Annotated in this window: 53 protein-coding genes and 1 tRNA gene (2 of these 54 running past the window's edge); 22 read left to right on the top strand and 32 right to left on the bottom strand. The window is 69.2% G+C overall.

From position 1 onward, the window contains the following. The 3 genes from Q9R27_RS00760 to Q9R27_RS00750 form a co-directional block, all read right to left on the bottom strand. Positions 1–310, bottom strand: the beginning of a protein-coding gene (locus Q9R27_RS00760) for a branched-chain amino acid ABC transporter permease (protein ID WP_311250412.1). 746 nt of this gene lie to the left of the window's left edge; 310 of the gene's 1,056 nt are visible here — the first part of the coding sequence; the start codon lies at positions 308–310; its stop codon lies off the left edge, out of view. Next, on the bottom strand, positions 307–1,176 hold the full coding sequence (locus tag Q9R27_RS00755) for a branched-chain amino acid ABC transporter permease (protein ID WP_311250411.1): 870 nt from the start codon (positions 1,174–1,176) through the stop codon (positions 307–309). Before Q9R27_RS00755 ends, Q9R27_RS00760 begins: the two co-directional genes overlap by 4 nt. 82 nt (positions 1,177–1,258) lie before the next feature. Further along, positions 1,259–2,446, bottom strand: a complete 1,188-nt coding sequence (locus Q9R27_RS00750; RefSeq protein ID WP_311250410.1) for a branched-chain amino acid ABC transporter substrate-binding protein — start codon at positions 2,444–2,446, stop codon at positions 1,259–1,261. A gap of 155 nt (positions 2,447–2,601) precedes the next feature. Between Q9R27_RS00750 and Q9R27_RS00745 the strand changes: the two genes are divergently transcribed. Next, positions 2,602–3,801, top strand: coding sequence for a helix-turn-helix domain-containing protein (locus Q9R27_RS00745; RefSeq protein ID WP_311250409.1), 1,200 nt, complete (start codon positions 2,602–2,604; stop codon positions 3,799–3,801). 156 nt (positions 3,802–3,957) lie between these two features. Here the strand turns inward: Q9R27_RS00745 and Q9R27_RS00740 are convergent, their stop codons facing one another. Continuing rightward, entirely contained in the window at positions 3,958–4,788 is an 831-nt protein-coding gene (locus tag Q9R27_RS00740; protein WP_311250408.1) for a TetR family transcriptional regulator, read from the bottom strand. Positions 4,789–4,880: 92 nt separating this feature from the next. On the opposite strand from Q9R27_RS00740, the gene Q9R27_RS00735 reads away from it, so the two are divergent. The 3 genes from Q9R27_RS00735 (at position 4,881) to Q9R27_RS00725 (ending at position 9,954) form a co-directional block, all read left to right on the top strand. Then, positions 4,881–5,897 carry a phosphotransferase family protein gene (locus Q9R27_RS00735; protein ID WP_311250407.1) on the top strand — a complete coding sequence of 339 codons (1,017 nt, stop codon included), beginning with the start codon at positions 4,881–4,883 and terminating at the stop codon, positions 5,895–5,897. Between the two features lie 37 nt (positions 5,898–5,934). Next, positions 5,935–7,140: an acyl-CoA dehydrogenase family protein gene (locus tag Q9R27_RS00730; RefSeq protein ID WP_311250406.1), complete on the top strand. Its 1,206-nt coding sequence runs from the start codon at positions 5,935–5,937 to the stop codon at positions 7,138–7,140. A 117-nt stretch (positions 7,141–7,257) separates the two neighbouring features. Further along, a complete protein-coding gene (locus tag Q9R27_RS00725; RefSeq protein WP_311250405.1) occupies positions 7,258–9,954 on the top strand; it encodes a hypothetical protein in 2,697 nt (898 codons plus the stop codon). A 9-nt stretch (positions 9,955–9,963) separates the two neighbouring features. Here Q9R27_RS00725 and Q9R27_RS00720 read toward each other — a convergent pair whose 3' ends face one another. From Q9R27_RS00720 to Q9R27_RS00700, 5 genes are all read right to left on the bottom strand, one after another. Continuing rightward, on the bottom strand, positions 9,964–10,098 hold the full coding sequence (locus Q9R27_RS00720) for a hypothetical protein (protein ID WP_311250404.1): 135 nt from the start codon (positions 10,096–10,098) through the stop codon (positions 9,964–9,966). A gap of 121 nt (positions 10,099–10,219) precedes the next feature. Then, a complete protein-coding gene (locus Q9R27_RS00715) occupies positions 10,220–10,516 on the bottom strand; it encodes a sigma factor (protein WP_311250403.1) in 297 nt (98 codons plus the stop codon). A gap of 227 nt (positions 10,517–10,743) precedes the next feature. After that, positions 10,744–10,932: a RhuM family protein gene (gene rhuM, locus Q9R27_RS00710; RefSeq protein ID WP_311250842.1), complete on the bottom strand. Its 189-nt coding sequence runs from the start codon at positions 10,930–10,932 to the stop codon at positions 10,744–10,746. 319 nt (positions 10,933–11,251) lie between these two features. Continuing rightward, positions 11,252–11,341 (bottom strand) — tRNA-Ser (locus tag Q9R27_RS00705). Between the two features lie 106 nt (positions 11,342–11,447). Beyond that, positions 11,448–11,840 (bottom strand): hypothetical protein, encoded by a 393-nt coding sequence (locus Q9R27_RS00700; RefSeq protein WP_311250402.1) that lies wholly within the window; start codon positions 11,838–11,840, stop codon positions 11,448–11,450. 87 nt (positions 11,841–11,927) lie between these two features. Between Q9R27_RS00700 and Q9R27_RS00695 the strand changes: the two genes are divergently transcribed. Beyond that, positions 11,928–12,656 carry a hypothetical protein gene (locus tag Q9R27_RS00695; RefSeq protein WP_311250401.1) on the top strand — a complete coding sequence of 243 codons (729 nt, stop codon included), beginning with the start codon at positions 11,928–11,930 and terminating at the stop codon, positions 12,654–12,656. 55 nt (positions 12,657–12,711) lie between these two features. On the opposite strand, the gene Q9R27_RS00690 is transcribed toward Q9R27_RS00695, so the two are convergent. After that, entirely contained in the window at positions 12,712–13,143 is a 432-nt protein-coding gene (locus Q9R27_RS00690; RefSeq protein WP_311250841.1) for a nucleoside deaminase, read from the bottom strand. Between the two features lie 20 nt (positions 13,144–13,163). Continuing rightward, positions 13,164–13,646, bottom strand: coding sequence for a tRNA adenosine deaminase-associated protein (locus Q9R27_RS00685; protein ID WP_311250400.1), 483 nt, complete (start codon positions 13,644–13,646; stop codon positions 13,164–13,166). Between the two features lie 117 nt (positions 13,647–13,763). On the opposite strand from Q9R27_RS00685, the gene upp reads away from it, so the two are divergent. Beyond that, positions 13,764–14,405: a uracil phosphoribosyltransferase gene (gene upp, locus Q9R27_RS00680; RefSeq protein ID WP_311250399.1), complete on the top strand. Its 642-nt coding sequence runs from the start codon at positions 13,764–13,766 to the stop codon at positions 14,403–14,405. A gap of 15 nt (positions 14,406–14,420) precedes the next feature. Here upp and Q9R27_RS00675 read toward each other — a convergent pair whose 3' ends face one another. The 7 genes from Q9R27_RS00675 to Q9R27_RS00645 all read right to left on the bottom strand — a co-directional run bounded on the left by Q9R27_RS00675 (position 14,421) and on the right by Q9R27_RS00645 (position 22,897). Next, positions 14,421–15,209: a hypothetical protein gene (locus tag Q9R27_RS00675; protein ID WP_311250398.1), complete on the bottom strand. Its 789-nt coding sequence runs from the start codon at positions 15,207–15,209 to the stop codon at positions 14,421–14,423. A 66-nt stretch (positions 15,210–15,275) separates the two neighbouring features. Continuing rightward, the gene (locus tag Q9R27_RS00670; protein WP_311250397.1) at positions 15,276–17,462 is read right to left on the bottom strand and encodes an AAA family ATPase; all 2,187 of its coding nucleotides are present in this window, start codon (positions 17,460–17,462) and stop codon (positions 15,276–15,278) included. Between the two features lie 110 nt (positions 17,463–17,572). Next, positions 17,573–18,199: a rhomboid family intramembrane serine protease gene (locus tag Q9R27_RS00665; RefSeq protein WP_311250396.1), complete on the bottom strand. Its 627-nt coding sequence runs from the start codon at positions 18,197–18,199 to the stop codon at positions 17,573–17,575. Beyond that, complete coding sequence (locus tag Q9R27_RS00660; protein WP_311250395.1) at positions 18,199–19,437, bottom strand: AI-2E family transporter; 1,239 nt, start codon at positions 19,435–19,437, stop codon at positions 18,199–18,201. Before Q9R27_RS00660 ends, Q9R27_RS00665 begins: the two co-directional genes overlap by 1 nt. Before the next feature lie 55 nt (positions 19,438–19,492). Then, the gene (locus Q9R27_RS00655) at positions 19,493–19,873 is read right to left on the bottom strand and encodes a DUF779 domain-containing protein (RefSeq protein ID WP_311250394.1); all 381 of its coding nucleotides are present in this window, start codon (positions 19,871–19,873) and stop codon (positions 19,493–19,495) included. After that, entirely contained in the window at positions 19,873–21,396 is a 1,524-nt protein-coding gene (locus Q9R27_RS00650) for an aldehyde dehydrogenase family protein (protein ID WP_311250393.1), read from the bottom strand. The genes Q9R27_RS00655 and Q9R27_RS00650 overlap by 1 nt, the downstream gene beginning before the upstream one ends. 271 nt (positions 21,397–21,667) lie before the next feature. Next, entirely contained in the window at positions 21,668–22,897 is a 1,230-nt protein-coding gene (locus Q9R27_RS00645) for a GAF domain-containing protein (protein WP_311250392.1), read from the bottom strand. A 189-nt stretch (positions 22,898–23,086) separates the two neighbouring features. On the opposite strand from Q9R27_RS00645, the gene Q9R27_RS00640 reads away from it, so the two are divergent. The 10 genes from Q9R27_RS00640 (at position 23,087) to Q9R27_RS00595 (ending at position 34,063) form a co-directional block, all read left to right on the top strand. Beyond that, on the top strand, positions 23,087–24,412 hold the full coding sequence (locus Q9R27_RS00640) for a hypothetical protein (RefSeq protein ID WP_311250391.1): 1,326 nt from the start codon (positions 23,087–23,089) through the stop codon (positions 24,410–24,412). A 62-nt stretch (positions 24,413–24,474) separates the two neighbouring features. Then, positions 24,475–25,047, top strand: coding sequence for a class F sortase (locus Q9R27_RS00635; protein WP_311250390.1), 573 nt, complete (start codon positions 24,475–24,477; stop codon positions 25,045–25,047). A gap of 38 nt (positions 25,048–25,085) precedes the next feature. Next, positions 25,086–26,666: a molybdopterin-dependent oxidoreductase gene (locus tag Q9R27_RS00630; protein ID WP_311250389.1), complete on the top strand. Its 1,581-nt coding sequence runs from the start codon at positions 25,086–25,088 to the stop codon at positions 26,664–26,666. Positions 26,667–26,751: 85 nt separating this feature from the next. After that, on the top strand, positions 26,752–27,405 hold the full coding sequence (locus Q9R27_RS00625; protein WP_311250388.1) for a fasciclin domain-containing protein: 654 nt from the start codon (positions 26,752–26,754) through the stop codon (positions 27,403–27,405). 30 nt (positions 27,406–27,435) lie between these two features. Then, positions 27,436–28,044, top strand: coding sequence for an ECF RNA polymerase sigma factor SigK (sigK, locus tag Q9R27_RS00620; RefSeq protein WP_311250387.1), 609 nt, complete (start codon positions 27,436–27,438; stop codon positions 28,042–28,044). After that, positions 28,041–28,751: an anti-sigma factor gene (locus Q9R27_RS00615; protein WP_311250386.1), complete on the top strand. Its 711-nt coding sequence runs from the start codon at positions 28,041–28,043 to the stop codon at positions 28,749–28,751. The genes sigK and Q9R27_RS00615 overlap by 4 nt, the downstream gene beginning before the upstream one ends. Next, positions 28,748–30,757, top strand: a complete 2,010-nt coding sequence (locus Q9R27_RS00610) for an FAD-dependent oxidoreductase (protein ID WP_311250385.1) — start codon at positions 28,748–28,750, stop codon at positions 30,755–30,757. Before Q9R27_RS00615 ends, Q9R27_RS00610 begins: the two co-directional genes overlap by 4 nt. Continuing rightward, complete coding sequence (locus Q9R27_RS00605; protein ID WP_311250384.1) at positions 30,754–32,031, top strand: class I SAM-dependent methyltransferase; 1,278 nt, start codon at positions 30,754–30,756, stop codon at positions 32,029–32,031. Before Q9R27_RS00610 ends, Q9R27_RS00605 begins: the two co-directional genes overlap by 4 nt. Further along, positions 32,028–33,284, top strand: coding sequence for a cyclopropane-fatty-acyl-phospholipid synthase family protein (locus tag Q9R27_RS00600; protein WP_311250383.1), 1,257 nt, complete (start codon positions 32,028–32,030; stop codon positions 33,282–33,284). The genes Q9R27_RS00605 and Q9R27_RS00600 overlap by 4 nt, the downstream gene beginning before the upstream one ends. Next, positions 33,278–34,063 carry a DUF1295 domain-containing protein gene (locus tag Q9R27_RS00595; RefSeq protein WP_311250382.1) on the top strand — a complete coding sequence of 262 codons (786 nt, stop codon included), beginning with the start codon at positions 33,278–33,280 and terminating at the stop codon, positions 34,061–34,063. The genes Q9R27_RS00600 and Q9R27_RS00595 overlap by 7 nt, the downstream gene beginning before the upstream one ends. A gap of 135 nt (positions 34,064–34,198) precedes the next feature. Here the strand turns inward: Q9R27_RS00595 and Q9R27_RS00590 are convergent, their stop codons facing one another. After that, the gene (locus Q9R27_RS00590) at positions 34,199–35,338 is read right to left on the bottom strand and encodes an aminotransferase class I/II-fold pyridoxal phosphate-dependent enzyme (RefSeq protein ID WP_311250381.1); all 1,140 of its coding nucleotides are present in this window, start codon (positions 35,336–35,338) and stop codon (positions 34,199–34,201) included. A 34-nt stretch (positions 35,339–35,372) separates the two neighbouring features. Here Q9R27_RS00590 and Q9R27_RS00585 point away from each other — a divergent pair, with 34 nt between their 5' ends. Then, on the top strand, positions 35,373–35,885 hold the full coding sequence (locus Q9R27_RS00585) for a maltokinase N-terminal cap-like domain-containing protein (RefSeq protein WP_311250380.1): 513 nt from the start codon (positions 35,373–35,375) through the stop codon (positions 35,883–35,885). Positions 35,886–35,945: 60 nt separating this feature from the next. Continuing rightward, entirely contained in the window at positions 35,946–36,962 is a 1,017-nt protein-coding gene (locus tag Q9R27_RS00580) for a hypothetical protein (protein ID WP_311250379.1), read from the top strand. 17 nt (positions 36,963–36,979) lie between these two features. On the opposite strand, the gene Q9R27_RS00575 is transcribed toward Q9R27_RS00580, so the two are convergent. From Q9R27_RS00575 to Q9R27_RS00535, 9 genes are read right to left on the bottom strand one after another with little or no spacing between them, the layout of a single operon-like run. Continuing rightward, complete coding sequence (locus Q9R27_RS00575; protein WP_311250378.1) at positions 36,980–38,158, bottom strand: acyl-CoA dehydrogenase family protein; 1,179 nt, start codon at positions 38,156–38,158, stop codon at positions 36,980–36,982. After that, positions 38,155–40,185, bottom strand: coding sequence for a biotin carboxylase N-terminal domain-containing protein (locus Q9R27_RS00570; RefSeq protein ID WP_311250377.1), 2,031 nt, complete (start codon positions 40,183–40,185; stop codon positions 38,155–38,157). The genes Q9R27_RS00575 and Q9R27_RS00570 overlap by 4 nt, the downstream gene beginning before the upstream one ends. Then, a complete protein-coding gene (locus Q9R27_RS00565) occupies positions 40,182–41,747 on the bottom strand; it encodes an acyl-CoA carboxylase subunit beta (RefSeq protein WP_311250840.1) in 1,566 nt (521 codons plus the stop codon). The genes Q9R27_RS00570 and Q9R27_RS00565 overlap by 4 nt, the downstream gene beginning before the upstream one ends. A 41-nt stretch (positions 41,748–41,788) precedes the next feature. Further along, positions 41,789–42,274: an SRPBCC family protein gene (locus tag Q9R27_RS00560; protein ID WP_311250376.1), complete on the bottom strand. Its 486-nt coding sequence runs from the start codon at positions 42,272–42,274 to the stop codon at positions 41,789–41,791. Between the two features lie 31 nt (positions 42,275–42,305). Then, positions 42,306–43,487: an acyl-CoA dehydrogenase family protein gene (locus tag Q9R27_RS00555; RefSeq protein ID WP_311250375.1), complete on the bottom strand. Its 1,182-nt coding sequence runs from the start codon at positions 43,485–43,487 to the stop codon at positions 42,306–42,308. Further along, positions 43,484–45,214, bottom strand: a complete 1,731-nt coding sequence (locus Q9R27_RS00550; RefSeq protein WP_311250374.1) for an acyclic terpene utilization AtuA family protein — start codon at positions 45,212–45,214, stop codon at positions 43,484–43,486. Before Q9R27_RS00550 ends, Q9R27_RS00555 begins: the two co-directional genes overlap by 4 nt. Further along, positions 45,211–46,014: a TIGR03084 family metal-binding protein gene (locus Q9R27_RS00545; protein WP_311250373.1), complete on the bottom strand. Its 804-nt coding sequence runs from the start codon at positions 46,012–46,014 to the stop codon at positions 45,211–45,213. The genes Q9R27_RS00550 and Q9R27_RS00545 overlap by 4 nt, the downstream gene beginning before the upstream one ends. Beyond that, the gene (locus Q9R27_RS00540; RefSeq protein ID WP_311250372.1) at positions 46,011–46,655 is read right to left on the bottom strand and encodes a TetR family transcriptional regulator; all 645 of its coding nucleotides are present in this window, start codon (positions 46,653–46,655) and stop codon (positions 46,011–46,013) included. The genes Q9R27_RS00545 and Q9R27_RS00540 overlap by 4 nt, the downstream gene beginning before the upstream one ends. Before the next feature lie 60 nt (positions 46,656–46,715). Further along, the gene (locus tag Q9R27_RS00535; protein ID WP_311250371.1) at positions 46,716–47,204 is read right to left on the bottom strand and encodes a hypothetical protein; all 489 of its coding nucleotides are present in this window, start codon (positions 47,202–47,204) and stop codon (positions 46,716–46,718) included. Between the two features lie 206 nt (positions 47,205–47,410). On the opposite strand from Q9R27_RS00535, the gene Q9R27_RS00530 reads away from it, so the two are divergent. The 4 genes from Q9R27_RS00530 to Q9R27_RS00515 all read left to right on the top strand — a co-directional run bounded on the left by Q9R27_RS00530 (position 47,411) and on the right by Q9R27_RS00515 (position 52,464). After that, positions 47,411–48,139, top strand: a complete 729-nt coding sequence (locus tag Q9R27_RS00530) for a hypothetical protein (RefSeq protein ID WP_311250370.1) — start codon at positions 47,411–47,413, stop codon at positions 48,137–48,139. Between the two features lie 71 nt (positions 48,140–48,210). Further along, positions 48,211–49,269: a hypothetical protein gene (locus Q9R27_RS00525; RefSeq protein ID WP_311250369.1), complete on the top strand. Its 1,059-nt coding sequence runs from the start codon at positions 48,211–48,213 to the stop codon at positions 49,267–49,269. Next, positions 49,266–49,643, top strand: coding sequence for a hypothetical protein (locus tag Q9R27_RS00520; RefSeq protein ID WP_311250368.1), 378 nt, complete (start codon positions 49,266–49,268; stop codon positions 49,641–49,643). The genes Q9R27_RS00525 and Q9R27_RS00520 overlap by 4 nt, the downstream gene beginning before the upstream one ends. A 52-nt stretch (positions 49,644–49,695) precedes the next feature. Next, the gene (locus Q9R27_RS00515) at positions 49,696–52,464 is read left to right on the top strand and encodes a protein kinase domain-containing protein (protein ID WP_311250367.1); all 2,769 of its coding nucleotides are present in this window, start codon (positions 49,696–49,698) and stop codon (positions 52,462–52,464) included. Positions 52,465–52,899: 435 nt separating this feature from the next. On the opposite strand, the gene Q9R27_RS00510 is transcribed toward Q9R27_RS00515, so the two are convergent. The 4 genes from Q9R27_RS00510 to Q9R27_RS00495 form a co-directional block, all read right to left on the bottom strand. Next, positions 52,900–53,976, bottom strand: a complete 1,077-nt coding sequence (locus Q9R27_RS00510) for a hypothetical protein (protein ID WP_311250366.1) — start codon at positions 53,974–53,976, stop codon at positions 52,900–52,902. A 47-nt stretch (positions 53,977–54,023) separates the two neighbouring features. Then, positions 54,024–56,537: an FtsX-like permease family protein gene (locus tag Q9R27_RS00505; RefSeq protein ID WP_311250365.1), complete on the bottom strand. Its 2,514-nt coding sequence runs from the start codon at positions 56,535–56,537 to the stop codon at positions 54,024–54,026. After that, positions 56,534–57,286, bottom strand: a complete 753-nt coding sequence (locus Q9R27_RS00500; RefSeq protein WP_311250364.1) for an ATP-binding cassette domain-containing protein — start codon at positions 57,284–57,286, stop codon at positions 56,534–56,536. The genes Q9R27_RS00505 and Q9R27_RS00500 overlap by 4 nt, the downstream gene beginning before the upstream one ends. A 125-nt stretch (positions 57,287–57,411) precedes the next feature. Further along, positions 57,412–57,543, bottom strand: the end of a protein-coding gene (locus tag Q9R27_RS00495) for a VOC family protein (protein WP_311250363.1). 240 nt of this gene lie beyond the right edge of the window; 132 of the gene's 372 nt are visible here — the last part of the coding sequence; its start codon lies beyond the right edge, outside the window — the gene reads right to left on this strand; it ends in the stop codon at positions 57,412–57,414.

Raw genomic sequence — 57,543 nt, 5'->3', positions numbered from 1 at the left:
GGCGGGTCGCAATGATCCCTGCTGCATAGGCGCCAACGCCGTAGATCGCTCCTTGGCTGAAGGAGAGCAACTTCGCCCAACCAGTCACGATGGCTAGACCGACGCATGCTGCGGCGGTGAGGAAGGCCCCGGCAAGGACCGAAAGCATGTACAGATCGCCGGCGAGGAACACCGCGGGCAACAGCGCAAGGACAGCCAGCGTCCCTACTAGAGGCAGCAGCGAGGTGTGGGCATAGGGGTAGTCCACTGAACTCGCTGGTGTGAGTGACTCCGCCGCGTGCGCGGGAGATGTCATGGGGGTCTCGGTCACGCCGCAACCTTCTTTCCGGCCAGTCCTTGTGGGCGAAGCCACAGAGCGATCAACAGCAGTGAGTACGCGGTGATGTCAGTCATGCCTGTTGCCAGATAGGCCTCGACCAGGCTTGTGCTCAGGCCCAACAGCAGCCCGGCAACGACGCTGCCCCACATGGATCCGAGACCGCCGATGATCACGACCGCGAAGGCCATGACTGCGGTGGGCAGGATTCCTGAGGTCTCCAAAGTGAAGGCGGGAAGAATCATGATCCCGGCCAAACCGGTCGTGGCTGCGCCGAGGAACCACACTCCGGCACTGAGGTTCTTCACCCGAACCCCGTTGAGTTGAGCCATCTCGAAGTCCTGGGTCATCGCGCGGACCCTGAGACCAAACGTGGTGCGTGCGATCAGCAAGCTGATCAAGCCAATCACTACGAAGGAACCAATAAGCGCGAACAGCAACTGAGCGTTCAGATAGAGGCCGAGGAAAGAGACCCGCTCTTCGCTCAACGGGGACCGAATATTGCGAGGGGTCGGCCCCCAGGTGAGCCTGATCGTCTCCTCGATCACCAGGGCTAGCCCAAAGGTGAGGATCATTGATTCGTTGGGGTCACGTCCCAGAATCCGCTGGAAGATTGTGAAGTCAAGAACCATGCCGAGCAGTCCGCAACAGATGGCCACCAGCACAAGGGCCACCCAGTAGTTCATCCCCAAGGAGCTCATCGCCGTGATGGCGAGATAGCCCCCAAGGACGTAGAACGCGCCGTGGGCGAAGTTGACGAAGTTGAACAGGCCGAAGATGAGGTTGATGCCCAGCGCTATCAAAGCCAGGGTCATCCCTGTCGTGGCGCCGTTGAGGAGCTGTTGAGTGAGGACGTCCATGCGATGACCTTCGTGAGTGCCGACAGGTGACGGTTGGATGTCTGGGCCGGGGCCAGGGCGGACCCGGCCCAGACATCGGCGGTCAGGACTTAGCCGCTGGGTCGACGTAGAAGTGCACGGGCGACGCCTCTCCGGCCTTGTCGTACTTCTGCACCCAGAGGGGAACCAAGAGTTCATTGCTGTCCGCCAGGACGACCTCGCCCAGAACCGACTGGAACGGCTTCCTTGTCGTCAGCGCGTCCAGCATCGACTTCTTGTCGATCTCGCCGTCGATTCCCAACGCCGCGTTGATGATCATCTGTCCCTGGACATAACCGATCGCACCGTAGAGCTGAGGCTTGTGGCCACGACGCGCCTGATAGTCGGCGACGAACGCCTTGGCATCGTCGGTCTGCAACTCCGCTGCCTTGTCGGTGAAACCGGAGATAAGGAGCATACCATCGCGGTCCTTGGCCGGAATCACTTCCTCCACGACGTTCGCGTCAGTTCCGCCGTATGCGCCAATCTTGGACGAGGCCACACCGGCATCCAGCAACTGCTTGATCACCGACACGGACTCTCCGCCCAACCCGGCCACGATCACGCCGTCGGGGTTGCGGTTCTTGGTCTTGGTCGCGATGCTCAGGAAGTTGGTCGTGCCAGGTGCATAGGCAATAGTTTCGACCACCTCGGCCCCGCGCTCCTTGGCGGCGGTGATGGTGTTGTCGCGGAGGTCGTCGCCGTACTCGGTCTCTTGGTGGATCACGACGATGTTCTTCCAGCCACCATCGTTGACGGCGTACTCAACCAGGGTGTTGACCTGAACCCTGTTTGGAGAGGTTCCCCGGACGAAGGTCTTCCAGCCGCCCTCGGCGAGGCTGGGGGCCGTTCCTGTCACGATGGTGGCGATGCCGGCGCGATCTGCGACAGGGAGAACCGCCAAGCAGTTATTCGAATTGAGCGGCCCGACAACGACATCGACTTGGTCCTTGTTGGCCAGCTTCTGGAAGCCGGAGATCGCCACGCTGGGAGTTCCTTGATCGTCCTCGATGATCACCTTGGTGCTGATGCCCCTGTCATCGAGTTGTTCCTTGTAGTCGGCAAGCGCTGTTTCGACACCAGCCACAAAGTCCGCAGTGATTGCCGCGCTGGCCCCGCTGACTGGCCAAAGGATGCCAATTCTCAGCTCCCGGGCGGAGTTGCCCGAGTCCGTGCCGCAGGCACTCATCATTCCCGCAATGACAAGACCCGCAGTTGCGATCCCTGCCCACTTTTTCCAGATCCTCTTCAAGGCGGTCTCCTGAGGTTGTGTGCTCGAACTGGGTGGCTTTCTTGAGCATCTGGTCGATCAGAGATCCCGAATGCTCGCAGATCTCATGTGACCTGAATCTCTTTCGTAGGTAGTCTCATCAGTCCAGCCCGGGGGTGTCGATGTGGAGATGCACAATGAACGAGGAACCGATTGAGCAGGTGCACAGGGTTGAGCCCTGGCACTCGATTGAGCAGCGCGAGTCCCTGTTAAGGTGCCTGCCCAACGACACGGCGCGAGTGGCGACGGCATTCTTGGAGGAGGGCTGGCCGGGTAGTCACCAGGCCTCGATCCCCCTTAGCGTGACCAGCAGATTCGTTGAGGCGTGTCTGGAGATGTTCTACCTGCGTTGCGCAGGGACAGTCCTCACACCACGTTTCTTGGAATCCGTCGACCGCGCGGCCATGGAGATCGCATCGTTGGGTGTCGCGGTGAACACCCTGCATGCCCTGCTGCGCACCGCGCAGCGCACGGCATTTGAGGTGCACGCCGCATGGGTTCAGGACCATCCTGACCTACCCCCGGTGGACCCTCACCAACTATGGGAGGAAACGGTGATCCATGTGCAGGAGTTCTTCAAAGATCGGTCGGCCTCCGTGGTCGAAGGCCCGCGAGACAGTTCGCTGGCGCGGCTCTTGGAGGATGTGATCTCCAGCGACGGTGGGGGGGCCGAAACCAATAGCGCACTCGCCAGGCATCTGGGGGGTGAAGCCCAACAGCGATGGGTAGCAACTATCGGGGTCACGACGTCCCACGGCGATCTGTCACGTGAGGCATCACGTCTGCGTTCATTGGGGACGCCTGCTCACTACTTCGAATCCGGAATTTGGCCCGCTCTCATCGCGCAACTGCCGACAGGACAGTCGCAACTGCCCAATGACTGGCTCCGCAACGTGACATGTGGCTATGTGATCGCGTCCGAGCTTGCACAGATGCCGAAGTCCCTGTCGTTGGCCAAGGTGCTGACGTCCAGCTTGCCGATGGACGCCAAAGGACGGTGGGGGATCCGTGATGGCTGGCTCAGGCTGGTGTTGTGGTCCCTGGGCGATGTCCGGGAGCACTTGCTGGAAGAAGTGCTCGGATCACGCTCCGCCCGCGAGGGATTGGACACAGACTTACTGGACACGGTGCTGGCGTTCCTGCAAACCGGATCCGTCGGTGAGACAGCAGAAGTGCTCTTTCTGCACCGGAACACCGTTCTGTATCGGCTCCGCCGCGTGAAGCAGATCCTGGCTTTGGATTGGTCACGACCTGAGGACTGCGCGCTTCTCCTGATCACTTTGAAGATCCTGGAGATGCAGGGGACCGAGGTCGACCACTCTTCCCGCACGGTATGACGATCGCGTGGGCGAGGGTTGAACTGAGCGCAACTTGCCGGTGATTGTGTGGGGGCGCTCCAAACTGCGGGCCGATAGGGAACCCTAACAAGGACTACCCCACTACTACAACCGGGATCCACACTCTTCCTCCCCCGGTACGTGCCAGCCCCCGACTCACCCCGAGCGCATCATCGCCACCGCGTACGTCGCATAGCTGCGCGCCACCTGGCCCGGGGTGATCGGACCGTCGGTGCGGAACCACGACGGCAACGAGGTGCACATGGTGGCGATCGCCCGCGCCGCGGTGCGCGGCTCGGGGGTGGTGAAGTCGCCATCGGCGATGGCCAACTCGGCCTGCTCGTCGAGCATGTGCTGCACCTCGGCGCGCTGGTGGGTGGAGCGGGCCAGGTTCTTGCCGGTCAGGCCACGCATCTCGCTGGCACCGAGGAAGGCGAGATCGCCACGGACCACGTGGAAGAGCGCCAGGGACTCGACCATCAGCGCGAACCGCTCTGCCGCCGTCTCCCCGTCGTCGCGCGCGGCGATCAGACGCCAACGGATCTCTGCCATGGTGGTGTCCATCAACCGGGCCATGATCCGTTCCTTGCTCGGGTAGTGGTGATAGACCCCGGCCACACTGAGTCCGACCTCGGCGGCGATCTCGCGGATCGAGGTGGAGTGGAATCCCTGGCGCACGAAGAGCCGGGTGGCGGCCTCCAGGAGCGGCCCCAGGTCGAGGTTGGCAAACGACCTCCAGTCCGAGGGCGCCGGGTCCACCGGCGCGGGCGCGACCGGGAGTTCGGCGCGGAGCAGCTGGCCCGGCGTCACCTCGAGCAGCTCCGCGATCCGCTGGAGGCGGGGCACACTGAGCGGCGTACGTCCGTTCTCGACCGCACTGAGCGTGGCCGGGCTGACGCCCAGTTGACCGGCCAGGGCGCGCAGGGACAACCCCCGCGCCAGCCGGGCCCGGCGTACGGCGGCGCCGGTCTCCTCCTGTTCAGTCACGCTGAACAACCTCTCGATGTTGGACTCCGTCTGAACGCCCACCCTACGATCATTCGGTCCCGTTCAGCCGTGCTTGCCCCGGGAGGTCGCCCATGTCCACGTCCGAGCTCATCCCGCACGACCGCCTCGCCCCCGCCCTGGTCGCCGCCACCGGTGACGAACGGTGGGCGGAGTTCGAAACCGAACTGATCTCCGGCGGCAAGTCGAACCTGACCTTCTTCCTGCGCAGCGACGCAGGCGAACTCGTGCTGCGCCGGCCACCGACCGGCAAGCTGCTCCCCTCCGCGCACGACATGGGCCGCGAGGCGCGGGTGCAGCGCGGCCTGGCCGGCACCGACGTCCCCGTGGCCAAGGTGGTGCTGCACGACGAGGGCGACCTGATCGGCATTCAGTGCTATGTGATGGAGCGGGTGCCCGGCCACGTGATCCGCGGCGAACTGCCCGAGGGATTCGCCACCACCCCCGCCGAGCGCGAGCAGATGGCGTACGCGTTCGTCGACACCCTGGCCGCACTGCACGCGGTCGACCAGGACGCGGTGGGCCTGGGTGACTACGGCCGCCCCGAAGGGTTCATGGCCCGCCAGGTCCGCCGGTGGGTCGGGCAGTGGGAGGCCAGCAAGGCCCACGACGTCCCCGAGATCGACGAACTGGGCCGTCGCCTGGCCGCCGCCGTGCCCACCCAGCAGCGCTCCACCATCGTGCACGGCGACTACCGCACCGACAACGTGGTCCACGACGCCGACGACCCGGCCCGGATCAACGCCGTCCTGGACTGGGAACTCTCCACGCTGGGCGACCCGTTGACCGACGTGGCGCTGCTGATGCTCTTCTGGCGCAACGCCGACGAGGGCCAGCTCAGCCTGATCCCCGGCGTCACCCACCTGCCCGGCTTCCCCGACCGCGACGCGATGCTGGAGCGATACGCCGCACGCTCCGGCGCCGACCTGTCCGACATGGGCTATTACCAGGCCTTCGCCCACTTCAAGTTTGCCGTCATCGCCCAGGGCGTCTCGGCCCGCTCCAAGGCAGGCGCCATGGGCGGCCAGGACTTCGGCGACCTCGACGACGAGATCCAGGGGCTGGCCGTCGCCGGCCTGGCCCACCTCTGACCCCCCCTGAGCAGCACCCCCTACCCCAGGAGAACCCGTGGACTTTGCACTCTCTGCCCGCGCCCAGGAAACCAGCGAGGAAATGTGGGACTTCATGCGCTCCCACGTCTTCCCCGCCGAGCCGGTGTGGGCGGCGTACCTCGCCGAGCACGGTGAGCACAGCACCCCGCCGGTGATCGAGGAACTCAAGGCCGAGGCCAAGCGCCGCGGCCTGTGGAACCTCTTCCTGCCCCAGTTGTCCGGCCTGTCGAACCTCGAGTACGCCGCCGTCGCGGAGATCTCCGGATGGTCCCCGGTGATCGCCCCGGAGGCGATCAACTGCCAGGCGCCCGACACCGGGAACATGGAGACCCTCGAACTCTTCGCCACCGAGGAGCAGCGCGAGCGCTGGCTCGAGCCGCTGCTGGACGGCCGGATCCGGTCCGCCTTCGCGATGACCGAACCGGACGTGGCTTCCTCGGATGCCACCAACATCACCACCTCGATCACCCGCGACGGCGACGAATACGTGATCAACGGCCGCAAGTGGTGGATCACCGGCGTCGCCGACGAGCGCTGCGAGATCTTCATCGTGATGGGCAAGACCGACCCGGAGGCGGAGATCCACCGCCAGCAGTCGATGATCCTGGTGCCGCGCGACACCCCCGGCGTCACCATCGAGCGGCACCTGCCGGTCTTCGGCTACCAGGACCAGCACGGACACTCCCAGATCGTCTTCAACAATGTCCGGGTGCCCGCCAGCAACCTCCTCGCCGGCGAGGGCGACGGGTTCGCCATCGCCCAGGCCCGCCTCGGCCCCGGGCGGATCCACCACGCGATGCGCGCCATCGGGATGGCCGAACGCGCCCTGGCGCTGATGGTCGACCGGGCCAAGTCGCGGGTCGCCTTCGGCAAGCACCTGGCCGACTATGCGAACGTGCAGGACGCGATCGCCAACTCGCGCATCGAGATCGACCAGGCCCGCCTCCTCGTCTACCAGGCAGCGTGGCTGATCGACCAGCACGGCGCCAAGGGCGCCCGGGCCGAGATCTCCGAGATCAAGGTCTCCGCCCCTGCGGTCGCGATCGCGGTGATCGACCGGGCGATCGAGGTGTTCGGCGCGATGGGCGTCAGCGACGACACCGTCCTGGCCGGCTTCTATGCCTGGGCGCGGGTGCTGCGCATCGTCGACGGACCCGACGCCGTGCACCGCCGTACGATCGCCAAGGTGGAGTTGCGCAAGGAGCCGCCGTACGTCGGGTGACCCGTCGCCCTGGGCAGAAACCCCGGTTTGCGCCACGCGGCGCTCCCGACATGGTGGAATGTCTCCGACGCCAGCCGCGCTCGGGACGGCGTACCCGCCTGAGTTAGGACCCTTGAGTTGCGTGCAGCCGCCCTCCTCTCCGCACTTGCCCTGTCGAGCACGTTGCTCGCTGCGCCAGCTGGGGCCGACCCGGCCGCCCCGACGCCGGGCGAACCGACTCCGGAACTGATCACCATTGCGGAGCCCTGGCCTGCCCTTGCCGGGCCGACCGACACCGCGTCGCTCTACGAGGCAGCCGGCCTCGACCCCGCCCTTGCCGGCCCCGATGGACGCCGCACCGCGCGCACCACGGACGGCACCTACCGTCCGAGCGGGCAGGGCAAGGTGAAGGGACTGCCGTTCCACGTCGCTCCGTCGTGCTCCGGCACCGGGCAGGACGGGCTGCGGGTGCAGGTGCTCTATGTCCGCGAGGCGTCCGACGAGTCCCGGTTGGAGGAGATGCGGGCCGCCTTCCTCGAGGAGATCGCCCACGTCGACGACATCCTCGCCCTGGCCTCCGACCAGCCCGGCGAGGGGCGGCGCGTGCGCTGGCTCGCCGACGCCAACTGCGTGCCGAGCATCACCGAGGCCGTCGTCCCGGACAACACCCTGCGCAGCTTCGATGACTGGTGGAAGCCGCTGGCCGCGGCGGGGTACGACGACAGGCAGCGGAAGTACCTCACCTTCACCGAGGGCGCGCGCCTGGCCGGCTCCACCTGCGGGATCGCCCACATCTATGAGGACGATCGCCCCGGACAGGAGAACCACAACAACGGGAACCAGCACGCGACCTATGCCCGGGTCGATTCCGACTGCTGGCTGGCCCGGGAGAACCACCCTGCCGCGTTCGCGCACGAGTTGCTGCACATGCTCGGCGCGGTCCAGGACGACGCCCCGCACGCCACCGGCTATGGCCACTGCACCGATTCGGCAACCGACGTGATGTGCTACACCGACGGCTCCAACATCACCCCCGGCGAGGCGTGCTCGGACGCCTGGGGCCTGCCCCTGGACTGCGGCGAAGACGACTACTTCAGCATCTCGCCTGCGGCGGGATCCTGGCTCGAGACGCACTGGAACTCTGCCGACTCCGCGTTCCTCGATCGCGTGGATGACCTCGGCGGCGACGTGGTCGGGCTGGACGTGCCGACCCAGGTGGCCACGAACGTCGCCACGACCGTCTCCACCGCGCTGCCCAGCGACGTGCCCGTGGCATGGGCGGTGCAGACCCCGGGTTGCACCTTCGAGAACCCGTCAGCACGGACCACCACGATGACCTGCACCACCTCCGTGCTCCGGGGCGCCAGGAACCGGCCGATCTGGATCTCCGCGACAGGGGACGTCGACGGCCGCACCGTCCACGCCCGCACCAAGGTGTCCGTCGTACGCTCCACCACGCCGGACGCCGACATCACCGGTGGACCGCTGCGCGCCGGTGCGACGGTGACCCTGCGCGCCCAGACCAGCAACGGCCTGCCGCCGTTCACCTTCGCCTGGCAGGACGACATCGACTCCTGCTCGATGGCAGGCACCACGCAGGCCGCGGTGGCGATCACCTGTGCCGAGGACGCCCCCGTGGGCACGGTCCCGGTCTCCCTCGTCCTCACCGGCGCCAATGCCGAACAGTCGACCATCACGCGCGACGTCGAGATCGCGGCGTACATCCCGCCTCTGGGCATGGAGATCTCGCCCGCGACGAGCAGCATGGACGCCGGCACGTCGAGCACGTGGACCGTCACCACGTCCCGGGAAGCCACCGTGATCTGGGAGGCCGAGGGCATCGACTCCGAGCGGTGCACCTTGACTCCCCAGGGGATATCGGCGACCTTGTCCTGCCCGATCGACATGCCTGCCCGGGGCCTGTCTGTGCGGGCCACCGGATACACCGACGACGGCGCCGAATCGACGGTGACGGCCCACGTGATGATCGTGGCGAAGCCCTTCACCGTGGGCCTGGCGCCGAGCAACGGAGCGGTCACCGGTGGCTCCGCGAACGGCCTGCTGCTGACCGCCACCGCGAACCACCCGGCCTCCTACAACTGGTCGGTCTCGGGGCGCAGCGACTGCTCCGTGCGGCCCTCGGGGAACACCGCCAGGCTCACCTGCACGTCCACAACGACCTCCGGCCAGGTCACCGTGGGCGTGACGGCCCGCGAGCACGGCACGTCCCGCACCGCCACCCGCAGCCAGGTGGTGGCCGTGCGTCGGCCCACTGCGATGCTCCCTGCTGCGGCGAAGATCCCCGGCGGCACGAAGGTTTCTGCCGTGCTCGCCTCGGGCGGCCACCACCTCGCCAACCAGCTGGTCTCCCTGCAGACGTTGCGTGATGGACGCTGGGTCAACGTCGCTGCCGCGCGGACCAACTCCGCCGGTCGGATGATCGTCAACCTGCGCCCGGTCGAGTCCGGTCCGCACCGCTGGTCCTATGGGGGCAACTCGAAGTACGCCGCCTCCACCACCCCGGAGTTCTGGGTCGCTGCGGCCTCCAACAAGAAGACCGCGTCACTGTCGATGAGCATGTCCGGTGATCCGTCACGCACCAAGGTCTCCACCGTGCTCTCCTCCGACGGCCGCGCACTGAGCAACCAGTTGCTCTCCCTGCAGGTGCGACGCGACGGGGCCTGGGTCAACGTCGCGGCCACACGGACCAACTCGGCCGGCCGGGGCATCATCAACTTCGTCCCGCCCGCGACGGTCGAGTATCGGTGGTACTACCCCGGCAACCGGAACTACGACGACGCCGCGTCCGCCATCGTGCTCGTCCGCGCGCGCTGAACGTCCGGCTCAACCTTCGATGACGAACTCGCCGACCACGGTGATCCCGTCGGACTCATAGACGGTGACGGTGCGGGTCTTGCCCGCGTTCTCCTCCTGCCATTGCGATGCCCGCCCCCAGTACGCCGGCCGCACCCAGCGCAACCGTGCCCGTGCGACGTCGGCGCCGGAGGGTGTTGCCGCGCGATCGCGTCGTCGGCACTCGGCAGTCGGGGCGTGGCGACGGTCTTGGCGAGGTCAGCCAGGCGTTTCTCCAGGGATGTGGTCATCGTGGTGCCTCCCGTTCTGCGTGGGGGTGAACGTCCGCCGGATCGGCCGTCGGGTCGGCGAGGGCGCGGGCGAGTCGCGCCTGCCCGCACGCGGCGTGCGACTTGACGGTGAACAGCCACGCTTCGGGGTGCGGGTGGCCACGCACCTGCCGCCACCGTGACCAGGCACGGGCGAGGGCCTCCTGGGCCAGGTCCCGCGCTTCGGCATGGTCACCGGACAGGCCCAGGGCGAAGGTGGCAACGCGACGTACGTGGGTGTCGTAGAACGAGCGGAACTGCTCCTCGGCCCCCATGGCTCCCCTTCCTCCGAATGACTGATAGATCGTCGCCACGATTCCCTCGAATGAGCCGTCCCGATCCTTGCCGAACAAGGTGTCCTAGGGAAAGCCGGAAGCGAGTTGGGTGATCACCGTACGGGCCTCGTCGACATTCAGTGTCCATCCGGGCTCGGTTCCCGGCACGCCGTCGATTCGGCCCGCGTCGTAGCCCCGGAGCAGCCGGAGGTCCGGTAGATAGGTGGTCAGGACGTCGGCGACTCCGGAAACCATGTCGTCGGCCGAGCGGGACAGGATCTCGACGACCCGGCCGGTCGATTCGAGCTTTTCTCGTTCGTGACCGCGCCACGAATCAAGTACTCACGCAGAACGGTGTTGGCCCAGCGTCGGAAGTGGACACCATCCGGAGACTTCACGCGGTGGCCGACGGACAGGATCAGACCTGGTAGGTCTTCCCGTCAGCCGCAGTTGTCGCAACTTTTGCGACAACTGCCACGTCCGCCAGTTCTTCACGACGGGCGTTGCCGATGTGCTTGCCAACGCGGTCCCCCTGTTCACGACGAAACTTCCCCTCGTGCCGGGAACCTTCGACCCGGCATCCCCTGGTCGCAATCCTGATGGCTCGCCAAACTCGATCTCGCCCGGAGCGCCGTGCCCGATGACTCACTGGGCGGCACCCGCAGCGGTCTCGGCGGGCTGGTGAAAGCGAAACCCCGCCCGGGGACTTCCGGGCGAGGCTTCGTCACTCACAACTGGCGGTGGCGGAGGGATTTGAACCCTCGGTGGGCTTGCACCCACAAACGCTTTCGAGGCGTTCTCCTTAGGCCGCTCGGACACGCCACCGTCGCAAAGATTACCGGAACCGGGGCGTGGCGCCGAATCGCCTCTCTCGGCAGATCACCTTCTGCGTCCGCGTGATCACCGAGAGCGGGTGACCCTCACTCATGTCTCATCGCGTCGCCCGCAACTGCACCGCGGCGAAGCCGGCGACGACCACTGCCTGCAGCACACACCAGATCATGCCGATCGTGGTCAGGTCGAGGAGGAAGGGCGCAGCCACCGAGCCGGCCACCCAGAGCAGGTTGAACAGCGCGATCTCGCGAACCCAGGCCGTCGGTATCGGGCGACGGGCGGCCACCCAATCCAGGCCGACGGCCCAGACGAGCAGCACTCCACCGAGCACGGCCAGGGTCAGGACGGAGGGCCCAAGGAGGTCATCCAGGAGACGGGCGCCAGCCAGATTGGCAATGCCGCTGAGGGCGCACATGCCGGCATCCAGCAGGAGCACTGGGCGCGCGGATGATCCGGTCGAGGTTTCGGGGTTCTTGATTTGCGTGTTCATGCCATCCACGCTGGCGCCGACGGCGACGTCTTGTCGATGACCCCGCGGGTAATGGCGCCAATGACCTTGCCCGACCAGACTGGCCACATGAGCATTCCGGCGTTGGCCGCACCGCAACCGATCGGACCACTGCTGCGCTCCTGGCGCACCCGGAGGCGTCGCAGCCAGCTCGACGTCTCGACCGAGGCTGGCATCTCGACACGCCCTGCCCCGGCGTACGACGAACGCTCGCTGGACGATGCGGAGATGGGGCCGATCCGGGATGCGCTGCAGATGATCCTTACCGGATATGAGCCCTACCCCGCCCTGGTCGTGGACCGGGGTTGGCATCTCGTCCATGGCAACGCCGCGATCGCGACCATGCTCACCGGGGTGGCGCCCGAGCTTCTCTCGCCGCCGATCAACGTGCTCCGCGTCAGCCTGCACCCCGATGGGATGAGCAGCCGGATCGTCAACCTGGCCGAATGGCGCGGCCACATCCTTGATCGTCTCGGCCGGGAGGCTGCGATCACCGGCTCCGAGGAGCTGGCCGGGTTGCGGACGAGCTTGCGGGCTACCCCGGCGGCCAGGAGCATCCCTCGCCCGAGGGACGGATCGCGGTTCCGCTGCGCCTGCGCACCGATGCCGGCGACCTCTCCTTCATCTCGACTCTCACCACCTTCAGCACCGCAGTGGACATCGCCCTTGCCGAGCTCACCGTGGAAGCTTTCCTGCCGGCCGACGCGTTCACGGCCGCGGCGATCCGGGCAGCAGCCGAGACGTCGAACTGATCCCGGCACTCCGCCTGCACGTGCATCCTCGGAGCGCAACGATTGAGCTTCCGGGCATCAACGATTGAGCGTTCGCGACGCAACGAGTGAGCGCTCGTGGGTCAACGGTGGGTGGAGAAGAAGTCGATGAGCACCGCGGCGCATTCGTCGACCAGTACGCCGGGGACCACCTCGGGGCGGTGGTTGAGGCGACGGTCGCGGACCACGTCCCACAGCGAGCCCACGGCACCGGCCTTGTCGTCGTAGGCACCGAAGACCACCCGGGCCAGGCGCGAGAGCACGATCGCGCCGGCACACATCGTGCACGGCTCAAGGGTGACCACCAGCGTGCATCCCTCCAGCCGCCACTCGCCACGGCTGGCCGCAGCATCGCGGATCGCCACCACCTCGGCGTGGCCGGTCGGGTCGCCGGTGGCCTCGCGGAGGTTGTGACCGCGCCCGATCACCGCGCCGGTCGCGTCGAGCACCACCGCGCCGATCGGCACGTCACCGCCGGTCAGCGCCGCCGACGCCTGGGCCAGCGCCAGCCGCATCGCCTCGTCGTACGCCGCGTTCACGCCGAGGCGAGTCCCAGCGCCTCGTCGAACTCGTCCGCGAAGCCGAGTTCCTCGGCCACCTCGGAGAGCACCTCGTCGGGGAAGAGGTCGTGGTCGTCGATCAGGTCGGCCAGATCCGCCGCAGGCATCCCCAGGTCGGCCAGGATGGCCAGGTCGCCGGCCGGTTCGGAGTCGTCATCGTCGTCGGGGAACGGCAGGTTGAGGTGCTCCAGGACCGAGCGGGCCAGTTCCCAGTCGTCGGCGGCCGTGACGTCCGAGAGCAGCACCCGCACCACGTGGTCCTCGACCCGAACGATCACGAAGACGTCCTCGTCCAGCCCGATCAGCGCCATCGCCCCACCTTCGCCGGGGAAGCGACGCAGGCCAGCAGCCAACGACTCGACCGACTCCAGGAACTGGTCGGTCAGGTCCTCCACCTCCCAGTCGCCGTCATCGCGGAAGACCGCGAACGCGAAGTCGACCTCAGGCACCTCGTCCACCACGACTCCTCTGCACGTGCCCCCGTGCGGGGGCGGTTGAGCCCAGCGTGACAGAGCCGCCCACGGGTTCCAAGCCCGTTTCACCAAAGATCACCCGGACTCGACTAGGTTTTTCCCATGCGTACCCACGTCGTCGATCATCCGCTCGTCGCCCACAAGCTGACCACCCTGCGCAGCCAGGAGACGGACAGCCCCACCTTCCGCCGTCTCACCGACGAGCTGGTCACCCTGCTCGCCTATGAGGCGACCCGCGACGTCCGGGTGGACCCGGTCACCATCCAGACCCCCGTCTCGGCGGCCGACGGGGTCAAGTTGAGCAGCCCCAAGCCCCTCGTCGTCCCCATCCTGCGCGCCGGGCTCGGCATGCTCGACGGCATGGTCCGACTGCTGCCCACCGCGGAGGTCGGGTTCCTCGGGATGATCCGCAACGAGGCGACCCTGGAGGCATCGACGTACGCCGAGCGGCTCCCCGATGACCTGTCCGGGCGGCAGTGCTACGTGCTCGACCCGATGCTCGCCACCGGCGGCACCCTGGCCGCCGCGATCCAGTTCCTGGTCGACCGCGGCGCCGACGACATCACTGCGATCTGCCTGCTCGCCGCCCCCGAGGGATGCGCGCGCGTCGAGGCCGACCTGGCCGGGCTCGACGTACCGGTGCAGCTCGTCACCGCAGCGATGGACGAGAAGCTCAACGAGAAGGGCTACATCGTGCCCGGCCTGGGCGACGCCGGCGACCGCCTGTACGGCGTGGCGCACTGACCTCGAGGTCCGGCATCAGACCGGCTTGACCGGCTCCCCCTGCAGGGTCCGGAAGCCGTACGCCGTGGCGAGGGTGACCACGGGGTAAGCGACCAGGATGCCGATGCAGCAGGCGATGATGCCGCCGATCATGCAGAGGAACGCCAGCACGGCGAGCAGCAGCACTGCGCCGAAGTTGTCACTGACCAGGGAGACGCTGGACTTGATCGCGGTGATCGCATCCTGACCCTTGCCGACGATGAAATAGTTGGTGAAGAAGGTGAAGAAGAGCACCAGCAACCCGGGCAGGAAGCAGAGCAGGATACCCACGGTGATCGCGATGCTGAGCACCACTGCAGCGATGACGACCTGGACCATGTCGAAGCGGCTGAACATCGCCCCCACGCTGACCTCGTTGCCGTCGACCACGTCGAGCACCAGTCGCACCATCGCCGCGGCGAGCAGCATCCCGATGAACGACCCCAGGATGTTGAAGATCAGGGCCAGCGGGTTGAGGTCGAAGTCGACGCCGTTGCCATCTGCCTCGAACTCGAAGAAATTGCCACCCGCGACCAGGTTGCCAAACAGTTGCACCGCCGCCGGGACCAGCAGCACGATCAGTGCGGCCACCACCAAGGGGGCAGGGTCTGCCCGGAACGCCTTCCAGCCATAGCCGATCGCCTCGGGCGCCTCGAAGCGCGACGGCCCCGGCATTCCCCCGGCGCCGGGCTCCTGGCCCCAACCCGGGGGCGGGGGCGGCGCCTGGCCGCCCCATCCGGAGCCGGACGGGACGTTGGGCGGCAGCGGCGGCGGGACATCGCTCATGGCAGGAGGCTAGCCGCAATCGCGGGAACGCGCAGCCACTCGACGCCGCGGCCCGGACCGGTCGTGTCAGGCGCCCGTCGGCGCCCGATCCTCGAGCGGTGAGACGACGGAGAGCAGTTGCGTGGCGCGGGTGAGCACCACGTAGAGCACCGCACGGCCGGTCTGGGACTCGTCCTCGATCTCCTGCGGCGCGACCACCACGATCCCGTCGAACTCGAGCCCCTTCGTCTCCAGCCCGGTCAGCACCACGATCCGGTCCTCGCCGCTCGCGCTCACCCCTGGCTCAGCCGCCGACGGGGCATCGGCGGCGAACTCGGGCCACGACGCCAGCCAGGCGTTGACCTCGGCGCGCCGGGACACCGGCACCACGATCCCGATCGTGCCGCCCAGTTCGCCGCCCAGCCGGGCCACCTCGGCACGGAGCGCCTGCTGCAGGTCCTCGACCCGGCCCAGCATCCGTGGCTCGATGCCGGTGGAGCGGACCGCCGTGGGCAGGTCGGCGTCGAGGCCGACCCGCTCTGCGTACGCCGCGGCGTACGCATAGATCTCCGAGGAGTTGCGGTAGTTGGTGGACAGGTGGAAGGCGTGCACCTGCTTGCCCTCGATCGCTGCCGCGCGGGCCGCCTCCGACTCCGCAGGCACCGGCCACGAGGACTGGGCGGCGTCACCGACGATGGTCCACGAAGCGGTGCGGCCGCGGCGGCCCACCATCCGCCACTGCATCGGGGTCAGGTCCTGCGCCTCGTCGACGAGGACGTGCGCATAGGGGTCGTCCTCGATCCGGTTGGTCGGCGGGCGCCAGCCGGGACCGGAGGCGAACTCGCGGTCGGCCGCGGTGCTCAACTCGGCCAGGTCGCCGCCGAGGTGGTCGGTGAACTCGTTCTCCGCCTCCAACTTCTCCGGTACGTCGTCCAGCGCATAGCGCAGTTCGTCGATCAGCGGGACGTCCTCCACGGTGGTCTCGCCGTCCCAGCCCTTGAGCAGCGTGGCCTGCTCGTCGTGGGTGAGGATGCCGTCGCTGACCCGGGCCAGGAATTCCGGGTCGCGCAGCCAGCCCAGCACGGTGGCGGCGTCCAGCGGCGGCCACCACTGCAACGCGAAGTCGAGGAAGTCGTCGTTGCCGAGCAGTTCGTCGTTGAACGCGTCGCGCCCGCGCTCTCGGCCCCGCTCGCTGCGGACCTGGCGCCACAGCGCGTCGAGCAACGTGGACGCCACGCGCGGGATCACCTTGTTGCGCCGTCCGTGCGAGAGGAGTTGGCGACGCAACTGGCCGAGCGCGCGACGGTCCAGCCGGAGCACGTCGTCGCGGTAGAAGAGGCGGAACTCGCCCGGTCCGCCGGGCACCGACTGGCGGGCCGCGCGGCGCAGCACCTCGGCCATCCGTGCCGACCCCTTCACGTCGGCGACCGCCGGGTCGTCGCGCCGCGAGGCCTTCACGCCGTCGACCACCTCGCCCAGCGACCGCAGCGCCACGGCGGTCTCACCCAGGGAGGGCAGCACCCGCTCGATGTAGCGCATGAAGACGCCCGAGGGCCCGACGATCAGCACGCCGCCGGACTCATAGCGGCGCCGGTCGGTGTAGAGCAGGTACGCCGCCCGGTGCAGCGCCACCACGGTCTTTCCGGTGCCGGGTCCGCCGGAGATGGAGACGACGCCCTTGGCCGGGGCCCGGATCGCCTTGTCCTGCTCGGCCTGGATGGTCGCCACGATGGAGTGCATCGAGCGGTCCCGGGCCCGGGAGAGCTGCGCCATCAACGCACCCTCGCCGACGATCGGGAGATTCTCGGCGACCGGATTGTCCGCGTCCAGCAGTTCGTCCTCGACCCCCACCACCCGCGGGCCGGCCGAGCGCAGCACCCGACGGCGTACGACGTGGTGCGGCTCGGCGGCCGTGGCCTGGTAGAAGACGGCTGCTGCGGGCGCCCGCCAGTCGATCAGCAGGGAGTCGTGGTTCTCGTCGCGCAGTCCGATCCGGCCGACGTAGCGCGGCTCCGGGTCCAGCTCCGGGTCGAGGTCGAGGCGGCCGAAGACCAGCCCCTCGTGCGCGGAGTCGAGTTGTGCGATCCGCCGGGCCGCATGGAAGACCATGGCGTCGCGCTCGACCAGGCCGCCCTCATGGCCCAGGCGGCCGCGGTCGTGGCCCTCGCGGGCGAGCTGCTGGGCCGACTCGGCGGACTTGCCGAGCTGGACGTAGACACGGTCGACGAAGGCCTGTTCAGCCGCCACCTCGCGGCTGAGAACGTCGTCTGACAAGCGAGGATCCCCTTCACGGACACCGGAACTGATGAGTCCTCAAGCCTACCTGCGCAACGGTGGTGGCCGGAATCGAGGCCAGCTCTCGGCACGGACCGGCGTACGCCGCCTCAGAAGGGCAGTTCGGGACGGGACGGCTCGGGTTCCCGGCCGGCCCGGTTGGCCCGGTCGGTGAGCAGGGCGGCCGCGAGGACGCCACCGATCGCGCCGAAGAGGTGCCCCTGCCACGAGATGCCCTCCTGGCCGGGCAGGACGCCCCACAGCAGTCCGCCGTACATGACAAGGATGACCACACCGAGCAGGATCTGGCCGACCTTGTGGGAGAAGACGCCGCGCACGATCAGGTAGGTCAACCAGCCAAAGATCAGGCCCGATGCGCCGATGTGGACGGAGTTGTCGCCGCCGGTCAGCCAGGTCCCGAAGCCGCCGATGATCCAGACCACCACCGTGACCCCGAGCCAGGTGCGCACCCCGGAGAGCAGGATCAGGAAGCCGAGCACCAACGCCGGGAGCGTGTTGGCGACCAGGTGTCCCCAGCCGCCGTGCAGCAGCGGGGCGAAGAGGATGCCGGGCAGCCCCTCGGACTCGCGTGGGTGGATGCCCTCGGCGTCGAGGCGGTTGTCGAGCAGCATGTCGACGAACTCGATGACATAGAGCAGTGCGACGAAGCCGCCGATCGTGGTGCCGGCGACGACGGCGCGTGGTGCCTGTCCGACAGGCTGCTGCCCGGTGCTCATCACGCCTGGTTCGACTCGCCCGTGCTGGCGTCGGCGCCGTCCACGGTGACCGGGTCGGGCCCGCGCTCCTCATCCTCGTCGTCGTCATCGTCGTCGTCGATCTCGAGTGGACGTCCCTCCTCGGTCTGCACCATCACCCGCTGGATCGGATGCGGCGTGCCCTCGGCCAGCGCTGCCTGCTCGTTGAGGTAGCGCAGCACCACTGCGGCGACGGCGACGGTCGGCACGGCCAGGAAGGCGCCGATGATGCCGAAGAGGGTGGAGCCGAGGGCGACCGAGAGGAGCACCACCCCGGCATGCAGGTTCATGCTCTTGGACTGCAGCCACGGGGAGAGCACGTTGCCCTCGAGTTGCTGCACCGCGACGATGATCGCCAGCACGATCAGTGCACCGTTCCAGCCGACCGAGACGAGCGCGACCAGGACGGCGATCGCACCGACCACGAAGGCACCCACGATCGGGACGAAGCCACCGAAGAAGGTGAGCACGGCCAGCGGGATCGCCAGCGGTACGCCGACCAGGACCAGCCCGATGCCGATGAAGACGGCGTCGATGAAGCTGACCAGGGCCTGGGTCCGGATGAAGCCGCCCAGCGTGGCCCAGGAGCGGGAGAGCACCTCGGCCAGGTGACCACCGACCCGGTCACCTGCGAGATCGCGCACCCAGGGGATGAAGCGGCGGCCGTCCTTGAGGAAGAGGAAGGTCAGGATCAGCGTGACGACCAGGGTGATCACGGCCGAGGTGACCGCGCCGACCCCGACGAGGACGCCGTTGGCGATGTCACCCGACGACTCCTTGAGCCGGTCCTGGATCCCCTGCAGCGCCGCGTCGAGCTGCGGCTTGGAGATGACGTCGGATTCCTGGACCCACTCCTGGAGCCGGGCCAGGCCGCCCATCGTGTCGTTGACAATCTTCTCGGTCTGCCCGCCGATCGAGGGCGCCAGCAGATAGATGACGAAGGCGACCACCCCCATCGAGCCGATCAGCGCACCCCCGGCCGCCGCTGCCGGGGGGAACCGGAGCCAGCGCTCCAGCGCCTGGGCGATCGGCGCCAGCACGGTGGTGATGATCAGCGCCAGGGCGACCGGCAGGATGATGGTCCACGTCCAGCTGATCACGATGCCGACCAGCAGCGCGCCGAGCGCGATGCAGACCCAACGGATGCTCCAGCGCGCAGTCCACTCGATGCCGTCGCCGATGACCGCGGCGCGGCTCCGGCCCTGGTCAGGTGTGCTCATGGCCGGAATCCTCGCACGTGCGGTCAACCAGCGGCGTACGCCGCTGGGGTTCCCCTCACTCCTCCATCAACCGCGAGCGGGTCAGGAAGCGGACCCCCTCGGGTGCCTCGAGGGAGAAGCCGGATCCCCGGCCCTTGACCACGTCGATGGTGAGGTGGGTGTGCGACCAGTACTCGAACTGCGCCTTGCCCATCCAGACCGGCACCGGCTCGTCCAGCCCGATGTCCAGGTCACCGAGGTGTACGTCGGAGTCCCCGGTGCGGAACTCGCCCTTCGGGTAGCACATCGGCGAGGACCCGTCGCAGCAGCCGCCGGACTGGTGGAACATCACCGGCCCGTGGATGCCGACGAGGCGGCGGAGCACCACCGCCGCCTCGTCGGAGACAGCCACCCGCTCCACACCCGGCACACCGGACGCGGAGACCTCCGCGTCCATCAGAAGAAGCCGAGCTTGTCGGGGCTGTAGGAGACGAGCAGGTTCTTCGTCTGCTGGTAGTGGTCCAGCATCATCTTGTGGTTCTCCCGCCCGATGCCGGACTGCTTGTAGCCGCCGAACGCGGCGTGGGCCGGGTAGGCGTGATAGCAGTTGGTCCAGACCCGGCCCGCCTGGATGGTCCGCCCGGCGCGGAAGTTCTGTGAGCCGTCGCGGCTCCACACGCCGGCACCGAGGCCGTAGAGGGTGTCGTTGGCGATCTTCATCGCATCGGCCTCGTCGTCGAAGCTGGTCAGCGCGACCACCGGCCCGAAGATCTCCTCCTGGAAGATCCGCATCGAGTTGTCACCCTCGAAGACGGTCGGCTGCACGTAGTAGCCCTCGGCCAGGTCACCGTCGAGCACGTTCCGCTCACCACCGGTGAGGACCTTGGCGCCCTCCTGCTTGCCGATGTCCATGTAGGAGAGAATCTTCTCCAGTTGGTCGTTGGAGGCCTGCGCTCCCATCATCGTGCTCTCGTCGAGCGGGTTGCCCTGCGTGATCGCCTTGACCCGTTCCAGGGCGTCCGGGATGAACTGGTCATAGATGGAGCGCTGCACGAGTGCCCGCGACGGACAGGTGCAGACCTCGCCCTGGTTGAGCGCGAACATGGTGAAGCCCTCCAGCGCCTTGTCATAGAAGGCGTCCCGCTCGGCGGCGACGGACTCGAAGAAGACGTTCGGGCTCTTGCCGCCCAGCTCCAGGGTGACCGGGATGATGTTCTCCGAGGCGTACTGCATGATCAGGCGCCCGGTGGTGGTCTCGCCGGTGAAGGCGATCTTGGAGATCCGCGGGTTGGAGGCCAGCGGCTTGCCCGCCTCGACGCCGAAGCCGTTGACGATGTTGAGCACACCGGCCGGGAGCAGGTCGCCGACCAGCTCGGCCAGCTTCAGGATCGACCACGGGGTCTGCTCCGCCGGCTTGAGTACGACGGCGTTCCCGGCCGCCAGTGCCGGAGCGAGTTTCCAGACCGCCATCAGGATCGGGAAGTTCCACGGAATGATCTGGCCGACCACGCCCAGCGGCTCGTGGAAGTGGTAGGCGTAGGTGTTCTCGTCGATCTCGGAGATGCCGCCCTCCTGGGCGCGGACCGTGGCGGCGAAATAGCGGAAGTGGTCGATGGCCAGGGGCATGTCCGCGTTGAGGGTCTCGCGCACCGCCTTGCCGTTGTCCCACGTCTCGATGACCGCCAGGTCGGTGAGGTTCTCCTCCATCCGGTCGGCGATCTTGTTGAGAATGTTGGCCCGCTCGGCCGGCGAGGTCCGACCCCAGGCCGGTGCGGCGGCGTGCGCGGCATCGAGGGCGGCCTCGATGTCCTCGGCGGTGCCGCGGCCGACCTCGGTGAAGGGCTTGCCGTTGACCGGCGAGATGTTCTCGAAGTAGTTGCCCTTGACCGGGTCAACCCATTCGCCGCCGATGTAGTGGCCGTAGCGGCTCTTGACCTCGATCGTCGATCCGTCGGTTCCGGGGGCTGCGTGAACAGTCATCGTGTGCTCCAAGGGAAGGGAGAGGGAACAGGGAGGTGATGCCCGTCACACGCTACGGAGCGCAACGTTGCAGCCACGTTGCATCGGCTCCGCTCCTTGGTCACGCCGCTCGCAACCGATCACGCCGAGTGGTCACTCGGAGCCACGAATCGGCCCTTGGAGCCTCTCCCAGTGACCACGGAGGCTCAACCTGTGTCATCCTGGGCTGACGTCCTGGGGCTCCCCTCCGGCAGCGCTCGTCCCTCGGGATGCCTACGGCTCACTCCTCGGATCAGCCCAGTTCCCGGTCCAGCCGCTCGATCTGTCCCTGGATCAGCGGGAGCAGCGGCGAGCCGGGGCCGACCGCGGCACGCTGGGCGGTCCACATCTCGTAGTCGTCACTCCCCCACGAGGAGCGGGTCCACGACGACATCAGGTCGGCAACCCCGGAGCCGATCAGCGAACGGCGCAGGCTGGTGGCGACCGCGTCGCGCAGCCGGATGACCCCAGGCGCGGTGGACCTGGGCAACAGCGGCCCTCGATAGCGGCGCATCGCCCCGGCCACGTCGCCGGCCGCCAGGCGTGCCTCGACCGCCACCCAGTCACCGGCGATCTCGGCGACGAGACGATAGGGACGACTGGCCAAGAGCTCCTCACCGAGGAGGTTCCGGAGCCGGTTCAACTCGGCCCGGAGCGTGGAGACGGGCAGGTCCTCCTCATAGAGCAGCACTGCCAACTCGTCCCCCGACAACCCGCGCGGCGCGGAGGCGAGGAGCAGGACGATCTCGGAGTGGCGTGGACTGAGGCGCAGCGTGGAGCGGTGGCCGCCGCCGTCGTCGACGGTGACCAGGGCGTCGTTGCGCCCCAGACACTCCACGCCCACCCGCAGTCCCGACGTACGCCGCGGCTCGGGCGGCATCGTGGAGGCGGCGAGCTTGCGCATCCCCAGCTCCGTCTCGGCCATCCGAGCGGCGGCCCGCACCATCGCCATCGTCTGCGGCACCACGATCTCCTCACCGCCGGTGATGTCGAGGACGCCGAGGAGTTCGCCGGTGTTGGGGTCGTGGATCGGGGAGGCGGCGCAACTCCACCGCTGCACCGAGCTGCGGAAGTGCTCCGAGCCGACCACGTTGACCGGCGCGTCGAGGGTCAGCGCCATCCCGGGCGCGTTGGTGCCGGCCAGCCGTTCGTCCCAGTTGGCGCCCTCCACGAAGCCGATCCGTTCGGCGCGGCGCAGCGCCTGCGGGTTGCCGCTGACCCAGAGCAACTGGGCCGAGGCATCCGAGACCGCCATGATCGCGTCGCAGTCACGGGCCGCCTGGCCGAGCACGTCGTCGAGCAGTGGGAAGACCTGGGCCAGCGGATGCGCCTCGCGGTGGTCGCGGAGCAGGTCGGAGGTGAGCGTGATCGGTGCTTCGACCTCGTCGACGCTCACGCCGGCGGCGGCGGAACGGTGCCAGGACTCGGCCACCTGGGTGCGCATTCCGTCCTCGATCGGGTTTTCCTGGCCGAACGGCGTCATGGAGTCCAGTGAACCTCGTCACACGCCTGAGCACCAGTGCCCGGATCAACCGGACATTCCATGCCCATATACCGTACGGGGAAGACAAGTTCCGCGAAACGCCCTAGATTGATTCTGTCACTTTTCCGCCTCCGTCTCGTTGGTCCGGAGAAGACCTCCCACAAGCACACTCATTTGAGGACACATCCCGTGAAGAGAACTGCGCTGCGATTCGGTGCGGCCACCGCCGCCACGAGTCTCGTCATGCTCGGCATTGCGCCGGCCCAGGCCGCCGACCCCGTCGCTCAGGCCAGTGCCCAGGCCATCACCCTGAGCATCGGTGGCAATGCGATCGAGATCGATTCGGTGTTGAACACGCCGTCGGTCGCGATCAATGACGGCTCCGTCGACACCGTCTCGGTGGCCCCGACGCCGTTGCTGACCGCGCTGCACGAGCAGCAGCTCGCGATCACCGGTGCCCTCGGGCAGGGTGCAGTCGCCAAGCGGATCGCCAACGCCGACAACACCGTCTACAACGGCAACTCGTTCGCCTGCGCCGGCACCGTGTCCAACGCGAGCGGATCCCCGGTCAACGTTGGTGACAACTCCTGCAACTTCAGCGATGACCCGGTCGCGATCAACTTCACGAACCTGCTCCTCCCGGAGAACCTCGCCACCCTCCCGACCGATGGTGGCGTGCTGAACGAGGCCCTGGCCCCGATCCTCGGCCCCCTGGACGCACTCCTCTCCCCGCTGCTGAACCAGATCACCGCAGCGCTGGTGCCGGTCCTCGAGCAGGCCCTCGCTCCACTCGCTGACCTGGACGTCGCCGTGACCCTGGGTGCCATCGAGACCCGCTGCGTCGCGAACACCGGCCAGCAGGCCACCGCCGAGTCCTCCATCGCCAACGCCAGCGTCAACCTGACCCTGGCCGGGACCGACCTCGGTGTGATCACCCTCGACACCAACGTCGCACCTACCCCGACCGGCACCCCGCTGCTGAGCACCCAGTCCCTGGTCGACCAGATCCTGCCCAGCGTCTTCGCGTCGCTGACCGACACCCTGCTCGACGGCGCCCTGGCCCCGGTCCTCGGCCCGGTGCTCAGCGGTCTCGTCCAGCCCCTGATCGACGCGATCCGCGAGCCCGTCCTCGAGCCGCTGCTCGACGACCTCGTCTCCCAGACCCTGGCCGACGTGGGCCTGCTCTCCATCGTGGTGAACAAGCACGTCCCGAGCGCCAACGGTGAGGCCATCGCGGTCACCACCCTCGACGTCGAGGCACTGCACGCCATTGCCCCGCTGGCCATCGACCTGGAGATCGGCAAGGTCTCCTGTGGCCCGAACGGCTCCGCGCCGATCAGCAACCCGGACCCGGAGCCGGACACCCCGGACGAGGAGACCCCGGCCCCGCCGACCAAGGTGACCTCGGGTGTCGAGAGCGCCCCCGGTGACGCTGGCCTCGGCCTGCTCGGCGGACTGCTCGCCCTCGGTACTGCTGCCGGCATCGTCGGATTCCGCAGGAGTCTCAAGGCATGACCCCAAGCCAGGGCCTGGGTGAACGCCTCCGAAGCGTTCACTCAGGCCTTTTGGCCTTTTGTATGGTCCTTGCGCTGGCCGGCCTGGTCCTGCCGTCGGCCAGCCTGGGACCTGCACCAGGCAGTTTCATCGACGTCACCCCCGCCGACCCGGTGGAGTTGGTCGTCCCCTCGATCGAACTGAAGTCGAAAGTCATCCCGATCGACACCGACCCCAACGACGTCCTGCACCCGCCGGCCGACGTACGCCTGGTGGGATGGTGGAAGGACAGCGCCAAGCCGGGCGCCAACCACGGGCAGACGCTGATCACCGGCCACACCGTCCACTCCGGAGGCGGCGTGATGGACCGGATGGGTGACGTCAAGCCGGGCGACCGGGTCCAGGTCATCACCGGCGAGGCCAAGTTGAACTACAAGGTCCGCGAGGTGAAGGTCTTCACCATCGCCCAGGTGGCCGAGCACGCGGCCGACCTCTTCGGGCAGGACCGCGAGCGTGGCCGCCTGGTCCTGGTCACCTGCACCGACTGGAAGAACGGCAAATACCAGAAGAACATCATCGTCTTCGCCGACCCCGACGGCGTGCACACCGAGGAGATCACCCCGACCGACACCCCGGTCGAGGCAATGGCTCGCTGACGCCCAATCCATGCGGGGGTTCGTTACGAATCCCCCGCATGGTGCATTTCCGCCCCACCCTGCGACCACTCTTCCTTGCCTTGGCGGGTGTGCTCGCCACCGGTTGTGGCATGGCCTCCGGCCACCTCCTCGCCGCACTGACCACCCCCGCGTCCTCACCGGTGCTTGCCGTCGGCGCAACAGTCATCGACCTGACCCCGACTCCGCTCAAGGAGTATGCCGTCCGGGAGTTCGGCACCAAGGACAAACCGATCCTGATCGGCAGCGTGGTCGCGGCGACCCTGCTGCTGGCCGCCGTCGCCGGCTGGCTCGCCGCCCGACGCTTCAGCCTCGGGGCCGGCCTCCTGCTGGTCCTGATCACCCTCGCCGGAGCAGCAGCGCTCACCCGACCGACCGCCACCCCGGTCGACGTACTCCCTGCGCTGGTCAGCGCCGCGGTCTGCCTCCTGGCGCTCGCGGTGCTGCTGAACATCTCACCGCTTGGCCGGGGAGATGTACTGTTCCCTGCCGAAATCTCCGCTGGGAGGAAACAGCTTCCCCGGGTGGACGGCGAAACTTCCGGACCAACTAGACGCGCCATGTTGATCGCGGGGAGCATCGTCACGGCGGCGACGGTGGTGATGGGGTGGGGAGGGCAGCGGATCATCGCGCTGCGGACGCGGCCCGGCAACGTCACCCTCCCGCCGCCGGCGGACCCTGCCTCGCCGTTGCCGGCAGGGTTGGAGCGGGTCTTCGACGGGATCAGCCGGTTGCAGACCCCGAACTCCGACTTCTACCGCGTCGACATCAACCTGAGCCTGCCCGTGGTCCCGGTCGACGACTGGCGGCTCACCATCGACGGCGACGTGGCCAACCCGTTCGCCGTGGACTTCGACGAACTCTCCTCGATGCCACTGATCGAGCGTGACATCACGATGACCTGCGTCTCCAATGAGGTGGGCGGCGGCTATGTGGGCGCCGCCCGGTGGCTCGGCGTGCCCCTGATGGATCTGCTGGACCGCGCCGGGGTCGGTGATCGGGCCGACCAGATCCTCAGCACCGCCGTCGACGGTTTCACCATCAGTACGCCGCTGGCCGTGGCGACCGATGGCCGTGACGCGATGGTGGCGATCGGGATGAACGGCGAGCCGCTGCCGGCCAAGCACGGGTTCCCGGCCCGGTTGATCACGCCGGGCATCTACGGGTTCGTCGGGGCCACCAAGTGGCTGACCCGGCTCACCTTGACCACGTACGCCGAGCAAACGGCGTACTGGACCGAACGCGACTGGGCGATCGACGCCCCGATCAAGATCGCCTCACGCATCGACACGCCCCAGCCGCTCTCCACCATCGACGCGGGTCGCGTGGTGATCGGAGGAGTCGCCTGGGCCCAGACCCGGGGCATCGATCGCGTCGAGATTCGCATCGACGGTGGACCCTGGCGTGAGGCGCGACTCGGTCCGGACGTCGGGGTCGACTACTGGCGGCAGTGGTACCAGTTCTGGGATGCCGAACCCGGCCGACACCTGCTCGCGGTCCGGGCGATCGGCCTCGACGGTGAGGTGCAGACCCCCGTGCGCACCACACCGTTTCCGGGAGGGTCGAGCGGGATCCAGGAGATCTCGCTCCAGGTGCGCTGAAAAAAACTTCTCCGCAGGTGACCAATCCGCCCCATGCCTCGCCTTCGAATCCCTCCCGACAGCAACCACCACGAGAGGCAGCACCATGAGGAACACGATCATCCGCCGCACCGGCGTCGCCGCAGCTGCACTGACGCTCGCCTTCGGTCTGGCCGCCTGCGGCTCCGACGACGACAGCAACGGCAACGAGAACACCACCGGCAGCAACAGCCAGGCCCCCGACGAGAGCGGGATGAGCGAGACCGACGAGAACATGCAGGGCGCCGGCGCCGACACGTTCGGTCCGGGCTGCTCGGCGATCCCGACCTCGGGGGACGGATCCTTCGACGGCATGGCCACCGAACCGGTCGCCACCGCGGCCAGCGCCAACCCGCTGCTGACCACCCTGGTCGCCGCCGTGACCGAGGCCGGCCTGGTCGACACCCTCAACTCGGCCGATGGCATCACCGTCTTCGCACCCACCGACGACGCCTTCGCCAAGATCCCCGAGGCGGACCTGCAGGGCGTGCTCGCCGACAAGGAGCTGCTCACCACGATCCTCACCCACCACGTGGTGGGTGGACAGCTCGGTCCCGACCAGATCGCGGGCGAGCACGAGACTCTGGCCGGGGACATGATCGAGGTGAAGGGCAGCGGCGAGGAGTTCACCGTCGGTGACGAGGATGCCGCCGTGCTCTGCGGCAACATCCCGACCGCCAATGCGACGGTCTACGTCATCGACACCGTCCTGATGCCCTGATCCACGCGGACTGTTGAGGACACTGGATCCATGAGAAGCATGGCGGCCGTTCCTCCCGACGATGCGTCGTCGGGAGGAACGGCCGACCTCGCACAGCTGGTACGCCGCTCCTCCCGCGGGGACGAGGCCGCGTTCGGCGAGTTGTACGACGCGACGTCGGCGCGGGTCCACGGACTGGTGCTGCGCGTCGTACGTGATCCGGCCCAGGCCGAGGAGGTCACCCAGGAAGCATTCCTGGAGGCATGGCGGACCTCGGCCCGCTTCGACCCGGACCGTGGCAGCGCCCTGGCCTGGCTGATGACGATCGCGCACCGACGCGGCGTCGACCGGGTCCGCTCCGCCGAATCGGCAAGCCGGCGCGACACCACCTGGCACGACCGGAGCCAGGTGGTGCCCCACGACGAAACCGCAGAAGCGGCCACCGGAGCCCTCGAGGCACGCCGGGTCCGGGCCGCGCTGCAATCACTGACCGACATCCAGCGCGAGGCGGTCGAGCTCGCCTACTTCGGTGGCTACACGCACACGGAGGTGGCGGCCATGCTGGATCTGCCGCTGGGCACCGCCAAGACAAGGATCCGCGACGGCCTGATCCGGCTGCGCGACACTCTGGGACCGAGCAGGAAGGAGGTGGCACCGTGAGCGACATCCACGCCCTGGTGGGCGCCTACGCGGTTGATGCCCTCGACGACATCGAGCGTGCCCAGTTCGAACGGCACCTGACGGGTTGTGCCGACTGCCGCGCAGAGGTGGACAGCCTTCGCGAGGCCTCCGCCCTGCTCGCCGGGGCGGTTGCCGTCGCTCCGCCGCCGGCCATGCGCGATGCGGTGCTGGCCCGGATCTCCACCGTCCGTCCGCTCCCCCCGAAGAGACCGGAGGAGCGGGGACGACGCCCCTGGTTTCGTCCGCTGGTCGCAGCGGCTGCTGCCGTTGCCGTGATCGGCGGAGGAGGAGCACTGGTGATCACCCAGCCGTGGGCCGAGGAGACCACTCAACAACTCACCGCCACCCAGCGGGTGCTCCAGGCTCCCGACGCGGAGGCGGTCGAACTCGAACTCGACGGGGCCACCGCTCGCCTGGTCCGCTCCACGTCGCACGGCCAGGCGGTGCTGGTCACCCGCGACATGCCCGCGGCACCCGCCGGGAAGGTCTACCAACTGTGGCTGCAGTCCGCCGAGGGCGAGATGCTCCCGGCCGGGCTGATGACCGGTGGCGCCGATGCCGAGGTGCTGCTGGAGGGGGACGCCGCGACGGCGACCGCCGCCGGAATCACCGTTGAGCCCGAGGGAGGGTCACCAGCACCGACCAGTGACCCGATCGCGCTCTTCGACTTCTCGCAGGCGACATGAACCCCGGCGACCCCGCGGCCCAGCTCCGGGTCGCCGTCATCGGAAGCGGCGTGGCCGGCCTGGTGGCCGCCCACGTCGCCTCGGCGACGGCGCGGGTGACCCTGTTCGAGGCCGACGACCGGCTCGGCGGCCACGCCGACACGCATCTGGTCACCGATCCGTCCGGCCGCGAGCTCGCCATCGATACCGGCTTCATCGTGCACAACGAGCGCACCTATCCGGTGTTGCTCCGGCTCTTCGCGGCGCTCGACGTGCGCACGCAGGACTCCGACATGTCGATGTCGACCAGTGACCAGAAGACCTGCCTGGAATGGGCGGGAGCGCTGGGTTGGCGGGGGTTGTTCCCAACCCTCGCCAACCTGGGCAACCCGGCGTATCTGCGGATGCTGACCGAGATCCCCCGCTTCCACCGGCAGGCGCGCCGCTTGCTGGCGGCCGGTCCCGGTGAGCACCGGACCCTGCGCGAGTTCCTCGCCGACGGCCGGTTCACGGCGTACTTCACCCGGCACTTCGCCGAGCCCCTGGTCGCGGCGGTCTGGTCCTGCGACCCGGACCGGGCGCAGGACTATCCGGCACGCTATCTGTTCACCTTCCTCGACCACCACGGCATGCTCGGCATCTTCGGCTCGCCGCAGTGGCGCACCGTGACCGGCGGCTCCGGGGAGTACGTCGAGCGGCTGGCCGCTCGACTGGTCGCTGGTGGTGGCGAGATCCGCACCGGAACCAAGGTCACCTCGGTGCTGGAGACCGACCGCGGTGTGGAGGTCACCGACGGCAACGGCACCGTCGACCGGTTCGACGCCGTCGTGATCGCCACCCACCCCGGCCAGGCGCTGGACATGCTGGCCGAGCCGACACCCCTGCACCGCGAGGTGCTCGGCGCGATCGGCTACTCGGCCAACACTGCCCGGCTGCACACCGACACCTCCCAGCTGCCGCGATCCCGCCGCGCCTGGGCATCGTGGAACTTCCGTCGCCCGGCGACCCCGGACGGTCGGGTGACGGTCACCTATGACCTGACCCGGCTGCAGCGGCTGGAGACCGCGACCCGCTATCTGGTCACCCTGGGCGGCGAGGTCGACCCCGACACGGTGCTGGCCACGATGGAGTATGAGCACCCGCTCTACACGCCGGCTTCGGTCGCCGCGCAGCAGCGGCTCCCGGAGCTGGACACGGACCGGATCGCGCTCGCCGGCGCGTGGCACGGCTGGGGTTTCCACGAGGACGGCGCCGCCTCGGGGCTGCGTGCCGCCGAGCGGCTCGGGTTCACCTGGGAGTCACCGCGGCCGGCGCCGGCACCGCGGCTCTATCGCACCGACATCCGGCACACCCGGCGTACGCCGTGGCGCAACGCCTTCCGGAACCGGTCGTGGTCCTGGCTGGTCGACCTCGACGACCTCCCGAAGCCGTCCTGGCGCGGTTCGTTCGAGGCCCGGGACCACCTCGGCGACCCGGGCTCCAGCATCCGGGCGAACATTGACGCCTTCCTGGCCGGCCGCGGCATCGACCTGACCGATGCCGATCAGCAGCGGGGCCGGGTGCTGATGTTGGCCAACCCGCGCGCCCTGGGCCACTGCTTCAACCCGCTCACGGTCTTCTGGTGCCACCGCGCCGCCGGCACCCTGGCCGCGGTGGTGCTGGAGGTGCACAACACCTACGGCGATCGGCATGCCTATCTGGTCCGGCCCGACGAGCACGGGCGGGCGATGACCGAGAAGGCGATGTATGTCTCCCCGTTCCACGACACCAGCGGACGCTATGAGATCGCGGTCTCGGGGCCCGGCGAGCGGGTCGCGGTCTCGATCACCCTGCATCGCGACGGCGCCGAGCCCTTCACCGCCTCCCTGGTCGGCTCGCGCCTGCCCGCGGGCCGGCGACCGATCCCCGCCGCCGGCGCACCCATCCTCACCACGCTCCGGATCCGAATACAGGGTGTGGGCCTCTGGCTGCGCCGGCTTCGGGTCCACCCACGACCCACGCATCCGCCCCAGGAAGGCGTCCAATGACCCTCACCTCCACTCTCCCCGCCGCGACCGACCGCTGGCCGGGTCTGTACGACGTACCGACCGGGCCCCGGGCACGCGCTGGCGCCGCGATCACCCGGCGCCTGCTGCACCGGATTGCCGACCGGCTCGGCGTCCGGGTCATCGAAGACAGCACCGGATCGCAGTCACCTGGTGCACGTTTTCCCGTGCCACCCTCGGGGTCCACCGCGCCAACCCTGGTGTTGCACCGCCCCGAGGAGTTCTTCCGCCGGGTCGGCACCGACGGCCTGATCGGCTTCGGCGAGGCCTGGATGACCGGCGCCTGGGACTCCCCCGATCTCGACCTGCTGCTGACCACGATGGCGCACGAGCTGGGCACCCTGGTCCCGGCGCCGCTGCAGCGGATGCGCCGGCTGTGGGCCGCCCGGATGCCCGGGGCACACCGCAACAGCCAGGAGCAGGCCCGGGAGAACATCGCGCACCACTACGACCTCTCCAACGATCTGTTCGCGACGTTCCTCGACCCGACGATGACCTATTCCTCGGCGCTCTTCGAGGACGGTGACGAGGATCTGGAGCGAGCCCAGATCCGCAAGATCGAGCGGCTCCTCGACCAGGCCGCGGTGCGAGCCGGCTCGCGGGTGCTCGAGATCGGCACCGGCTGGGGCGAGTTGGCGATCCGGGCCGCTGCCCGGGGCGCGAGCGTCCGCTCGGTGACCCTCTCGGTCGAGCAGCAGCAACTGGCCCGGGAACGCATCGCCGCCGCCGGGTTCGCCGACCGGGTCGAGGTCGCCCTGCTCGACTATCGCGCGGTCGAGGGCAACTATGAAGCGATCTGCTCGGTCGAGATGATCGAGGCGGTGGGCCACGAGTTCTGGCCGACCTATTTCGCGAAGCTCGACGCGCTGCTGGCTCCCGGTGGTCGCGCCGCGATCCAGGCGATCACCATGCCGCACGACCGGATGCTGGCCACCCGCGGCGGCCATACGTGGATCAACAAGTACATCTTCCCGGGCGGGTTCCTGCCCTCGGTGGAGGCAATCGAGCAGGTCACCGGCGAGCACACCAGCCTGCGGGTGGTCGACCGGCTCGCGTTCGGTGCCCACTATGCCGAGACGCTGCGCCAGTGGGACGAAGCCTTCGCGGCGTCGGCCGACCGGCTCGACGATCTCGGCTTCGATGAGGTCTTCGCCCGGATGTGGCACTTCTACCTGGCCTATTCACGCGCTGGGTTCGCCTCGGGCTATCTCGACGTCCAGCAGATCACCCTGGCCCGGAGCGAGGAGGCATCATGAGCGGCGTCGCCCAGCGGATGGCCGAGGGCCTGCGGCCCGTGGTCGGCGGCGAGCTGCCGGTCCACCTCGTCGCCTGGGACGGGTCGGCCGCAGGGCCTGCTGATGCGCCCCGCGTGGTCCTGAACTCTCCGCGGGCGCTCTCCCGGGTCTTCTGGCATCCCGGGGAGCTCGGCGCCGCGCAGGCCTACGTGGCCGGGGAGATCGACGTCGAGGGCGACCTGACCGCGGCCCTGGACCATGTGCACACGGTGGCCGGTGAGCGTGGACTCGCCGGGATCCGCCCGAGCCCTGCCGTGGCCGCGGCGCTGCTCCGGCTGATCCGCGACGTACGGATGCCGCCCTCGGCCCCACCGTCCCAGGCCCGGGTCCGTGGCCGGCTGCACACCAAGTTCCGCGACCGTCTGGCGATCAGCCACCACTATGACCTGTCGAATGAGTTCTACGCCCTGCTGCTCGACGATTCGATGGCCTACTCGTGCGCCTACTGGCGCTCGGCGGACCCGGCGTACACGCTGGCCGACGCCCAGCGCGACAAGCTGCAACTGGTGCTGGACAAGCTCGGCCTCGTCCCGGGCATGACGTTGCTCGACGTGGGCTGCGGCTGGGGCTCCTTGTCCCTGTACGCCGCCGAGCGCGGCATCCGGGTGACCGGGGTGACCATCGCCGCCGAGCAGGCCGCGTGGATCCGCGAACAGGTGCAGCTGCGCGGGCTCGAGGAGACCATGGAGGTGCGGCTTCAGGACTATCGCGAGGTCACGGGACCATCCGGGGTGGGCCAGTTCGACGCCGTGGCCAGTATCGAGATGGGCGAGCACGTCGGCCGGCGCAACTATCCGACGTACGCCGCCACGCTGCGCCGTGCGGTGCGGCCCGGTGGCCGGGTGCTGATCCAGCAGATGTCGCGCCGCGGCAGGCATCCGGGCGGCGGCCCGTTCATCGAGTCGTTCATCGCCCCCGACATGCACATGCGACCGGTCGGGGAGACGGTGGCGCTCCTGGAGGACGCGGGACTGGAGGTCCGCGACGTGCACGCGCTGCGGGAGCACTACGTGCGCACCGTGGACGCCTGGCTGGCCACCTTCGAGGAGAACTTCGAGCGGATCGTCGACCTGGTCGGCGAGGAGGTGGCCCGGGTCTGGCGGCTCTATCTGGTCGGTGGCCGGTTGGCCTTCCGGGACAGGCGGATGGGCGTGGATCAGCTGCTCGCCGTGCGACCCGGCCCGCACACGGTTGCGCCGGTGCGCACATGGTGACCGCGTTCCTGATCGTCTCCGGCGCCTCGCTGCTGGCGGTGGCGCTGCTGATGGGGATCACCGCCTGGGTCGGTCACCGACTCGGGAAGGTCTCGGTGGTGGACACCGCGTGGGGGCTGGGCTTCGTCCTGGTTGCCCTCGTGGCCGCGTTGACCGGGTGCCTGCTGGGCGAGGGCAACGCGGTGCGCCGGTGGGTGCTGCTGGGCCTGGTGGGTGTCTGGGGGCTCCGCCTGGCCTGGCACATGCACCGGCGCAACCACGGCCAACCCGAGGACAAGCGCTATGCGGAGATGCTGGGCGACGCCCCGTTCTCGGTTGCGTTGCGCCGGGTCTTCTTCACCCAGGGCATCTCGTTGTGGTTCGTCTCGCTGCCGGTCCAGGTCGCTGCCGTCGCCGGTGACGGACTGTTCTGGGTCGCCGTGGCGGGCATCGCCCTGTGGCTGATCGGCGCCACCTTCGAGACGGTCGGCGACGCCCAGTTGGCGGCGTACAAGCGGGACCCCGACCGAGGTCCGGTGATGGACCGGGGCCTGTGGGCATGGACCCGGCACCCGAACTATTTCGGCGACGCCTGCGTGTGGTGGGGCATCTTCCTGGTCGCGGCGTCGGCGTGGCCGGGTGTGCTGACCGTCCTGTCCCCGGTGGCGATGACCTATTTCCTGGTCTGGGCGACCGGGGCCAAGCTGCTGGAGCGGACGATGATGCGCCGGCCCGGATATCCGGAGTACGCCGCGCGGACATCGATGTTCGTGCCGTGGCCGCCCAAGCGACAGCACTGACAACCGCGCCTCCAGGCCCAGATCGCCATCGAGGAGTTGCTCGTGGCGCACCCGCAGATCAGCGTCGACGAGGAGCGCGGGTCCGGCACGACTCGATGTTCGTCCGCACCTGGGTCTCACTGCCCGCCGGCGACCTCAGCGCACCGCCGTGACCATCCGGCGTACCGCCTCGGTGATCACCTCCGGCGAGGTGCCCAGGTTGAACCGGGCCCACCCCGCACCACCGACCGGGTCGTAACGGAGTCCGCTGGCCAGGGCGACCCGACCGTGCTCGAGGAAGTGGGCGGCGGGGTCATCCCGGCCGACGCCCGGAAGGCCGAGCGCCCGGCAGTCCAGCCACGCCAGGTACGTCGCCTCCGCCGGCGCCACCGCGACCTGCGGCAGTTCCCGCACGAGCAGGTCGACCAGGAGTGCCCGGTTCTCCGCGATCTCGGCGTTCACCCGGTCCAGCCAGACGTCACCGTGCGCATAGGCTGCGGTCTGGGCGAGCACCGCGACATGGTTCGCGCCGTGGGTGACAACCTCGTGCAGCTCGTCCAGCACGCTGGCCTCCGGGCCGGGCACGGCCAGTGCGGCCTTGAGGCCGGCCAGGTTCCACGACTTGGATGCCGAGACAACGGCGATGCCACGCTCCGCCCCGGGCACCTGCAGATAGGGCGTGAACGTGGCCCCCGGCGCGGTCAGCGGCGCATGGATCTCGTCCGAGATCACCTGGATCCCGTGCCGATCGGCCAACGCGGCGAGCATGGCGAGCTCGTCGGGGGTGTTCACGGTGCCGGTGGGGTTGTGCGGATTGCACAACAGGTACGCCGCCCCGGGGCCGGCCTCGATGAAGGCGCGCTCCAGTGCTTCGGCGTCGAGGCGGTGGTCGAGTCCCAAGGGGGCCAGCACCGCGCGCTTGCGCACCGACGCCACGAAACCGTGGAAGCTGTCATAGCAGGGCGGACTGACCACGACGGCATCGCCGGGGAGCACGTGCAGGATCTCCTCGATCCCGATCATCACGTCGGGCAGCAGCATCATCGTCGCCGGATCGGGGGCCCAGCCCCAGCGCCGCCGGGAGAATCCTGCGAATGCCGCGGCGTACGGTGCTGCCCACGCATAGCCCGTGTCCCCGGTGTGCAGTGCCGTGGTGACCACCTCGACCACTTCGGGGCACGGCCGCGCGTCCATCTCGGCCACCCAGACCGGCAGCACCTCGGGCTCGAAGAAGCGCCACTTCACCGACGTACGGGTGGCTCGGAGTCGGGCGAGGGATTCACCGAGGATGCGCATGGTGCCCATCATGCCCGTGTTCTAGAGTCAGCCCATGGCGATCATCTATCGGGCGACGATCTCCCCGACCAAACTGGAACTGGTCGAGCAGTGGCTCGGTCTCGCCGACGCACGCCAGGTGGGCAGCTATCGCTTCGACGACCCCGACGGAGAGGTCGGCATCGAGGCGCTGCTGGTCGAGGCGGGCGGCGAGGTGCGCCAGGCAGCGCTGAGCTATCGATCGGCTCCCCTGGCGGGCGCTGACGACCACCTGATCACCACCATGGAGCACTCGGTGCTCGGCAAGCGCTGGATCCATGACGCCCAAGGCGACCCGGTCGCGCTGGCCGCCTTCGCACGGGCCCTGACCGGGGAGCAGGAGCAGGCTCCCCTGGAGATCTGGGAGGGCGACGCCCGGGTGGAGGTCCTCGAGCCCACCGTGGCCCTGGAACCCATCGCTGCCACGGACGCCGCGCCCTTGGCCGGCGCGATCCGGGTGCCCGGCGCGACGACGGCGCTGCTGGCGCGGTGGGAGGGCGGCGAGGGGATCGTGGCTCTCGGCGGCTGAGTCGTTTCGGGGGTGAGCGTTTCGGGTGTACGGCGACGGCGATCTGGGTAGTTTGCCCGCATGAAGCGCGCTCTGGTGGCCACAGCCCTGGCCAGCACCCTCGTCCTGACCGGCGGTTGCCTGACGAAGAATGACGACGGCCCGGCACCGACCGGTGCTGGCGAGACCGGCGGCACCGACGCGGAGCCCACGTTCACCGAGCGCGCCGCGAGCCTGTGCACCGAGACGATCAACGCCAATTATCTGACTCCCGGGCTCTATCCGGGGATCGAGGCACTGCAGGCGATCGTGCAGGACCAGCGGCCCGAGCCCGAGCAGGTCCAGAAGTGGGTCACCGAGTTGACCATCCTGATCGAGCACCACGAGGCGGTCAAGGCCGGCCTGGCGAACCTGGCCGATGGCAGCGCTGCCGAACAGGAAGCGTGGGCGGTCGTCGTCTCCTCCGGCGATGCGGACCTCACCCTGATGGAGCAGCGGAAGCAACTCCTCGAGAGCGACTGGGACGACGCTGCGGGGAACTACCCCACCCGTGACTCGGTCGAGGAGAGCGTCACCGCGGACGAGTTCGTCGACGCCCTGGTGGCACTCCAGTTGCACGGCACCGACTGCGTCGCGCCCTATTCGAGCGCCCTCTGGCAAGTGCCCGAGGAGAATGCGCCCTTCGTGCGTGCTGCCACCGAGGCCTGCACCGCTGTGCTGCTCCGGCGCCTCGCCAACGGCTATCAGGCCGACACTTCCGCATCACTGGACGTGTTCGTCGCGGTGCGCGAGGACGACTGGGACGGCACGGTCCCGGACGGCACCGAGGAAGCCCTGGAACGCCTGATCGCCGAGTGGGAGCAGACCGCCACCGACCTGGCCGGGGTGGAGACCAGCGCGGCACTCGATCCGGACCAGTGGCAAGCCACGGTCACCGCGGCGCAGTCCCGTGTCGACGTCCACCGGACCCGCCTGGACGCACTCCGGGGCGGCGATGCGGAGACCATGCGCACCGCCTGGCTGCCGAGCAGCGGCCAGCCCGGTGACCTGGCCGTCAACGGGCTCCGCGAGCGGAGCTGTGCCGGTATTGCCTTCTGAGGCTGGCGCCACTCGTCTCAGTACGACTTGGGCAGCCCCAGCGAGTGCATGGCGACGAAGTTGAGGATCATCTCCCGGGAGACCGGCGCGATCCGGCCCAGGCGGGCCGCGACCAGCATGTTGCCCAGCCCGAATTCCTGGGTCAGGCCGTTGCCGCCGTGGGTGTGCACCGCGACATCGGTGGCGTTGCAGGCCACCTCTCCGCCAGCGTACTTGGCCATGTTGGCGTATTCACCTGCGGCCATGTCGTCGCCGGCGTCATAGAGCGCCGCCGCCTTCTGCCACAGCAGCCGGGCCTGCTCCAGTTCGATCTTGGCCTTGGCCAGCGGGTGCGCGATGCCCTGGTGGGCGCCAATCGCCTGGTCCTTCCACACCGAACGCTCCTTGGCATAGGCGACCGCCTTGTCGAGCGCATAGCGGGCCATCCCGCAGGAGAAGGCGCCACCCATGATCCGCTCCGGGTTGAGCCCGGCGAAGAGTTGCCACAGGCCGCCGTCCTCGTCGCCGACCAGCGCGTCGGCGGGCAGGCGGACGTTGTCCAGAAAGAGGGTGAACTGCTTCTCCGGCGCCTGCCACGACATCGGGATCGGCTGCTTCTCGAAGCCCGCGGCGTCGGTGGGCACCACGAAGAGCGCCGGCTTGAGCTTCCCGGTCTTCGCGTCCTCGGTGCGGGAGACGATCAGCACCGACTGTGCCTCGTCGACCCCGGAGATGAAGGTCTTCTGCCCGTTGAGCACCCACTCCTCGCCGTCACGGGTGGCGGTGGTGGTGATCTGGTGCGAGTTGGACCCGGCGTCAGCCTCGGTGATTCCGAACGCCATCAGGTGGGTGCCGTCGGCGATGCCCGGCAGCCAGCGCTGCTTCTGCTCCTCGGTGCCGCACCGGGCGATGATCGAGCCGCAGATCGCCGGCGAGACCACCATCATCAACAGCGGCGCACCGGCGGTGGCGCACTCCTCCAGGACCGCGGCCAGGTCGGCCATCCCGCCGCCACCGCCGCCGTACTCCTCGCCGATGTTGACGCCGAGGAACCCGTTGCGGCCCATCTCCAGCCACATCTCGGTCATCTTGCCGCCCTCGCGGGCCTGCTTGGCGACGTACTCGTGGCCATACTTGCCGGCCAGCTTCGCGACCGCCTCGCGCAGGGCGACGCGCTCGGGGGGCTCGGAGAACATGGTCTGGGCTGCGTCGGTCATGCGTCTGCTCCTTCTGCGGGGTTCTCGGGACTGTCGGCAGGTTCCACGACGGCGAGCACGGCGCCCGCCTCCACCTGCTGGCCGGCCTGGGCCGGGAGGTCAGTGAGGGTGCCGGCGTACGGCGCGGTGATGGTGTGCTGCATCTTCATCGCCTCCATCACCACGATCGGCTGGCCGGCGGCCACCTCGTCACCGACCGCGCCGTGGACGACGACGACGCTGCCGGGCATCGGCGCCAGCAGCGATCCCTCGGCCACCTGGTCGGCCGGGTCCACGAACCTGGGTACGACGCGCAGCGTGGCACCACCGGACGGTCCGTCGACCAGCAGGGCGTCCGGTCCGGTCGAGCCCTGCACGCGGGTGCGGTAGCGGCGGGCCACACCGGCCACATCGAGCACGACCTCCTCCGGTGACGCCGTGACCACGGTGACCGGGCGTTCCGGGTCCGGCTCGGCCAGGGTGAAGCCGGGACCGCGGGTGGACGGGCCGAACCAGCGGACCTCGATCTCGTCGCCACCGCGGGCGAACCGGGTCACCGAGGGCGCCGCCACGACGTTGCGGAAGCCGGCCGGGATCCGGGACTGCACCCGGGCCCGGGCCTGGCGGTGCTGCGCCAGTGCCACCGCCCCGACGAAGGGGATCAGGTCGTCGCCCCCGGGCGCGTCGAGGGTCTCGGGGTGGTCGTCATAGAACGCGGTGGTCAGCCCGGTGGCGTCGGCGAAGGCAGGGTGTCGCAGCGAGGCGACCAACTGGTCACGGTTGGTGACCAGTCCATGGATCCGCGCCTTCTCCAGCACCCGGGCCAGCAGGCGCGCGGCCTGCTGGCGGCTGGGCGCGTGGACGATCACCTTGGCCAGCATCGCGTCATAGAAGGTGCCGACCTCGTCGCCGGTCTCGAAACCGGTGTCCAGCCGGACCCCGAAGCCGGGCGAGTGGAATGCGGCGTCGTGCTCGACCGCCAGTTCCAGCAGGCGTCCGGTCTGTGGGGCGTAGTCGGCCGTCGGGTCCTCGGCATAGAGGCGGGCCTCGATCGCGTGCCCGTTCGGGGCGGGCGCCGGAGCGGCCAGGTCCGCACCTGAGCGTCCCTCGGCGACGGCGATCTGCAGGGCCACCAGGTCGACACCGAAGACGGCTTCGGTGACCGGGTGCTCGACCTGGAGTCGGGTGTTCATTTCCAGGAACCAGAACGACTCGCGGGCGGCGTCGTAGAGGAACTCCACGGTGCCGGCGCCCTGGTAGTCGACGCTGGCCGCGGCCGCGTGGGCGGCCTCGTGGATCCGCTCGCGTACGGCGTCGGGGATGGCGGGTGCGGGCGCCTCTTCGACAACCTTCTGGTGGCGCCGCTGCAGGGAGCAGTCGCGGGTGCCGAAGACGGCCACCTCGCCTGCGCCGTCGCCGACGACCTGCACCTCGACATGACGGCCCCGCTCGACGTACGGCTCGACGAAGACGGTGCCGTCGCCGAACGCGGATGCGGCCTCGGCGCTCGCTCTCTCGACCTCACCGGCCAGGTCCGCCAGGTCCCGTACGACGCGCATCCCGCGGCCGCCTCCCCCGGCGGACGCCTTGACCAGCAGCGGCAGGTCGTCCTCGGTGGCCGAGTCGACGGCGAGGTTGCCGAGCACCGGCACCCCGGCGGCCTCCATCAACTTCTTCGATTCGATCTTGGAGCCCATCTGCTCGATCGACTCCGGCGACGGGCCGAGCCAGGCGATCCCTGCCTCGATCACGGCACGGGCGAAGTCGGCATTCTCGCTCAGGAACCCATACCCGGGATGGATCGCGTCTGCCCCGGTGCTCCGGGCGGCCGCGAGGACCAGGTCGGTCCGCAGGTAGGTCTCGGCCGGGGTGTTACCGGGCAGGCGGACCGCGTGGTCGGCCTCGGCGACGAACGGCAGGTGCGCATCGGCGTCGGAGTGGATGGCGACGGTCTCGATGCCGAGGTCGCGGCAGGTCCGGAAGACCCGGCGTACGATCTCGCCGCGGTTGGCGACGAGCAGGCGGTTGATCACGGTTGGCTGTTTCACAGTCGGAACACCCCGAAGTTCATCGCGCCCTCGATGGGCTGGTTGTCGATCACGGAGAGGCAGATGCCCAGGACGGTGCGGGTGTCGCGCGGATCGATCACGCCGTCGTCGTAGACCATCCCGGACATCACATACGGCAGGGACTGCTCCTCGATCTGGGTCTCCACCATCTCCTTGATCGCCTTGAATCCCTCGGCGTCGAAGGGCTGGCCCTTCTTCTCCGCGGATTCGCGCGCCACGATCTCGAGGACGCCGGCGAGCTGGGCCGGGCCCATCACCGACGACTTGGCCGAGGGCCAGGTGAAGAGGAAGCGCGGGTCATAGGCGCGCCCGTTCATCCCGTAGTTGCCCGCACCATAGGAGGCGCCCATGATCACGGTCAGGTGTGGCACGCTCGAGTTGGAGACGGCGTTGATCATCTGGGCGCCGTGCTTGATGATCCCGTTCTGCTCGTATTCCGCCCCCACCATGTAGCCGGTGGTGTTGTGCAGGAAGAGCAGCGGGGTGTCCTTCTGGTTGGCGAGCTGGATGAACTGCGCCGCCTTCTGCGCCTCCTCGCTCATCAACACGCCGCGGGCGTTGGCCAGGATCCCGATCGGGTGGCCGTGCAGTTGCGCCCAGCCGACGCAGAGCGCCGAGCCATAGAGCGGCTTGAACTCGTCGAAGGCGACCTCGTTCGCCTCCGAGGTGCCGTCGACGATGCGCAGGATCGCCTCGCGCGGGTCGAACGGCTCCTTGAGGTCGGTGGGGATCAGGTCGATCAGGTCGTCCGGGTCGAGGTCGGGCTCGGCGTACGCAGGAGTTGATCCAGCGGTGAGGGGTCCGGGGCCGCGCTTGCGCCAGTTGAGCCGGGCCACGGTACGCCGTGCGATCCGGATCGCGTCGTGCTCGTCGACGGCCAGGAAGTCGGAGAGGCCGGAGGTGCGCGAATGCATCTCGGCGCCACCGAGCGACTCGTCGTCGGACTCCTCGCCGGTCGCCATCTTGACCAGAGGCGGGCCGGCCAGGAAGACCTTGGCCCGCTCCTTCACCATGATCACGTAGTCGCTCATCCCGGGCACATACGCGCCGCCGGCGGTGGAGTTGCCGAAGACCACGGAGATGGTGGGGAGCTTGGCGGCCGAGGCCCGGGTCAGGTCGCGGAAGCCCCGCCCGCCGGGGACGAAGATCTCCTTCTGGGTGGGCAGGTCGGCGCCGCCGGACTCGGTCAGGTTGATCGTCGGCAGGCCGTTCTGTCCCGCGATCTCGGCGGCGCGGAACGACTTGCGCAGCGACCACGGGTTGAGTGCTCCGCCCTTGACGGTGGGGTCGTTGGCGACGATCAGGCACTCGACGCCCTCGACGACGCCGATTCCGGTGACCAGGGAGGCGCCGACCGGGAAGTCGCTGCCCCAACCGGCCAGCGGCATCAGTTCCAGGAAGGCCGAGCCCTCGTCGACGAGCAGGTCGATCCGCTCGCGCGCGGTCAGCTTGCCGCGCTCGCGGTGCCGGGCGATGTATTTCCCGCCGGCCTCGACGGCCTTGGTCTGCTCGGCGTGCAGGTCGTCGATCTTCGCCAGCATCGTCGTACGTCGTTCGTGCGCGACGTCGGTCTCCGTGGTGGTCACTTGTCCAGTGCTCCCTTCATCCGCTCCAGGGTGGTGCGCATGCCGCGCTCGTTGGTCTTGGCGCGCAGCCGCCCCAGCAGGAGCCAGTAGCCGCGCACGTACCAGGCCGGGGTGAGCCGGAAGTATTCGGTGACGACCGATCCCTCACCCGCGGGCGCGATCCGGTAGCCCCAGTTGTTGATCGGGTTCGCATCGAGGCCGACGGAGAACTCGAAGACCGCCTCGCTGCCCACGCCGGGCGGGGTGCACCGGGTGACGGTGCACGGCGTCCAGTACGTCGGGCCGACGCCGTTGCGCTTGACGTGTCCCTTGAACCGGGCTCCGACTGCGGGGCCGGTGGCGCCGTGGGTCCACTTCGCTTCGAACGTCTCCGGGGAGAACTCACCGATCCGGGTCACGTCCGAGACCAGTGCCCAGACCTCCTCGGGCGGTGCGTCCATCCGCACCGCCACTTCGCCACCGAGTGGCTTCATGATGCCCATCAGGTTCCTCCAGGTTCGTTTCGGGTGCGGTTCAGGCCGAGTAGCCGAGCAGTCGCGCGGCCAGGTCGGTGAGCACCTCGGTCGCGCCGCCGCCGATCGGCAGCAGCCGGGCATCGCGGTAGTGGCGCTCCACCTCGGTGCCGTGCATGTATCCGGCGCCGCCGAAGAGTTGCACCGCGTCGTTGGTGACCGCGACGGCGGTCTCCACCGCGGTCTGCTTGGCCAGGCAGGCCTCGGCGATCACCGACTCACCCGCGACATGTCGTGCGGCCACGTCGAGGGTGTAGTTGCGCGCCACCTGCACCTGCCGGTGCATCTCGACCAGCTTGGCGCGCACCACCTGGTTGGCCACCAGCGGCTTGCCGAACGTGGTGCGCTCCTTGCAGTACGCCGCGGCGAGGTCGAGGGCGCGCGCGGCATGGCCATAACCCATCAGGGCGAGCGCGATCCGCTCCACCACGAACTGCTCGGCGATGTAGTAGAAGCCCTGATCCTGCTCCCCGACCAGGTTCGTCGCCGGGACCCGGACGTCGACGTACGAGAGTTCGGCGGTGTCGGAGCAGTGCCAGCCCATCTTGCGCAGGCTGCGGGTGACGGTGAAGCCGGGCGTGTCCTTCTCCACCACGAGCAGGGACAAGGAAGCGTGACCGGGCGAGTCATCGGAGCGGGTGCGGACCGCGGTGGTGACGAAGTCGGCGCGAACGCCCGAGGTGATGAAGGTCTTGGACCCGTTGATCACGTAGTCGTCCCCGTCGCGCACCGCGCGGGTGGTGATCCCGGCGACGTCGGAGCCCCCGCCGGGCTCGGTGATCGCCAACGAACCGATCTTCTCCCCGGCCAGGGTGGGCCGGACGAACCGGTCGATCAGATCGGGTGATCCGTTGGCGATCATGTGGGGCAACGCGATGCCATGGGTGAACAGCGAAGCCAACAGGCCCCCGGACCCACCCACGGACATGATCCCCTCCTGCAGCGCGCAGACGTCCAGCAGGTCTCCCCCCTCACCACCGGCGTCCTCCCGGTAGCCGACCGCGAGCACGCCCGCCTTTGCAGCGGCACGATGCAGCTCACGGGGGAGCTCGCCGGCGTCCTCCCACTCCTGCAAGTGGGGCATGACCTCCCGGCGGGCGAACTCGGCGCCGGCCGCTCGCAACGCCTCACGCTCGGGGGTGATCCAGTGGTTGGGGGCCAGGCTGGTGTGCTGCGTGCTCACAGGAGTCCTTCCTCGATCGAGACCAGACGGGAGCGGACCCACTCGCCGAGTGCCTTGGCCTGGGGGTCGAACCGGGTGGAGGCGGCGACGCCGTCGCCGAGCAGTCCGTGGATCACCACGTTGACGCCACCGAGGTTGGGCAGCAGGAAGACCTCGACGTCCAGGTCGGCGGCCTCGGGGACGAGTTCGCGGACCTTGCGCGGGTTGATCAGCTTGCTCAGCCAGGTCACCCGGTCGGCGTACTTCGGGGACCCGTCGTTGACCACCCACAGGCCCAGGTTGGCGTTCGGCCCCTTGTCGCCGGAGCGGGCGTGGACGAAGGTGCCCAGTGGCATCCGGCGGGTCAGGTTGTCCGAGGGGCACGGGTATGGCGAGGGGCGGGTGCCGGGCTCGACGTCGCGGTCCACGAACGCGGTCGGGTCGGCGACCACCTCACGGCTCCCGTCGGGGTGCACCACGGTGTGGGTGATCGCCGAGCGGTCGACGTACTCGGCGCGGTAGATCCCGAACGGGGTCGGCTTGGCCGGCGGCGCGGTCATCGTGAACCCCGGGTACGACGCCAGCGCGGCCTCCACGGCAGCCGAGGTGAAGGGCTTGCCGACCGGGTCCGCGGACGGGTCCTTGACAGTGAGCCGGAGCAGGCAGGAGGCAGCCTCCTGGGTGTCGGCGTCGCGGTGCGGTTGCGAGGTCTGCGACCAGGTCACCTCGGCAGGCCGGTTGGCGGCGAGCACGTCCTCCATCTGGGTGCGGATCCAGTCCGCCTTCGCCTCGATGTCGAGGCCGGTGAGGACGAACTCGACGGTGTTGCGGAACCCGCCGAGCTCGTTGACGCAGACCTTCAGCCTGCTCGGCGGCGCCTCGCCGCGGACCCCGCTGATCCGGACCCGGTCAGGGCCGGCCTGCTCGAGTGCGATGGTGTCGAGCAGCGTGGTCACGTCGGGGTTGAGATAGCGGGTGGACTGGATCTCGTAGACCAGTTGGGCGGTGACCGTGTCGCAGGTGACCGCGCCGCCGGTGCCGTCGTGCTTGGTGATCACGCTGCTGCCGTCGGCGGCGACCTCGGCGATCGGGAAGCCGAGCGGCATCCCCGTGTGCGGCAGGGTGCGGAAGCCGGAGAAGTTGCCGCCGGTGGCCTGGGTGCCGCACTCGATCACGTGGCCGGCCACGACCGCGCCGGCCAGTTCGTCGTAGGCCGTCTCATCCCAGCCATGGTGGGCGACGGCGGGACCGACGACGACCGAGGCGTCGGTGACCCGGCCGGTCACCACGATGTCGGCGCCGGCGACCAGCGCCCGCGCGATTCCGAACCCGCCGAGGTAGGCGTTGGCGGTCAGCGCATTGGGGCGGCCCAGCGCGGCCAGGGTGTCGGTGCCGCGCAGGTCGTCGCCCTCGACGTGAGCGATGGCCGGGTCGAGTCCGAGCCCACGGGCCACCTCGCGGAGCCGGTCGGCCAGGCCGGCCGGGTTGAGGCCGCCGGCGTTGGTGACGATCCGGACGCCCTGCTCGAGGGCGAGCCCGAGGCAGTCCTCGACCTGACTGACGAAGGTGCGCGCATAGCCCAGCGACGGGTCGCGCATCGTGTCCTTGCCGAGGATGAGCATGGTCAACTCGGCCAGGTAGTCGCCGGTCAGGTAGTCCAGTTGGCCGCCTTCGAGCATCTCGCGCATCGCCGAGAGCCGGTCGCCGTAGAAGCCGGAGCAGTTGCCGATCCGTGCCGGTGTGGTCATTTCGCTTCCCTTCCTGCGCCGGGGTTGCCGGCGAAGCACTGGGCGATGTCGAGCCACTGGTCGGCCTCGGCGCCGACGGCGACCAGGTCGGTGTCGGCGCGGTGGACACGCTGGGTGGCCAGCAGGCAGAAGTCGTACGCCGATCCGTTGACGGTCTGCACGGCGTCGTCGGGGCCGAACTCCCACTGCTCGCCGCTCGGGGAGGTCAGCGAGATCCGGAACTCATCGGTGGGCGGCTCCAGTCCGTTGGTGACGAAGGCGAAGTTGCGGGTGCGGACCCCGATGTGGGCGACATGCACGATCCGGTCCGTCGGCGCCACGGTGACGCCGAGGGCGTCGTACACGTCGAGGGAGTGGGCCCAGGTCTCCATGAAGCGGGCGGTGGCCATGGAGGTGGGTGACATGGGTGGGCCGTACCAGGGGATCTTGTGGCCCCGGGGCACGGAGCGGAGCGCTTCGATGACTTGGGCGCGGCCCTGGCGCCAGTCGGCGAGCAGGTCGGCGGCGGGGCGGTCGGCGCCGGCCAGGGCGGCCTTGTCGACCACGTGCTCGGGGTCGGCAATCGCCTCCAGGACCAGGTTGTCCCATCCTTCGGTGTCGCCGTGGACGTGGGCGACGGCGGCGATCGAGGCGCGGTCGGTCCAGGCCAGGTGGGCGACCTGCGTGGCGATGTCCCACCCCTCGGCGGGGGTCGGCGTACGCCATTGGTCGTCGCTCAGGCCGGCGACGTGGCCGTCGAGTTCGTCGCCTTGCGCGGCGAGGTCGGCCAGCACCTGGTCGAGGACAGTGTTGCCTGTCATCCCTGCTCCTTCGTCGAGTCGCGCGTTGACGCCTGGCGGGGGCCGCCCAGCCCGGCGTCGAGCTGGTCTGCCCAGCGGTCGAGGATCCGGCCACGGCGCCGGGCGTCGTCGGAGATGGTGTTGGCCAGGCCGAGGCCGCGGACCAGGTCGAGGGTGGCCTGGATCAGCTCGCGGTTGCCGGGCACGGACTCGTCGACGCCGAGAAGTTCGACGGTGAGCCGGTGGGTCTCGCGGCCGAGACGTTGTTCGAGTGGGCCGACGGCCTCCAGCAGGCCTGAGTCGGTGCGCGCGGCGACCCAGAGCTCGAGGGCGGCGGTGAAGACCGGGCTGGCGAAGTGCTCGCCGAGCGCGCGGAGCACGGCCCGGGTACGCCGTTCCCCGGTCGGCAGGGCGGCAGTGGCGGCCTCGAGTTCGCTGCCGCGGATCCGGGTGAGGTGCTCGATGGCGGCCAGGACCAGGTCGTTCTTGGTCGGGAAGTGGTGCAACTGGGCACCGCGACTGACTCCGGCGCGTTGCGAGACGAGTGTGGTGGAGGTGCGGTTGAACCCCACCTCCACCAGGCACTCGACCGTTGCCTCCAGCAGGCGCTGCCGCATCAGGCGGGTGCGCTCCTCCTGCGGCACGCGGGTGGTCGACGACATGGCGCCACCCTGCAGCATTCAGAACAAACAGTCAAGACTGACTTTTAGTTTCCTCCTGGCTCATACGGCGCTCCTGGTCCGCGCGCCGACCGCCAGGCCAACGATCAGCCCGAACCAGAGGACCGGGATGAAGACGGAGCCCTCGCCCGTGGAGACCAGGACGATGAAGAAGAAGAGCAGGCTCAGCCCGCCCAGGACCAGGGTCCCGATCTGGGCCCAGGGCTTCACGGCGCAGGCACCGGCTCCGACCGCGATGAACCCGGCTGCGAAGGCGAGGAAGATCAGCAGCATCAGGGTCAGGATCCCGGTGGCGTCGTCGACCATGCCGCCCAGGAACGAGTCCTTCATCGCGATCGTGGCGATCGCGAAGAGCAGGTAGACGGCGCCGGTGATGAGGGAGAGGACCCCCGAGGCGAGCAGGGTCCCGGTCCGCTTCGGCGTGGAGCCGCCGAGGCCGGGGGTGGGGGTGCCACACCTCGTGCAGAAGCGTTCGTGGGCGGCGATCCCTGCAGTGCAGTTGTGGCAGGTCCTGGTCTGCTGCTGAATCATGGCGGGTCCTCTTCGGGGAGCGGAGCGTGGCTGTTGCGCTCCTGGTGCCGCCAACGTAGGAGTGGCCGGCTCCGTTGGCGATGGGGATTGATCTCCATGCCCCCAGAAACCGTGTCCACGTTTGTCCGGACTTGGCCGGACGCCGTAACCAGCCCACTCGGCAGCGGTTGAGTCACTGCCTGGATGCCGGAACACATGGGGGTGACATGGACCAGGACCTGGTCATCGACTATTGCGGGGAACTCCATCGCGTGGGGACGCCGGACCGGTTCGTCATCGGCCGGGACGGTGATCTCAGCGTTGACGACGACAACGCCTTCCTGCACCGGCGGATGGTCGAACTGGTCCATGCCGACGGCCTGTGGTGGGTGATCAACGTCGGGTCGCGGCTGGCCGTCACCGTCAGTGGTGAGGTCGGCACCCTGCACGCCGTGATCGGACCGGGGTCGCGGCTGCCGATCGTGCTGCCGACGGTGGCGTTGCTCTTCACCGCGGGGACCACGACGTACGAGGTGATGGTCCACTGTGGTGACTCGCCGTTCTCCTTGGGCCCCTCGCCGGTCGAGACCCGCAAACCCCCGACCGGCACCGAGACGCTGGGCGTCGTACAGCTGACCGAGAGCCAGCTGCTGCTGATCATCGCACTGGCCGAGAACCAGTTGCGGCGACTCGGATCCGGACCCAGCGAACTGCCCAGCAACACCGCGGCCGCAGCGCGCCTCGGGTGGTCGATGACGACGTTCAACCGCAAACTCGACAACGTCTGCGACAAGTTCGACCGCGCCGGGGTGAAGGGCCTGCGGGGTGGTCCGACCCAGCACGCCATGCAGCGCCGCGCCCGCCTGGTCGAATACGCGATCGCCGCGCGCGTCGTACGGACCGAGCACCTGGCCCTGCTCGACGCCGGTCGCCCCTCTGCCTCCCGGGGGGATTGATCCCCATGGCCAGGACCACACGGGATTGCTGGGATCAGTCCAGATCCTCACCCACCAGGAAAGGAACCACCATGAACCCGATGCGACGCACCACCATCGCCCTCGCCGCTGTTGCCCTTGTCGCAGGCTTCTCCGCCTGCGGCTCGGAAGAGGCCGGCGAAGCAGTCAGCGGCGAGGCAATCAACAGCGGGAGCGCTGCGCCGGAACTCGACCCGGCCATCGCAGCCCTCCCCCAGGCCTCTCCGGACCTGCAGATCGCTCCCTTCACCGACAGCGCCGTGGGGAACAGCACCACGCCAGGCGAAGAGGGTCGATTCCAGTTCCCGGGAATGACCGTGACGATCAGTTCGCTCACCGTGCTCGACTCGGTCCACGACTGGGACGGCGCAGGGGACGAAGTCCGCGCAGCCGATGGGGAGCGCCTGGTGGTGGTCAACCTCGAGCACCAGGCTCTGCCGGGCTACGCCTACACCTCCCCGAAGGCCCAGGTGCTGGTCGAGGATGGCGGCAAGCGCATCAATGTCTTCGACGACGCCCAGAGCATCCAGCCCTTCCTGGTCTCGGCCAGCGAGGACGCCCGACTGGTCCTCGCGGTCGGCGGCCGTGACTTCACCGCCTCCCTCGGCTCAGACGACTTCGGGGTCGTGGAGGACGCCGGGCGTGTGGCCCCGGCGCGGCAGGACCTGGCCCAGTTCCTCACCTTCGACACGGCGACGACCAAGGACGGCACGAGGGAGGGCAGTGCCACGCTCCAGGCCACGGTCGCCTCAGTGACCCGGACCAACTACCTGCCCGCCGAACTCAACCAGGGCGTCGGACAGTGGGCCGAGGAGGGGAAGGCCTTCCTCCTGGTCGACATGACGGGGGTGGACGTCACGGTGGACGGCTTCCTGGACATGACGACGGACGAGATCCTGACCTGGACTGCGTCCGCTGGCGACGAGACCCTCCCGGCACGGGGTCCCGTCTCACTCAAGGGCGCGAGCAGCGGCACCGCAGTGCTGGACGTGCCCGCTGACCTCCGGGAGTTCACCCTCACCGTGGCCGCCCGGTCGAGCGCCAACGCCTACATGGGACCGTCGATCGACCTCTCCCACGGTGAGCGCAGCATCGACGTGGTGCTCCCGTGACCGGGTCCGGCGCAGAGGAGGGGACCTCGCGAGCACAGGAGGTCGGGACCAGCACTGCCCCCGACGGCTTCGGCTGCGAGACCTGCGGCGCCCTGCTGTCCCCGGACGCCGCGTTCTGCACGGCCTGCGCCGCACCACGGCGTACGTCCGATGCAGCGGACAGGACCGCGGTGCGGGGGTCGACACCGTCCGCGCCACCCGTGCCGTCACCGGCCCCGGCAGCCGGACCGGCGACGTTCCAGCCGACTGCTCCCTTCGCGTCCCGCCACAAGCGCCGGTGGTGGACAACAACACTGATCAGTGCCGGCATCGCGATCGCCGCGACGGCCGGATTCGCCGGCGCCTACCTGGTCGTCTCCCGCCTGACCGGGTGAGCCCCGAACCCGCCGTCCGACCCATGAAGAGATCCCCCGGAGGAAGTGAACGATGAACAGGTTCTGTGTCGAGTGTGGAACCTCGCTGGCGATGGCGGGGTCGACCTGCCCCGGGTGCGGCGTACTGCTGGACAGGGGCGGGTCGACCGTGGATGCCGCCGGCGCCCTCGAGGGCCCCCAGCGGTTGGGGCGCTACCAACTGGTCCGCCTGCTCGGATCCGGTGGCTTCGGCACCGTGTGGGAGGCCCGGGACGAGGCCACTGGCGCCCAGGTCGCGGTGAAGATGCTCGACCGGATCGGCGGTGCCGAGGCTGGCATGGCCCGCAGCCAGTTGCTGGCCGAGGCGGCAGCGCTGGGGTCTGTCGACTCCCCCCACACGCTGAAGGTGCTCGACGTACTGGACCAGCCTCCGCTCCTGGCACTGGTCACCGACCTGGTCCCGGGCTGCTCGCTGCGTGCCCTGCTCGACGAGCACACCACGCTGCGGGCCACGGATGCGCTGACCGTGCTGCGCGACGCCGCCACCGGACTTGGCGCCGTCCACGCTGCCGGACTGGTGCACGGCGACGTCAAGCCGGCCAACATCCTGGTCACCGCCAGCGGCGCCTCCCGGCTGATCGACTTCGGGCTCGCCGCACTGCCCGGCTGGATCACCGACGACTCCGTCTCGCCGTGGGGCTCACCCGCCTATGCCCCACCCGAGCAGGTCGCCCACGGTTACCGCGACCACCGCAGCGACATCTACTCGCTCACCGTCACCCTCTATGAGGTGCTCGCCGGGCAACGGCCGTTCACCGGCGACACCATCGACGACATCCGCAACAAGCACGTCCACCACCCGTTGCCCGACCCACGCCACTTCGTCCCCGACCTCGGTGACGATCTGGCCAACTTCCTCGCCTGGGGCACCGCCAAGGATCCCGCCCAGCGGCCGCAGGACATCGCCACCTGGCTGCACCACTTCGAGGCCGCAGCCACCGCCCGCCACGGCGCCGACTGGGCCACCCCGACCGCCGTCGGCACCATGGTCGGCGCCATCGCCTCCGGCGGGCTCCTGGCATCGGGGGTTCTCGTCCCGGGCGCCAGCACGGGCCCTTCCTCGGCCGGCGCCGCGGGTGCCGCAACCGACCCGGCCACGGGCGGACACGTCGCCACCGGGAGCACCTCCAGCGCAACGGCACCCGCAACCACAGCACCCGCAGGTACGGCGAGCGCAGGCGCCGGCGGTAGCGCCACCACGAGCGGCGGCGGAGGCTTCCTGTCGACCCTCGGCGGCAAGCTCGCCGTCGCCGCCCTCGCCACCGCAACACTGGCCGGCGGTGGCCTCGCCCTGCACCACATCCTCACCACCGACGACCCAGCGCCGAGCGCGTCCTCACCGAGCGACACACCCGCGGCGCAAGGTGCTGAGCCAGCGGCTGGACCGGAGATGGTCGAGAAGATCGTCTACACGGCGTGGACCCTCGACGCGAGCGACCCGAGCAGCTCAAGCACCCAGGTCGTCCTGGCCAACCCCGATGGCAGCGACCCGGTCGTGCTGGCGGACGGTGCTCATGGCCTGCTCTCCCCCGACGGCCGCGAGGTGGCCTATGTCGTCGTCGATCAGAGCACCGGCCTGCTCGAGGGGGACATCCGGGTTGTGCCAGTCTCCGGGGGCGAGTCGCGTAGCGTCGTCGAGACCGACCAGTGGGCATCGTCCTATCCCTTGGCATGGACCGACGAGGAACTGATCGTCTTCGGTTGGGGCCAGGACGGTGATCAAGGGGTGGTGTCGGTCGATCCTGCGAAGAGCACTCGCTCCAGTGAGGCCAAGTTCCTCGACAGCGGTCGCTCTGGCGCCGCACCCGCGTTCGGCCCCGACGGGCAATACATCCATCCCGAACTCAGCTATGACGAAAACACCGGCAACACTTCCAACGCCTGGTTCCTCACAGAGTCACCCGGGTCGGAGCCGCGGCGGATCTACGCCACCGAAGACACGGGGCTTGAGGACAGGAGGAACTTCGCGTGGTCTCCCGACGGCGCCACGATCGCGTACGTCGATTTCGCCTTCGCGCCTGACATGGGCCCCATGAGCCATGTGGGGCTCATGGACCCGGATGGCAACGGGGAACGGCTCCTCACCGGCGATCTGGGACAGAGCGAAGGCAGGCTGGTGTGGGCACCTGACAGCAGCAGGCTGACGGTGACGGTCGGCAACGGCATCCCACTGACGACGGCGGTGATCGATATTGCCAGCGGGACCATGAAGACGATGCTGGACGAAGGAGCCGTGACCAGCTGGGGAATGGTCCCGGTCGACGCACTGACAGTGAGCCATGCCGACGCAGGCGCAGACGGCTCGCCGGCCACCCCGGCGGCGGAGGGCGTGGTCGACTACGAACCACCGCTCCTCACCGGCAACGGCGCGAGCATGGATGACCAACTCTTCTTCGAAGCAGCGTTCCGTGATGCGCTGCCAGCGCACCAGGAGTTCGCCAGTGCAGTTCGTGACTACGACCCCGGATGCGGCGACGGGCAACCACCGGTCTCCGTCACGATCGCGGTGGAGGGCTATGTCGATGGACCCGCCCTTCCCGATGCGTCGACGATGTCCGGATTCGCTGGCTATGGCATTGGTTCGGTCGAGACCGTCTGCAACCCCGGGCAGAGCGGGTACTCCGGCCCCCTGGTGTGGGCATTGAGCAACAGCCAGTGGGAGGTCGTGTGGGCACACGGCAGTCAGTGGGACTATCCCCTGACGATCGCTGCCGTGCCGGCCGTGCTCATGCAGACTGCACCGAGCCTCCCCGGCGGCTGGGAGCCGTACGCCGTTCCGTGAACGCCGTCCCTCACCCAGGACGAGCCGAGCACGACGGGCTTTCCGGACACCGAGGTCCGCAAGCGCTTCGGCCAGTGACCTGCACGCCCAGATGGGCCCCTGATGCAATTGCGGACCTCCAGCGCGGGTACGACTGGTCCGACGAACGACAACCGGGTCTCGGGTGATCCTTTGCGGCGGCGGTGTTCACCGCTGTTGCCCACGCGGCGCATCACCCGCACGTGCCCAAGAGGTACGAGCACCCTGCTCTGCCGGTCACACCCGAGGTGCAAGATCCAACTGAGCCAGTTCGATGAGTACGGGATGGTGTACACCATAGGTGGAGAAACACTCTGGATCGTGGCCGTCACTCACGCCAAGCGAACACCCGGCTACTGGATCGACAGGATCCCAGGAACCCCGTGACCGCCAGCCCGACATGATTGGGCAGACCGTTCAGTCCATCCGGGCGATGCGCGCCTTCATCCGGAAGCGGGCGAGGAAGAGCACGATCCCGCCGACCACCGCGGCCAGGATCACCACGATCCAGGCTGGGGCCGGTACGCCGTCTGCCTGGGTCTGCGGCGGCAGCGCGACGTGAGCGAGGTCCGTGCTGGGGTTGCCGGCGCTCTCGGGAGCATCATCGGCTGGCGCACCGTCGGGTGCCCCATCAGGGGTCTCGGAGGAACCGGCGCCAGGCAAACTCTCGTTGGGCGCCAGGAGGTTCGGCGGAATGACCGCGTTGCTGCCCCCCGACGACGACCCACCCGACGTGCCCGGGCGGGTGGTCACGCCACCGAAACCACCGCCTGGACTGCCGGGTGACGTTGTGGAGCCTTCGGAACCGGGGCCGGTCGTGCCGCCCCCCGTGCCACCTTCGCCACCCGTGCCCGTGCCGCCTTCCCCGGTGCCACCACCGTCGCCCCCAGAGCCACCGTCACCGCCGGAGCCGCCGTCGCCGGGGTTGGTCGGGGACGGCGATGGCGTGGAAGGAGCCGCAATGATCGTCGAGCTGGTCATCGTCGGCGTACTCTTCAAGTCGCAATTCATGACGCCAGGGCTGTTGCCGGGTGACCCCAAGCCAACTCGTAGCTCAGAGCCATCGAAGTCCCTCGCCAGCGCGACGGTGCTGCGTCCACTGCCAGATCCCGGAACCGTGACCGGAACAGTCACGGGAAGCTTGAACACCAAGGAATTGCCGGTGAAACTGCTCGCATTCGCCGAGAACGTTGTCGTCGTCTGTTGCGTGCCCGCGCCAGTGGTGACCACGAACGGAAGATCCCCTGACAAGGACGCCCTGTTCCCCCAGAAGGTCCTGGCGAGGAATGCAAACCCTGAATCGAATGCCACAGTCACGGTTCCCGTCGCAACGTACGACTTCCCCGCCGTGACCTGTGCAGGTGCGGTCAAGTCATCGGTGATGGTCAACAACGGCTTGACGGCAGTTCCCGTGACTGTGCAGTTGGCCTCGACCTCCACGGCCGTCGCCGGCGCAGCACCGACCAGCGCGAGCCCACCGCCGAGCAGCACCACAGCCGCGCCACCACCGAGGGCCCGTGCCCATCGCCTGGATCGAGTCTTCATCCGTTCACCGCCAACGCTTGAGCCGGGCGGGCCAGGGAGGCCCGCTCCATCGGAAGTACACATGCCATCCGCACCATCAGGAAGAGCACGACCGCCACCGCTATCGCCGGCAGCCACGGCACCACCGGGTGCGCCTCGATCCCGAGACCATCGGCGACGGCACGCGAGACGACCCATCCCAGTATGGAACCGGTCACCAGCCCCACACCAATCCCGACCGTGCCCACCACGAGCAGCCGCATCATCAACAGCCGGTGCAGCGAGGGCCGCTCCACCCCCATCGCATGGAGCATCACGTGCTCCCCGTCGCGCTCGCGCACCGACTGCGACCCGGCCACCAGCATGGCGCCGACCGCGAACAGCACCGCCAGCCCCAGGAACGCCAACGCCGCCGTCTCGGCAACACCCACCACTGCGCCCGTGCGCAGGCTGGCCGGCAGGGCGCCGCTAATGGTGGTGTCCGCATCGAGCAGGGCAATGCCGCTGACCTCTTCGATGACGGTGGCGCCGTCGGTTCCCTCAGCCACGCTGATCCACACGATCCGGTCCTCGGTGCCCAGCGAGACCGCCTCGAGCAGGTCCGGCGCCACCAGCACTGGCACCGGCAGGTCGTCGACATAGACGACGGGCAGGTTGGTCCGCGTGCCGAACGACCCCTGCAGGGTCACCGTGACCCCGTCGTCGTACGGCGGAGTGGCCGAGGCCGGCAGGTAGACCGTGCCCGGATCGATCTCACCGACGCCCAGCGGCCTGCCGAGCACCCGCTCCAGCCCCGGGGCCGCGCCGACAACACCGGCCGGCAGGCTGGCACCGTTGGCGCCGGTCACGGTGACGTCCGCGCCGACCGGGAGCACCGCCAGCGCCTCCACGCCGGGGACGCGGTCCAGTTCGGAGAGCGCCAGGGTCGAGAGCGGGGTCGACGTCGTCGAGCCCACCACCAGGTCAGCAGTCTGCCCCTGCGTGGCCACGTCGTCGACCGCGTCGTGGAAGGAGCCCAGGGTCACCCAACTGAACGAGACCAGGACACAGGCCAGGGCCAGTCCGATCCCCTCACCGGCCGCCCGTCCCGGCTGCTCGGCGAGCCAGCCGACGGCCAGCGACCGTGCCGGGTCGCGGCGTACGGGCTTGGTGCGCAGCACGCCCAGCGCGAGCAACCGGACCAACGTCGGCAACGCCAGCACTGCGCCGACCAGGATCGCCGCGCAGGCGGCCCAGGTGGTGCGGGTGGAGTTGGCCAGGATCACCAGTGCCGCGCCGAGCACGACCAGGGCGGCTGCGGCACCGAGCACGATCAGGTCGCGCGAGCGGTGGCGCGCCGGCACGCTGGCCGCGCGGCTCGCCTCGGCGGCCGGGTCACGCCCGACCAGCCAGGCCGGGAGCAGGGTCGCGGGCACGCCGGTGAGGACGCCGAGCACCACCGCCACCGCGACACCGCCGGGTTCGATGGTGAGCGCCGCCGCGGGCAGCGACACCAGGCCAGGCACCAGTGCCAGCAGCAGCGGCACCGCGAACGCGAGCAGGATCCCCGCCACCACACCGATCACGGCTCCGGCCAGGCCGAGCGCGAGGGCCTCGATCAGGCCGATGACGAGCAGGTCGCCCCGCCCGGCGCCGGCCAGCCGGAGCAACGAGAGTCCGCGGCGACGCGCGGCCATGCTGATGCAGGCCGCTGCGGCGGCGATCAGGCCGGCCGCCAGGACGGCACCGGCCAGGAAGGTGAGGGCGACCGCGTCGAACCCACGGAGTTCGCGCCCGGTCTCCCCGGCTGCCCGGTCCGCGGCCTCACCGGTGGTGGTTGCCCAGCCGAGCCCGGACTCGTCCACCGCGGCGACCACAGCGGCCGGGTCGGCGCCCTCGGCCAATGCCACCAGGGCGACGTTGTCCCCCTCGCGGTCCGCGAGCGTGTGGGCCAGTTCGGGGGTGACGACGCCATAGCCGCTGACGCCGTACGTCGCGGATCCCTGCACGTCGACCTCGCCGACGACCTTGTAGTTGTTGCGGGCGATGCCGGCGCGACTGAGCGCGACCTGGTCACCGACCCCGACCTTGAGGGCGTCCAGGACGTCACCGCTGAGCGCCACCTCGTCGGCGGCGTTCGGGGCGCGGCCTGCGGCATAGCCCTGCCAGCGGCCGGGGCCCTGGGCCGGCAGCGACTCGATCACCACGCCGCGGCTGACGCCCTGGGTCTGCGCGGTGGCCCGGATGGTGACCAGGCCGGAGACTGCCTCGACGCCGTCGATGCTGGCCAGGCGCTCCAGGTCGGAAGCGGTGAGGCCGTCCGGCGTACGGACCTCGCCGTCGGGCCCGGCGCCGGTCTCCACGACCACGCCGGCGCCGTCGTACTGGACCGAGGTGGCCTGCTGGACCCCGGACTGCACCGTGGCGCCGAGGACGACCGCGCTGGTGAGCAGTGCCGTCGCCAGGGCGACCATGACCACCAGGGTGGTGGTGCGCGCCCGATGGCCAGCGATCTCGCCACGGGCAGTGGCAAGGAGGACGCCCAGGTTCACGACCCGGCACCTGCCGGCGCTGGCGCCCGGGCAGGCTGCGGACGACGCTTGGGCCGCAACGGCTTGCCGTCGGCACCCACCGCGCGGCCGTTGGCGAGGCGGCGGATCCGGTCGGCGCGGCGCAGCAGCGCGGGGTCGCGGGTGGCGATGATCGCGGTGAGTCCGTGCTGGGTGACGAGTTCGTCGAGCAGGTCCAGCACCAGGCCGGCGGAATCGGCATCCAGGAAGGCGGTCGGGTCGTCGGCCAGGAGCACCTCGGGGCCGACCAGGATGGCGCGGATCATCTGGACGCGGGCCTGCTGCCCGGCTGAGAGTTCGGCGGGGTGGTGGTGGAGCCTGCCGGCCAGCCCGACCCGGTCGGCGAGCTCGGCGAGCAGGGTCTCCTCGACCGCGCGGCCGGCGAGCTTGAGCGGGAGCAGCACGTTGTCGCGGGCGCTCAGGTGGGGCAGCAGGTTGGGGATCTGCGAAGCGAACCCGATCTCCGAGCGGCGGAACGCGGTCAGCGCCCGGTCGCCGAGCTCGGTGAGTTCGTTGTCGGCGACCGTCACGGTGCCGGAGTCGACCGGTTCGAGGCCGGCAATCACCTGGAGGAAGACCGACTTGCCTGCGCCCGAGGGACCGGTGACCACCGCGACCTGCCCGCGTCGAACGGTCAGGGAGACGTCCTTGAGGACGGTCACCGGCTCGCCGTCGCTGCCCCGGAATGACTTGCCGACCGCGCGCGCCTGGACGACGACTTCGGTTTCCACGCTCGGTACTCCGGATCTCTGATGTAGTGCTGTCGTGAGGCAAAACGCTCGACATGGTGTTCAGGTCACGCAGGCGCCCGTGGCGTCGGCGTGATCCCTGTCATGATGCCTGATGCGTCGTGGGGTCAGGGCCGCTGCCAGAGGCTGACGATGTTGCCCTCGACGTCCTTGATGTACGCCGCGGAGCCGCTGTCGCCGGCCTTGGTCGCGGGCAGGATGACGGTGGCGCCCAGGTCGACCACCTTGGCCAGGGAAGC

The organism is Nocardioides sp. AE5 (assembly GCF_031844485.1).
In the GTDB taxonomy this organism is placed as follows: domain Bacteria; phylum Actinomycetota; class Actinomycetes; order Propionibacteriales; family Nocardioidaceae; genus Nocardioides.
Note: the sequence above shows the minus strand (reverse complement) of the source record. Positions and strands in the feature narration are given on the sequence as shown.

Coding starts and splice junctions, on each gene's coding strand:
- Q9R27_RS00755 (WP_311250411.1), bottom strand. CDS start 1,176: ATGGACGTCCTCACTCAACAGCTCCTCAACGGCGCCACGACAGGGATG.
- Q9R27_RS00745 (WP_311250409.1), top strand. CDS start 2,602: ATGAACGAGGAACCGATTGAGCAGGTGCACAGGGTTGAGCCCTGGCAC.
- Q9R27_RS00735 (WP_311250407.1), top strand. CDS start 4,881: ATGTCCACGTCCGAGCTCATCCCGCACGACCGCCTCGCCCCCGCCCTG.
- Q9R27_RS00715 (WP_311250403.1), bottom strand. CDS start 10,516: ATGGGGGCCGAGGAGCAGTTCCGCTCGTTCTACGACACCCACGTACGT.
- Q9R27_RS00700 (WP_311250402.1), bottom strand. CDS start 11,840: ATGAACACGCAAATCAAGAACCCCGAAACCTCGACCGGATCATCCGCG.
- Q9R27_RS00695 (WP_311250401.1), top strand. CDS start 11,928: ATGAGCATTCCGGCGTTGGCCGCACCGCAACCGATCGGACCACTGCTG.
- Q9R27_RS00690 (WP_311250841.1), bottom strand. CDS start 13,143: ATGCGGCTGGCGCTGGCCCAGGCGTCGGCGGCGCTGACCGGCGGTGAC.
- upp (WP_311250399.1), top strand. CDS start 13,764: ATGCGTACCCACGTCGTCGATCATCCGCTCGTCGCCCACAAGCTGACC.
- Q9R27_RS00675 (WP_311250398.1), bottom strand. CDS start 15,209: ATGAGCGATGTCCCGCCGCCGCTGCCGCCCAACGTCCCGTCCGGCTCC.
- Q9R27_RS00665 (WP_311250396.1), bottom strand. CDS start 18,199: ATGAGCACCGGGCAGCAGCCTGTCGGACAGGCACCACGCGCCGTCGTC.
- Q9R27_RS00660 (WP_311250395.1), bottom strand. CDS start 19,437: ATGAGCACACCTGACCAGGGCCGGAGCCGCGCCGCGGTCATCGGCGAC.
- Q9R27_RS00655 (WP_311250394.1), bottom strand. CDS start 19,873: ATGGACGCGGAGGTCTCCGCGTCCGGTGTGCCGGGTGTGGAGCGGGTG.
- Q9R27_RS00650 (WP_311250393.1), bottom strand. CDS start 21,396: ATGACTGTTCACGCAGCCCCCGGAACCGACGGATCGACGATCGAGGTC.
- Q9R27_RS00645 (WP_311250392.1), bottom strand. CDS start 22,897: ATGACGCCGTTCGGCCAGGAAAACCCGATCGAGGACGGAATGCGCACC.
- Q9R27_RS00635 (WP_311250390.1), top strand. CDS start 24,475: ATGGTCCTTGCGCTGGCCGGCCTGGTCCTGCCGTCGGCCAGCCTGGGA.
- Q9R27_RS00630 (WP_311250389.1), top strand. CDS start 25,086: ATGGTGCATTTCCGCCCCACCCTGCGACCACTCTTCCTTGCCTTGGCG.
- Q9R27_RS00625 (WP_311250388.1), top strand. CDS start 26,752: ATGAGGAACACGATCATCCGCCGCACCGGCGTCGCCGCAGCTGCACTG.
- sigK (WP_311250387.1), top strand. CDS start 27,436: ATGAGAAGCATGGCGGCCGTTCCTCCCGACGATGCGTCGTCGGGAGGA.
- Q9R27_RS00610 (WP_311250385.1), top strand. CDS start 28,748: ATGAACCCCGGCGACCCCGCGGCCCAGCTCCGGGTCGCCGTCATCGGA.
- Q9R27_RS00605 (WP_311250384.1), top strand. CDS start 30,754: ATGACCCTCACCTCCACTCTCCCCGCCGCGACCGACCGCTGGCCGGGT.
- Q9R27_RS00600 (WP_311250383.1), top strand. CDS start 32,028: ATGAGCGGCGTCGCCCAGCGGATGGCCGAGGGCCTGCGGCCCGTGGTC.
- Q9R27_RS00595 (WP_311250382.1), top strand. CDS start 33,278: ATGGTGACCGCGTTCCTGATCGTCTCCGGCGCCTCGCTGCTGGCGGTG.
- Q9R27_RS00590 (WP_311250381.1), bottom strand. CDS start 35,338: ATGCGCATCCTCGGTGAATCCCTCGCCCGACTCCGAGCCACCCGTACG.
- Q9R27_RS00585 (WP_311250380.1), top strand. CDS start 35,373: ATGGCGATCATCTATCGGGCGACGATCTCCCCGACCAAACTGGAACTG.
- Q9R27_RS00580 (WP_311250379.1), top strand. CDS start 35,946: ATGAAGCGCGCTCTGGTGGCCACAGCCCTGGCCAGCACCCTCGTCCTG.
- Q9R27_RS00575 (WP_311250378.1), bottom strand. CDS start 38,158: ATGACCGACGCAGCCCAGACCATGTTCTCCGAGCCCCCCGAGCGCGTC.
- Q9R27_RS00565 (WP_311250840.1), bottom strand. CDS start 41,747: ATGCTGGCGAAGATCGACGACCTGCACGCCGAGCAGACCAAGGCCGTC.
- Q9R27_RS00560 (WP_311250376.1), bottom strand. CDS start 42,274: ATGGGCATCATGAAGCCACTCGGTGGCGAAGTGGCGGTGCGGATGGAC.
- Q9R27_RS00550 (WP_311250374.1), bottom strand. CDS start 45,214: ATGACCACACCGGCACGGATCGGCAACTGCTCCGGCTTCTACGGCGAC.
- Q9R27_RS00545 (WP_311250373.1), bottom strand. CDS start 46,014: ATGACAGGCAACACTGTCCTCGACCAGGTGCTGGCCGACCTCGCCGCG.
- Q9R27_RS00540 (WP_311250372.1), bottom strand. CDS start 46,655: ATGTCGTCGACCACCCGCGTGCCGCAGGAGGAGCGCACCCGCCTGATG.
- Q9R27_RS00535 (WP_311250371.1), bottom strand. CDS start 47,204: ATGATTCAGCAGCAGACCAGGACCTGCCACAACTGCACTGCAGGGATC.
- Q9R27_RS00530 (WP_311250370.1), top strand. CDS start 47,411: ATGGACCAGGACCTGGTCATCGACTATTGCGGGGAACTCCATCGCGTG.
- Q9R27_RS00525 (WP_311250369.1), top strand. CDS start 48,211: ATGAACCCGATGCGACGCACCACCATCGCCCTCGCCGCTGTTGCCCTT.
- Q9R27_RS00515 (WP_311250367.1), top strand. CDS start 49,696: ATGAACAGGTTCTGTGTCGAGTGTGGAACCTCGCTGGCGATGGCGGGG.